We start from the raw sequence: 57,671 nt of genomic DNA, 5'->3' as shown, positions 1-57,671 counted from the left end.
AGGTAGCTTAGATGCGATGAGCTTTGAAACTATCGAGAATGATGAGTCTCAGATTAAATTATTATGCGATCAGTTGAGCCATTTATTGGCAGAAAACGAGCCAAGCAAAATATTATCGATATCTGAAATAGAAATAGTTTTGGAATCATTAATTAAATTATCAGTAGAACACTTACAAAATTGCTTTAAACAGCCTAACTTATCGTTGTTATTACAAGGTATTCAGTAGTATGTCCAACACCAGTTCATCTCCATTTCCAAAAGCTATTTTTTTAATGGGTCCAACCGCATCGGGGAAAACAGATTTAGCGATTAAACTAGCACAGCAATGTCGTTGTGAAATTATCAGTGTCGACTCTGCGCTTATTTATAAAGGAATGGATATTGGTACTGCAAAACCCAGTGCAGAAGAGCAAGCATTAGCGCCACATCTATTGGTTGATATCATTGATCCAAAAGAAAGCTATTCCGCGGGTAATTTTCGTGATGATGCATTACGTTTAATGGATGAGATTGTTGCTAGAGGTAATACTCCATTATTAGTGGGTGGCACTATGCTTTATTACAAAGCATTAGTTGAAGGCTTATCGCCACTACCTAGTGCGGATACAAAGATAAGAGCAGCGATAGAACAACAAGTGAATGAAACAAGCTGGCAAGCATTGCACGATGAATTACGTATTATTGATCCTGTTTCAGCTGAACGCATTCACGTTAATGACCCACAACGTTTAGCGAGAGCTATTGAAGTTTACCGTATTAGCGGTAAAAGTATGACCGAGTTGACTGCGATCAAGAGTGATCCGATTCCTTTTGATGTGCATCAGTTTGCGATTGCTCCTACAGAGAAGTCTGTTTTACATGAACGTATCGAAAGGCGTTTTGATTTAATGCTAAAGGCTGGTTTTGAACAAGAAGTAAAAGGCTTATTTGACCGTGGAGATTTACATTTAGATTTACCATCTATGCGTTGTGTCGGTTATCGACAGATGTGGGAATATATTGAAGGTAAATTAGATTATGATGAGATGCGTTTTAGAGGTGTTGTGGCGACTCGACAACTTGCTAAAAGACAAATGACCTGGCTACGAGGCTGGAAACAAAACATTACGTGGTTAGAAAGTGCTAGCCCAGATAACTTCGAAAAGGTTAAATCAATTTTATAACCACCGCATAAAATCGATTAAATCGTTAGTTATTTGAAATACAAAGGGATAGAAAGAGGTGCGGATCAAAATTTTAGTCTTTGAGTCGGTTTTTTTTTAAGCCTTAGATATACTGGCGTCCAGTTATAATAAAAATAATAATAAGGACAAGCTAATGGCAAAAGGACAATCCCTTCAAGACCCATTCTTGAACACTCTGCGTAAAGAGCGTATTCCAGTCGCTATTTACTTAGTCAATGGCATCAAATTACAGGGGCAAATAGAGTCTTTTGATCAATTCGTTATTCTATTAAAGAATACCGTGAGCCAAATGGTTTATAAACATGCAATTTCAACAGTCGTTCCTTCTCGTGCTGTCCCTACTATTGCGCATGAAGAATAAGTAAATTATAAATTTTGGTTACATTTATAATCATGGCTATAGTAACGGCTTGCCAACAGGTAGGCCATTTTTTTATCTAATCATTTTATAGCTGTGGTAGGATTAAGGTCTATTTATAATTCCTACTTAATCTATTGGAGAGTTAATTGTTTGAACGTTACGAAGCCGGTGAACAGGCTGTTTTAGTCCATGTTTCTTTTTCAGATGAAAATAATAAAGAAGATCTTGATGAATTAAAACTGCTGGTCAGTTCTGCCGGAGTTAATTCAGTTGCAACCGTAACTGGCCCACGTAAATCACCTCATGCACGTTATTTTGTTGGTACTGGTAAAGCACAAGAAATCGCAGATACAGTTCGTACAATGGAAGCTGATATTGTTATCTTTAATCATGCTTTAACGCCAGCACAATTACGTAATATGGAAAAGATTTGCGAATGTTTAGTGCTCGATAGAACAGCACTTATTCTTGATATCTTTGCGCAAAGAGCAAGAACTTATGAAGGTAAGCTACAAGTTGAGCTGGCCCAATTGCATTATATGTCGAGTCGTCTTATTCGTGGTTGGTCACACCTTGATAAACAAAAAGGTGGTGTCGGGATGCGTGGTCCTGGTGAAACCCAGCTTGAAAGTGATAGACGTTTATTAGGCGCGCGTATTACCACTATCAAATCTCGTTTAGAAAAAGTGGCAAAACAACGAGAACAAGGGCGTCGTTCACGTTTACGTAATGAAGTACCTACAGTGTCATTAGTAGGTTATACCAATGCCGGTAAGTCAACATTATTTAATCAAATTACTGCTGCGAAGGTGTATGCTGCCGATCAACTATTTGCTACTTTAGACCCAACATTAAGAAAAATTTCTGTAGATGATGTTGGGACTTGTATTTTAGCCGATACAGTTGGTTTTATCCGTCACTTACCACATGACCTTGTTGCTGCTTTTAAAGCAACTTTACAAGAAACACGTGAAGCAACCTTGCTTCTACACGTCATTGATTGTTCTGATGAAAACTATTTAGCTAATGTTGATGCAGTTGAAGACGTATTAAATGAAATTGACGCAGGGGAAGTCCCTACGTTAATGGTAATGAATAAAATAGATGCATTAGAAAAAGCGGAACCGAGAATTGATTATGATGACTTAGGTCAACCGATCAGAGTTTGGCTATCTGCTCAAAAAGATATTGGTGTTGATCTTTTATTTAATGCGTTAACCAGTCTATTATCTGGAAAGATTCGTTCTTTGCAATTATCAATACCACCTGCACAGGGCAAATTACGCGCTTTATTCTATCAATTAGAATGTATTGAAAATGAAGCGTATGCAGAAAATGGTAATAGTGTTATTAATATCCGTCTTAATAATACTGATTGGCAGCGTCTGATAAAACAAGAAGGCGATTATATAGAAGAGTTTGTAGTGGATACTAACTACGAAACTGTCGCAGAATTAGATAAGGAAGAATGGACCTAATATGTCATAAACGCTTTATTATTAGAGTGAACATTGTTACATTGCAGTAACAGTTTGAGTAGGTGGTAAATTCTTTTAAATGATTCATTATTAAACAGATTTTATTAATTCAATTTATGAGTAAATCAGGAGCTAACATGGCTTGGAATGAACCGGGTAAAGATGATAAAAAAGATCAAGACCCGTGGAACAAAAACGATAAAAAGAATGAGCAAGGTCCGCCTGACCTAGATGTTGTATTTCAAAAAATATCTGGGTTTTTAGGTGGCTTGTTTGGCAAAAAATCAACTCAAGGTCCAACGGGTGGTAGCGGTAACGCTAACGGTGGAAAGTTTGTTGCTATTGCTATCTTAACTATCATTGTACTTGTTTGGTTTGCAAGTGGTTGGTACACAGTAAAAGAATCTGACCGTGGCGTTGTTCTACGTTTAGGTGCTTACCATTCACAAGTTGAACCTGGTTTACACTGGAATCCAAAATTTGTAGATCAAATTATTCCAATTAACGTTGAAGCTTTCCGTACGTTACCCACTTCTGGTTTTATGTTGACGGAAGATGAAAATATCGTACAAGTTTCAATGGAAATTCAATATCGTATCGTTTCACCTGAAAAATATTTATTCAGTGTAACGAATCCTGATAACAGTTTATTACAAGCGTTAGACAGTTCTTTACGTTTTGTTATTGGTCATTCAACAATGGATGATGCTTTAACAACGGGTCGTGAAGTGGTACGCCAAGAAACGTGGGAAATGTTGGATAAAATCATTGCTCCTTACGACTTAGGTATTCAAATTCTTGATGTGAACTTACAACAAACACGTCCGCCTGAACAGGTTAAAGACGCGTTTGATGATGCAATCGCTGCACAAGAAGATGAAGAACGTTTTGTTCGTGAAGCTGAAGCATATGAGCGTGAGAAAGAACCGATTGCTCGTGGTCAAGTGAAACGTATTGAACAACAAGCACGTTCTTATGAAGAAGGTATCGTATTACAAGCACAAGGTGCAGTTGCTAAGTTTAATCAGTTACTACCTGAATATCAGGCTAATCCTGAAGTGACTCGTCAACGTTTATACATTGAATCAATGGAAAAAGTATTAAGCAATAGTTCTAAAGTATTGATTGATAACAAAGCAGGTGGCAACTTAACCTTCTTACCACTTGATAAATTAATGAGTAACCCTGCTAATGGTGCTTCTCGTTTACCAATTCAAACTGAAATTGAAACTCGTTCTCGTGCCGATGAGCAAGCGGATTTAGATGAAAAGGCTGCTACTAGCGTTCGAGATTCACGTAGCACCCGTACTACTGGGAGAGACTAATGAAGAAATTATTAATACTGCCAGCAATTTTGTTTTTGGCTTTTATCAGCAGCGCATTTGTTGTATCTGAAGGTCAAAACGGCATCGTTATGCAATTCAGTAAAGTGAAGCGTGACAGTGATAATAACCCAGTCGTTTACGGACCTGGATTACACTTTAAAGTACCGTTTATTGATTCTATTCGTATTATGGATACTCGTATTCAAACGTTAGATGATCAACCTGACCGCTTTGTAACATCAGAAAAGAAAGATTTAATTATCGATTCTTATGTTAAATGGCAAATAGATGATTTAGCCGTTTACTACTTATCAACGGGTGGTAATAAAGTACAAGCTGAAGCGTTATTGAAACGTAAAATTAATAATGGTTTACGTAACGAAATCGGTTCTCATACGATTAAAGATATTGTCTCGGGTAAACGTGGTGAAGTGATGGAAACAGCACTTAAACGTATGGCTCGTTCATCTGAATTAGGTATTAAAGTGATTGATGTACGCATCAAGAAAATTAATTTACCTGATGGTGTAAGCAACAGTATTTACAAACGTATGCGTGCAGAACGTCAAGCTGTAGCAAGAGAGCATCGTTCAGAAGGTCAAGAGAAGTCTGAAGTGATTCGCGCTAATATCGACCGTAAAGTATCAATCATGTTAGCTCAAGCAAACAAAGAGTCTGCTGAAATACGTGGTCGAGGTGATGCAGAGTCATCTAAAATTTACTCTGAATCATTTTCTAAAGATCCTGAGTTTTATGCCTTCATGCGTAGTATGCAAGCTTACCAAAAGAGTTTTGCAGACAAACAAGATGTAATGGTATTAAGTCCTGACTCTGATTTCTTTAAATATATGGGGTCTAAACAATAAACTGATGTGAATCACCTTTGGTGAAAATGACAGTAACCTATTGTAAAAAGGCCGATTTATCGGCCTTTTTTTTATTTAAAATTATTTATCTGCGTATTAACTAACAAAGATATTGATTCAACTGTTTAAACTTTGCTAAAATCCTCGCTCAATTCGCTAGAGATATGTGATTCTGATGGGAAAAAATGTAGTAATTCTTGGCACTCAATGGGGTGATGAAGGTAAAGGTAAAGTAGTAGACCTATTAACAGACAAAGCACAATGGGTTGTACGCTATCAAGGTGGCCACAATGCTGGTCATACACTAGTAATCGATGGAGAGAAAACTGTCCTTCATTTGATTCCATCTGGCATACTGCGTGAAAACGTAAAATGTGTCATCGGTAATGGTGTTGTATTAGCGCCTGATGCATTGTTCAGAGAAATGAACATGCTTATCGAGAGAGGCATTCCTGCCAAAGAACGTCTTTCAATCAGTGAAGGTTGTCCTTTAATTCTTCCTTACCATGTTGCATTAGATGTAGCGCGTGAAAAAGCGCGTGGCAATAAAGCGATTGGCACAACCGGTCGTGGTATCGGTCCAGCTTACGAAGATAAAGTTGCTCGTCGTGGTTTGCGTGTTGATGACTTATTTGACATGGAAAAATTTGCTGTAAAACTAAAAGATGTTATTGAATACCATAACTTCCAATTAGTTAACTACTACAAAGTAGAAGCAGTAAATTACGAAGAAGTACTTGCTCAAATGACTGAAATGGCACCGCTTTTAATCAGCATGGTTATTGATGTTACAGACGAGCTTGATAAAGCGCGACTTCGTGGTGAGAACATCTTATTTGAAGGTGCTCAAGGTACATTACTTGATATTGACCACGGTACTTACCCATACGTGACGTCTTCAAACACGACAGCGGGTGGCGTAGCTACTGGTAGTGGTTTTGGTCCAACACATCTTGATTACGTGTTAGGTATCGTTAAAGCTTACACTACACGTGTTGGTTCTGGTCCTTTCCCTACAGAACTTTACGATGGTATTGATAAATTAGACCCTGCTGGTCACCACATGGGCACTATTGGTCATGAATTTGGTGCGACAACAGGTCGTTTACGTCGTACTGGTTGGTTTGATGCTGTTGCAATTAAACGTGCTGTTCAATTAAATAGTATTACTGGTTTTTGTTTAACTAAGCTAGATGTATTAGACGGCTTAGAAGAAATTAAAATATGTACTGGTTACACTATGCCGGGTGGCAAAGTTGTTGATGTACCGCCAATGTGCGCTGATGGTTATGAACAAGCTGTTCCAATTTATGAAACAATGCCTGGTTGGTCTGAAGTTTCATTTGGTGTAACAACATACGATGCACTGCCTGCTAATGCTAAAGCTTACATCAAGCGTTTAGAAGAAATTACTGGCGTACCAATGGATATAATTTCAACTGGCCCAGATCGTAACGAAACAATTATTCAAGTTAACCCATTTAACTAATTGATTTAATCAATACAATGATTGTTTAAAAAGCCCGTTATATTGCAGAATATAACGGGCTTTTTGTTTATGTAGGGTTCCGTTTAGTTATACCGTTTTATCTTAATAACGTTACATAGTCATTTAATTGCCATGCTGGATAAGTGAATCAGTCAATATAACTTCGAAAACTTCTGTGTTAAATAACCACCAATACTTGGCGATTACTTCGATAACTTTCTTGATTTACACACCACTAAGATTATTGAGCTTTTTTCAGCGACTTATACTAATCACTCTAATTAATTGCTCTATTCTGCTTGTTAAAATAACTTATTGCTTCGTTGTAAATTTCGTAAAGGGAGCAACCATTAAAGCATTAACCTCTTTTAGTTAATTCACCGACAGAAGATTAACCAAGGTAACCTTAGAAAGGCCTCAATTTACGCCTTAAACTAAGTCATTTTTCCTGCATAAAATTTAGATCTCTTATTCTTTAATATAATCGGTATAACTTTAATTATTAATTTTTTAAGACGAAGTGATTACGTTGATCGTTATTGTTTATCAATAGATGGGTAATAACCTTAAATTAAAATATTAATGGAATAGGGGGACCTGGAATTCTGAATAAAGATGCTAGTTTAAAGAAGGGATCTATCAAGTAGGGCTGAAATGTAATGGATATTTGAGACTAATATTAATACTTCAGATAGAAGGGAACAAAGGAAAGAGAGGCTTTCTCTTTGTATCTTCTATTTTTTTTATTGTTTAGCTTGTTCTATTAGCTGCAATATGAGCAAGGCTAATCATTGCCTCTTTGTAATCACTTTCAGGTAAGATTGAAATCGCTTCAATTGCTTTATCAGCTTCTTCCATTGCACGTTGTTTAGTATATTCAAGTGCTTTAGTGTCATTTAATGCTTGCATGATTAAATCAAAGTTTTGCATGCCATTGGCTTTTTCAATAGCTTCTCTAATTAAGGCTTTCTGAGCGCCTGTGCCATGTTGCATCGCATAAAGTAATGGTAATGTAGGTTTACCTTCTGCTAAGTCATCACCGGTGTTTTTACCCATCTCTTTAGCATCAGATGCATAATCCATTACATCATCTGTTAATTGGAAGGCAGTGCCTAAATATTTACCGTAATTAAGTAGTGCAGTTTCAACTTCTGTTGTCTGCTTTCCTAATACAGCAACCAACTGTGTTGCCGCTTCAAATAATTTTGCTGTTTTAAAGTAAATAACATCCATATAAGTTTTTTCAGTGGTATCAGGATTATTACAATTCATTAATTGTAATACTTCGCCCTCTGCAATCACATTGGTTGCGCTTGCAAGTACCTTCATGACTTTTAAATTTTCAAGTTCGGTCATCATTTCAAAGGAACGGCTATATAGAAAGTCACCTACTAACACACTGGCGGCATTACCAAATAAAGCATTAGCGGTTTTTTCACCACGACGAAGATCTGATTCATCAACAACATCATCATGTAATAAGGTAGCTGTATGAATAAACTCGATAATGGCTGCTAGTTTGGTGATCTCTGGGTTATAAACATTTACCGCTTGTGCTGCTAACACAGTTAGTAATGGGCGAATTCGTTTACCGCCACTGTTGATAATATAAAAGCCAAGCTGATTAATTAACGCAACATCAGAGCTTAATTGCTCAGTAATCAATTGATTTACTTGAGTCATGTTTGTTAAAGAAAGCTGCTGAATTTGTTTAATATCCATGCCTAAAAAGTCCCATTGGATGTCTTGAAAATAATGCGTGTATTATTGCCGTTTATTGAACATATCTCAACACCCTAACTGCATTAACAAACGCTTAATCATCATTTAATCAATAAGTGTTAAATTAAGTTTTATTTAGTTGATTTTTAGTATGTTATTTTGTCCATTTTTAATGTTTTTTTTGCTCTTTTTTACTTTTACTGTGAATTCTAAAATAAAACTACGCCTAAAGACCGTTAATAGTTTTATGTTGAGTAACCTTTAAAAAGGGATTAACAATAAAATAAGAAAGGCAATTTTTGATTACAAATAGCTTTTCTGACTCTTGGATGGGTGTTGGTAAGCTGTTTTCAATAGATAAGAAGGGGGATAGTATTTAAGATATAGCCATTAGATTAGCTAAATTATTCATTAGTTTATTGCGTTGTATTAATTGCTGTTAATTATTATTTTAACTCGTTTTTTACTGCTAAATATAGGTTTTTGTTTTGTTTTCGGTTGTTAAATAAACTAAAAAAAAATGTTATTTATCAGCTTTGATGTCACGATCTTCATGGCATTGATTTACAATGCTTTTTATTGAAGTTTTAGGATTAAAAGATAAAGCAATAAACTAATTGCAATTTTTTAACCAAAACTCGTTGCCAAAGTAAGAATGTCTCTGTAGAATCCGCGTCCATTGTGATTAATTAGTGCGCTCTCGATGTTATGTTTGAAATAAAACAACACGAGATGCCTGAACGGAGTAAGAAACATGTACGCTGTTATCCAGAGTGGTGGCAAGCAACACCGTGTTGCTGTTGAACAAACTCTTCGTTTGGAAAAACTTGATGTTGAAGCTGGTGCAACTGTAGAATTTGATAAAGTTCTATTAGTAGCAAGTGCTGAAGATGTTAAAGTTGGTGTTCCATACGTTGAAGGTAGTAAAGTTACTGCAGAAGTAGTAGCTCACGGTCGTGGCAAGAAAGTTAAAATCGTTAAATTCCGCCGTCGTAAACATTCTCGTAAGCAAGCTGGTCATCGCCAGTGGTTTACTGAAATTAAAATTACTGCGATTAACGCTTAATTAGGAGTTATTAAAAATGGCACATAAAAAAGCTGGTGGTAGTACTAATAACGGTCGTGATTCAGAAAGTAAACGCTTAGGTGTTAAACGTTTTGGTGGCGAATCTGTTTTAGCTGGTAACATTTTAGTTCGTCAACGTGGTACTAAATTCCACGCTGGTCTAAATGTTGGCTTAGGTAAAGACCACACACTATTCGCTAAAGCGACTGGTACTGTTAAATTCGAAAAGAAAGGCATGCCTTTACGTTCATTCGTGAGCATTGTTGCTGAATAGTTTTTTCGAAGCAAATTTTAAAAAGCCTCGCAAATGCGAGGTTTTTTTTTGTCTATCTATTTCTATTGAAAATAAAAAATGTGATCTATGATCAATAGAAATGGGTATAATCATCGCTACTTAAGTAGTGAATATGTTTTTTGGAGGTTGTAATGAAGTTTGTTGATGAAGCAAAAATTAAAGTTGACGCTGGTGACGGTGGCAACGGAGTCGTCGGCTTTCGTACTGAAAAATATATTCCTCGTGGTGGTCCGAATGGCGGCGACGGCGGAGATGGTGGCGATGTTTACCTTGAAGCTGATGAAAATTTAAATACGCTGATCGATTTCCGTTTTGTTCGTTTTTATAATGCAGATCGTGGCGAAAATGGTCAAGTTTCAGACTGTACTGGTTCTCGTGGTAAAGATAAAATTATCAAGGTACCTGTAGGTACTCGTTGTCGTGATGATGATACTGGTGAAATCGTTGGTGATTTGACTAAAAATGGCCAAAAACTACTGGTTGCTAAAGGTGGTTTTCACGGTTTAGGTAATGCACGCTTTAAAACGTCTACTAACCGAGCTCCTCGTCAAAAGACTGAAGGTACGCCAGGTGAAGTGCGTAATTTATTATTAGAGTTATTACTTTTAGCGGATGTAGGCATGTTAGGTTTACCTAATGCTGGTAAATCAACGTTCATTCGAAGTGTTTCTGCTGCAAAACCAAAAGTAGCTGACTATCCGTTTACTACCTTGATTCCAAATTTAGGTGTAGTAAGTATGGGGCACGGTAATAGCTTTGTTATTGCTGATATTCCTGGATTGATTGAAGGTGCTTCTGATGGTGCTGGTTTAGGCACTCGGTTCTTACGCCATTTAGAGCGTTGTCGTGTATTGTTACACATGATTGATTTGTTACCAGCCGATGCAAGTGATCCTGCTGATAATGCATTAGTTATCTTAGAAGAATTGAAAAAACATAGTCCTAAATTAGCGGCAAAACCACGTTGGTTAGTCTTTAATAAAACTGATTTATTATTAGAAGATGAAGCTGAAGAAGTGATGCAACGTGTTAAAGATGCACTTGAATGGGATGGCCCAGTTTATAAAGTGGCTGCTATCTCTAAAACAGGTACACATGACGTATGTAAAGAGTTAGTAGCGTATCTTGAAGAGTTACCAACAGAGTTCACACCAGAAGAAGAGCGTCAGCAAGTTGAATTCCAATGGGATGACTACCATAAATCTGCGATTGATGCTGTTGAAGGTGCTGTTCACATTGATGATGAAGATTGGGACGATGAAGACGAAATGATGGAAGTTATTTACGTTAGAGAATAATCTTTTCTAACATCCATTATTTATCTTTATTGAGAAGCCATTTAGTGAAAACTAAGTGGCTTTTTTGTCATTGATTTTTGAATAATATGATTATACCAATCACCAATCACTCTAATTAACCTGTTTCAGTTATTCTTCGAAAGGACTCAACTTATGTCTTAGACTAAGTCCTTTTTCCTGCGTAAAATTTAGAACCCTTATTTAATGGAATTGGTATTATTAATACACTTTTATTTATCAGGTAGTTAGTTCAATATATAGCGGCTGTATTGTTTATTTAAACAGTGTGTTTTACGTTATTAATCTTTGTAAAAAGTATGCAGTAAAAACAATGTTTTGAAGGTAACCCTGTCAACCTTATTTTGTAAAAAGAAGGTTGTAAAAAAGGAAGGTTGTAATAGGTTATTTAATTAATCGATAAAGCATTAATAAAAACGTTCGGATGAATATAATGACTAAATTCATCATTGAGTCGTTTTTCTTAATGAACTTTAAACGGGTTATTTATTTTAATCGATATTAATTATTAAATCGGCATCGTAGGAATTAACATGTCTTTAGAAAATACAGAATTAACAAGTACTTCAGTAGAAAATACTCACTTTCTTCAGCAACTTATTCATTGGGGCCGTGAACATAATGAGTTGATATTAAGTTATATCGTGAATTTTGTTGTTGCAATATTAATCATTATTATTGGTTTATATATTGCGCGAACACTCTCTCACCTTTTATCGCGCATATTAACTAAAAAGAAAGTAGATAAAACGATCGTAGACTTCTTGGCTGCGATTGCGCGTTATACGCTGATTGCAATGACCCTTATTGCGGGAGGAGGGCATCTAGGCATTCAAACTGCTTCATTTGTGGCGATTCTGGCTGCAGCAGGACTTGCGGTCGGTTTGGCCCTAAAAGGAGCCTTATCTAATTTTGCCGCTGGTATTTTATTAGTGACCTTACGCCCTTTTAGAATAGGGAACTTTATTGAAGCTGCAGGTACTGCTGGAACGGTTGAATCAATTCAGTTATTTCATTGCATATTAAGAACCGGTGATAATAAGCATATCGTTGTGCCCAATGCTGCGATTTTAAAAGGTAATATTGTTAATGTTTCTCGTAAGCCTATACGTCGTATTGACCTTATTATACGTGTTAGTTATCAATCTGATTTGAAACATGTTAAAGACGTTTTAGAGGCTGCAGTATCAGCGAATGATAAAGTGTTAACTGAACCTGGCACACAAATCGCTGTGTCTGAGTTGGCAACCTCAAGCGTGAACCTTGTAGTTCGACCTTGGGTCAAATCAGGTGATTATTGGTCTGTACGATTTGCGCTAACTGAAAGCATTAAAAATGCGCTAGATAGTGAAAACATTAAAATACCTTATCCACAAATGGATGTGCATCGTAAATAAAGTTTTATTTACTTAAATCATTAAAGCGACTCTATTTGAACGATTAACTTTAATGGTTATAGTGTTATTACTTTTCAATCTACCTTTAAATTTTTACTGAAATCAGAAGTAATGGGCTGGCATAAGAAGAGTAAAAGTTTAACGTATTAAAAATTATTTTTAAATTTTAAGCCTTAAATAAACTCTGTTTATCAATCGTTATCATTGATCTTCCTAGTGTAAATCGTTCTTTTTATATTTATCAATTTTGTCTATTAGTCACACTTCTCGGTGGGGTATAAATATATGAGGTTATTTTCGAATACGCTTAATGGAATCTTAAATAGAGAGTTAAGCGACTTTTAATAATAAGAGACTTTTCAATTCTAATCGATAATTATTCGAATTGAATTGATCATTTTTTAGAGTTTAATGACGGTTACTTAACAACAAGAAGTGTAATATTACTTGCTATAATAAGTATTTTTTTCATTGCTTATACTGAACTTTTTTTCGTTCATGTTGTTTTATTGATTCTACTTATCAATTGTTTAGTAGTTGCAACAGGTTTAGCTTTTAGTCTTTTATGAGTATCATCAGTTGTTATTATCTTAACGTCTTCGTTTTACCCTAAGGATTTATATGTTTGAACAAGCTGAAGTTTATGTAAGTGATTGGCTACTTACAATAAATATTGGAAATTGGGTTGCTAACTTCGCTCTAATGTTATGCATCACTCTTTTATTGCAATTAGTTTGGCGTTATTTTGCAAGAAGAGCTGAGAATATGATCGCCAAAACGTTAAATAGTTGGGACGATATTGTGTTCTATGCCGTTAATAAACCGATCAATTGGGTGATTGTCTTGATGGGGACATCAATGTCAATGAGAGTGATCGCAGAAAGTGAAGAGTTTGCCATTTCTGATTATTTACCAGCGGTTCAAAAAGTGGCTATTTTATTTTTGATTGGTTGGGTATTTTGGCGCTTAGTTTATAAAGCAGAACATACTTATATTGCCGATGATGCAAAAGATACAACGACAGTTACTGCATTATCTAAACTAGCGAAGCTTTCCATTATTACTATTATTACTTTATCAATTATTCAAACCTTAGGGGTAAGTATTTCTGGTGTGCTTGCATTCGGTGGTATGGGGGGGTTAATTGTTGGTATGGCGGCTAAGGATTTATTATCAAATCTATTTGGTGCAACCATGGTGTATATGGATAAACCTTTTAAAGTAGGTGATTGGATCCGTAGTCCTGACAAGTCAATCGAAGGGACCGTAGAGGAAATTGGCTGGCGTGTAACACGTATTCGTACTTTTGATAAACGTCCTATTTACGTCCCAAACAGTTTATTTACAACCATTGTTGTAGAGAATCCATCTCGTATGACTAATCGACGTATTAAAGAAGACTTTGGCCTGCGTTATAAAGATATTCAACAAGTCGAGCATATTATAAAAGCGGTTAGAGAGATGTTACAAAATCATCCTGATATCGATCAGTCTCAGACTTTGATTGTTAACTTTGATTTATTTAATAATTCATCTTTAGACTTTTTTATCTATACTTTCACTAAAACAACTAACTGGATTTTGTTTCATGAAGTGAAGCAAGATGTTTTATTAAAAGTAGCCAATATAGTGATTGAGCATGGAGCAGAGTTCGCCTTCCCTACCCGTCAATTGCACATGGACAAGGATGACCATAGAAACTTACTAGAGAGCTCTGACAGTATTAAATAATAGGTAAGTCATGCCTTTGTTATTTCAAAAAGTAGTAAAGCGAAGGCCTATCATTGATAAGCCTTTATTTTTTATCAGCGCCATATAGTTTATTTATATAGGCAGTTAAGACAGAACATTAATTACCTTTGATAAACTACAGCTAATTTCATTTATAGAGCTTAAAATTATCTAACCTCAGTCCTGGATAAGCAAAGCGATACAAAGTGGTATAGTAGAAGTAACCTTATGATTTTAAATATAATCTTGCTTTCATTAACCAGAATTGAGGTTAACTACTTATTATACTAATTACAATAAATAGCTTATCTATTTTACTTGTTAAAACAGCTCAATTTACGCCTTGAATTGAACTGTTTTTCCTGGGTGAAATTTAGACAATATATTTAATGTAATCGGTATTAAAACTCATCGCTACCTTTAATTCTCCAATTATCAGAGCAAGATAGATTTTTATGCTAAATAAGTCTTTGCTTCTTTTTCTACATTATCCAACTCGTCTAATAGTTCCAATAGTTCAGGTTCTAACAAGTCTGGATTGACCGCATTTTTGATCTCTTTTTCAATTAAGCCTGCGATATTTTTTAATTTAGGAACGCCGCTATAACTACAACCACCATGAAATTTATGGATTGCCTTTGCAAATTGTTCACTATCAACATCACCATTAATCGCACTATTTGCTATTTTTCGAATATCATCAAACTCTTCTAATAACATACTCAACATCTCTTTAGCTAAATCACTCTTGCCGGCTGATTGCTGTAATGCCAACTCCCAATCAAAGGATTTCTTTACGATAGCTGGTATTTTTTTATGAGGGAGCTTAGCTATTTCTTCTTGAGGAGCTACCTCCATTATTTGTGCATTAGGTGCCCATTTGTTAATGATGGCTTGTAATGCCAATTCATCAATCGGTTTTGCCAAACAATCATCCATACCTTTTTGCAAGAACTGCTCTTTTTCACCCGGGAGAACGTGTGCGGTTACTGCGATAATAGGGCTCTCTTGATTCAGAGAATCCTTTTTAATTTGAGCACAAGCACTGACACCATCTAAAATAGGCATTTGTATATCCATGAAGATAATATCAAAAGGTGTATTTTTTGCATGTTCAACAGCTTCTTTACCATTCTTACACGTTGTTACTCGATGAACTCTATCGGTTAACATTGCAGAGATAAGTTTTAAGTTCGCTCTATTATCATCTACAGCCATTACATTAATGTCTTTACGTTGTATTGGCATTGCAATTTGTAATGTTGTTGGCGTTGTTTCATTTGATACTAAGGCATTTGCAAAGTTTTTATGGTTAACTGGCTTATTTAAGCAATGAGTTATACCTGTTTCCATTAATTGCTCGTAAACACTTGGGTCGCTGCAATTCAGCAACACAATAATATTGTCAGTGTATTCTTTTGCTTGCTCGATATGAATTAACAGCGGATTGATATTAGTATTGTTACTATGTCCAATCACGATACTGTCATAACGTTTATGAAGTGCCTTTTTCCATTGTAAGTCTGTTTCAGTGATAGTGGCATTGGTTTTCCATTGCATTAGCAATTGAGAGCATGCGCGTACTGCGTATTCATTTGACTCATAAGCTAACACTGTTCGATTAGATAATCTTTCTAATGGAAGTGAAGCGAGTGGTTCGCGAGTACACCTCTCTATGGCGATAGTAAACCAGAAAGTAGAGCCCGCATTAGGTGTTGAGACTAAGTCAATACTACCTTTCATTTCATTGACTAGTTTTTGCGTGATAACAAGTCCTAAACCTGTACCGCCATACTGGCGCGTGATGCTGCTATCTGCTTGTCCAAAGGCTTTAAATAGTTGTTCTTGTTGTGCCTCTGATATACCAATACCAGTATCTGAAATAATAAATTTAAGTTTGATGCCTTTATCGGTATCATTTTCTTTTTCAGTACGCTGAATCTTAACTTCTATATTACCTTGTTCAGTAAATTTTATAGCATTACCAATTAAGTTAGTTAAGATCTGTTGTAGACGCATCGCATCACCAATTAGTTCTTGGGGGACGTCTTCATCAACCATTAAACTTAATTCAATATTTTTCTCGTGTGCACTGTGCGCTAATAGATGCATTGTTTCATCAATCGATTCACGGATTTCGAAAGGGATATGCTCAAGGTCTAATTTGCCGGCTTCTAGCTTAGAAAAGTCGAGAATGTCATTAATAATATTTAACAGGTTACCTGCTGAACGCTCAATTGTTTGCAAATAATCCATTTGATTATTAGTCATTTGTGTTTTTAATAACTGTCTTGCAAAGCCAATAACACCATTTAATGGAGTACGTAATTCATGGCTCATATTGGCTAAGAATTCAGATTTTACGGAAGCAGCTTGTTGTGCTTCTTTACGAGTGATATCTAATTCAATATTTTGCACTTCCATTTGGTCTAACGTTTCACGTAATTCGCTGGTCGCTAAATCAATACTTTCTTGCATCTCTTCATGATGTTTAGACATGGCCAATGCCATTTCGTTAATACCATGTTGTAGTAAACCAATTTCACCCGTGTATTCACCTTCAACGCGAGAATTTAAACGCCCTAAACTGATTTTTTCAACGACTGATGCCATGTCAGAAATAGGGGCTGTAATACGTTTAGCATGTTTAAAGGCCAAATATAAACTGCCTATAATACCTAACAACACCACTAACAAAGAGAAAGCGGCATCTCGATAAAGCAATAGCTCAATTTGATCCCTATTTATCTCTAATGCAACATAGCCGACTACTTTACGAGGTTGATCGAAAGTCAGTTGGTATTCTAAAAAGTTTGTTTCATCAATAATCGGACTATGGATAATGATACTGTCATCTAAAGTCGTGATTTGCGGTAAGTCGGGTATTGGTTGGTCTTTATCTAAACGCAACTTTTGATAATCACGATGGTAATTACTGATAACAAATAATTTATTATCAGCAGTAAAAATAGCAATACTTTTGATCATAGGGCTATTTTTTCGATGAGTGGTCCCAATTAATCGACGCAGAATAGTTCTGGTCTCATCCTGCATACCGTATTCACTGGCGATTGATAATGCATCTGCAATGTTCAATGCCCGATCAATTAAAAACTCATCGGCTTGTTGGAAGCGATGGAATGAAAAGTAACCAGCTAAAATGCCACCGATAAGGACAGTCGGTAGAACAGTGTAGGCAATAACTTGTGCGCGTAGGCCGTATTTAGTCATAAGGTAAAATCTAATTTCAATGGAGTAATGAATGCTTGTATTTTTTGTGTGACAATAGCGTTCCGATAAACGTAACCGCTATCATGGCATAGCTTACTTCACCTGTGAAATATTTATGGCCCAGTTCTTCAAAGCATCGCGCACAAATAAGCAAAATAACAAAATAATTAAACATTGTCAGATCGATAAGCTCGATCATCAGGGCAGAGGGATGTTATTCCATCAAAATAAGCCAATGTTCGTTGAAGGTGGTTTAGTAGGTGAAATCGTCGATGTTTCTATCGATGAAGATAAAAAACGCTATAAAAAAGCCAGTATTCTAAAAATACATCAAGCGAGTAATTTACGTACCGAACCACATTGTGAACATTACCAAGAATGTGGGGGGTGTCATTTACAACATATTGAACAGGCAAGCCAGATTGAAATAAAACAAACGGGTCTTATGGCGTTGTTTGAGCGTTTTGCAAAATATAAACCAGCAGAATTACAAGCAACATTAAAATCAGATGCTTGGGCTTATCGTCGTTGTGCACGTTTTGGTGTGATGTATGATAAAAAAACCAAAAAAGTACAAATGGGCTTCCGTCGCTCGGCCAGTAATGAACTCATTAATCAACAAAAATGTCCGGTATTAAAACCTGCATTGTCACAATTAATTTTGCCTCTTAAAGCGTTGTTAAATCAGTTACAAGGTAAGATGGCATTAGGTCATATAGAGTTAGTTGAAGCGGATAATACGGTTGCCGTGTTATTACGCCATTTAAAACCATTATTAGATCAAGATATCGCATTAATCATTGCCTTTTCTGCAGAACATCAATTGCATTTTTATGCGCAAAGTAGCCCGACTGATATTCAATGTTTAACAGAACAACACAAGTTAACCTATTCGTTAGCAGAACAAGATTGTGAGTTTGAGTTTAACATTGATGATTTCTTACAGGTAAATGCAGACATTAATCAACAAATGGTTCAGCAAGCAATTTCTTGGCTTGAACTAAAAAATACGGATCATGTCTTAGATTTGTTTTGTGGGTTAGGTAATTTTACCTTACCCATTGCTAAAAAAGTTGAACAAGTTGTTGCCGTCGAAGGTATTCAAAAAATGGTCGACCGTGGCGCACAGAATGCTTTGCATTGTCATTTAACGAATGTTGCCTTTTATCAAGCAGATTTAAGTGACTTGAATGAATTAAAAGCAGATTGGGCACAACTACGTTACGATAAAATACTACTCGATCCTGCTCGAGCGGGTGCTGCCGAGTGTATGGCGTTTGTCGCTAATAAAAAGCCAAGTCATATTTTGTATGTTTCATGTGATCCTGTGACATTAGCAAGAGATAGTGCATTACTATTAGAGCAAGGTTATACATTAGCTAAATTAGGTCTGATTGATATGTTCCCACAAACAGCACATATGGAGTCAATGGCATTATTTACTAAAAAATAATCAACGTTTAAAAGGCCATTGTCACAATAATAAAGAGACAATGACTTTATAAGTTAATAATTTTAAGTATTATTAGTTTTTTGATTGAATGATTTTTTAGTTGGCGATTCAAAATATAAATTAATTGGAAGCACTCTATAAAATAGAATCGCTTCATGTGAATTAAGTCAGAAGGGATAACGTCTACATTTATCCTTTTTTAAGGTGATGACCAGGTATTTAAACATGTCCTTAATAAGTGTTAATTTTTTGCTTCCAACTTAAATATTCAGCTACTTTTTTGGAGAGTTAGATGGTTTCAGTTCGTGATACACACTTTTACCAAAGTGCCTTAAAAGCCCCAGATAAATGGGTGACAACATTTGGTTTAAGTAAACAAGATCAAAGTAACTTATTCGAAAATTATAATAAAGTGAGTGAGTTGTGTGACTCGGAACAACAGATTATTGCATTGCAATTAGGCTGTGAAATGGTTGAGATCCTCGTTACTTTGAACATGGATATGGATACTTTAAATGCTGCATTAATCTTTCCTTTACTCGCACAAGATGTTTTAAGCACTGAAAAAGTTGATGAACTATGGCCAAAGCGTATTGCTAAATTAGCAAAAGGCGCAATGGAAATGGAAGGGATTAGAGCCTTACAAAGCCGTGGCAATAAACAAAACGCCGAATCTCAAGTTGACAATTTACGACACATGCTATTGGCAATGGTTGAAGATGTTCGTGCTGTAGTGATAAAGCTCGCTGAGCGAATATGCTATCTTCGCCAAGTTAAAATTGCCGATGAAGACACTAAAGTTAAACTGGCACATGAAATATCAACCATCTACGCACCATTAGCAAATCGTTTGGGAATAGGGCAGCTAAAGTGGGAATTAGAAGACCTTTCTTTTCGTTACCTACAAGCAGAAACCTATAAAAATATAGCTAAGCAACTTGATGAAAAACGCATTGACCGCGAAAACTATATCCAAGACTTTGTTGAAACCGTTAAATCATCGCTAGCTGAAATGAACATAGAAGGGACGGCTTATGGTCGGCCTAAACATATTTATAGCATTTATAGAAAAATGCAGAAAAAAGATCTGCAATTTGATGAACTCTATGATGTAAGAGCAGTACGTGTCGTGGTTGAAAAGCTACAAGATTGCTATGCCGCACTAGGTGCAATACATACTAAATGGCGTCATATTCCCCGTGAGTTCGATGATTACATCGCCAACCCTAAACCCAACGGTTACCAATCAATTCATACCGTTGTATTAGGAGATAGTGGTAAACCTGTTGAAGTTCAGATACGTACTCAGCAAATGCATGAAGACTCGGAAATGGGCGTTGCAGCACATTGGAAATACAAAGAAGGTAATGCTGGTGGGAAATCAGCCAGTAACTACGAAGAAAAAATCGCATGGTTACGTAAACTCTTAGCATGGCAAGAGGATATGACCGATGGCGATGATTTAGTTGAAGAGATTCGTAGCCAAGTATTTAACGACCGCGTTTATGTCTTTACACCTAAAGGTGAAGTCATCGATTTACCTGCAGGCTCTACACCACTTGATTTTGCTTATTATATTCATAGTCTGATTGGGCATCGTTGTATTGGTGCAAAAGTAGCAAATCATATTGTTCCTTTTACATATCAATTAAAAACCGGTGATCAAATTGAAATTCTGACTCAAAAAGAACCGAATCCAAGTCGTGATTGGTTAAATCCGCAACTTGGGTATATTAATGCGCCAAGAGCGCGACATAAAGTGGCTACTTGGTTTAGAAAACAAGATCGCGATAAAAATATTATTGCAGGTCGTGAGTTACTAGAAGTTGAACTTGTTAAAATTGATTTGAAGTTAACGGATATTACACCTGCAATCACGCGTTTTAATGTCGGTACAACAGATGATATCTATGCGGGAATTGGTAATGGTGATTTACGTCTTAACCAACTTGTTCACTTTTTAGATGGTTTTTATCATCAACAAACACTAGAACAACAAGATGCCGCTGCACTATTAGAGTTACAAAACCGTAAAATACAAATAGCGCCTAAAAATACAGGTAAAGACATTATTATTGATGGTGTAGCTGATTTAATGCATAACATTGCAAGATGTTGTCAGCCAGTGCCTGGTGAAGGTATTGTTGGGTATATTACGCAAGGGCGTGGTATTTCAATTCATAGAAAGAACTGTGAACAATTAGCGGATTTAGAAGAAGCGCATCCAGAACGTATTATTAATGCAAACTGGGGAGATTCCCAGTCATCGGGTTATACACTGACATTACGTTTAATTGCAGATGATCGAAATGGCTTATTGAAAGATATTACAACGGTATTATCCAATGAAAAAGTGAATCTCTTAGGGGTTAACAGTCAAACCAATACGAAGACGTTAACGGCGACTATCGATTTATCTTTAGAAGTTCAAAATAACAAAGAGATCAATAAACTTTTAGTTAAATTGAAGCAATTAAAAGATGTGTCTGATGCACGCCGAATTTAATTCATGTAATGCAGGCGTATTAATGAATAATATTTAGAAAGGTCTTTAAATATATAAAAAGCCTAATAATTTTATTGAGATATGATTATTAGGCTTTTTTGCTTTTAGTTAACCTTATTTTGGCTAACTACTTTTTAGCTAATTTGATTAAATAAAATCTATCGGGTCAACATCAATTGACCAGCGCACTTTTCTCCCTTCTGGTAGCTTTTCAAAGTGTGCTAATGCGATGTTTAATGTTTTAGTAATCAACACTCTTTGTTCGCTTTGTAGTAACAATTGAAAGCGGTATTTGCCTGCTCTTCTTTCCATAGAGGCTGCAATGGGGCCTAATATCAATAATCTATCGCTGACTTTATTGTTATCAGCGATTTGATTTAAAGTTTGCTTACAAAGGGTGAGAAAGTTTTCTGCCTGTGTCGCATTCAAAGATTCAGCTCTAATGAGAGCTTGATAAGAAAAGGGCGGTAACTGTGCCATTCTTCTTTCTTGCAATGCAGTTCGAGAAAAATCACCATAGCCGTTATTCACTAATTCTTGTAATAGGTTATGCTCAGGATGAAAAGTTTGTAAAACCACTTGGCCTTTTTTCTCTGCTCGTCCTGCTCGACCTGCTACTTGTGTAAATAATTGCCCTAATCGTTCACTTGCACGGAAGTCATTACTAAACAGCGCTCCGTCTACATCGACTAAAGCGACTAATGTGACATCTGGAAAATGATGCCCTTTGGCTAACATTTGCGTACCGAGTAAAATTTTATATTTGCCGCTATTAATATCATTAAGATAATTATTGAAACTATCTTTTTTACGCGTATTGTCTCGATCAATTCGTACCGTGGGATGCTCTGGAAATAGCAGGTTTAATGTTTCTTCAAGTTGTTCTGTTCCAACACCAGTAGAGTGCAAATTAGTAGAGCCACAGTCATGACATTGTTCTGGAACAGGGTGTGTTGCCATGCAGTGATGACAATGCAAATAGTTAGCGCTTTTATGGTAAGTATAAAAAGCATCACAACGTTCACATTTTACTAACCATCCACATTCATGACACATTAAAACAGGCGCATAACCTCGACGATTTAAAAATAAAATGACTTGATTGTTTTTTGCCAAATGTTGCTGCATTAATTCAATTAACTGCGGAGATAGACCTGATTTGAGTGGCAAGCCAGTCAGGTTAATGAGATCATTTTTAGGTGGTTTTGCATTGCCTGCTCGATGCGTTAAAAATAAATGTTGGTAACGACCGGATAGTGCATTATTAAGAGATTCAAAAGCAGGGGTCGCAGAGCCTAACAAAATAGGGATGTTTTGTTGTGAAGCACGTTTGATTGCAAAATCACGCGCGTGATAACGAAAACTATCTTGTTGTTTAAAAGAAGCGTCATGCTCTTCATCTAAAATAATTAAACCTAGGTTTTTAAAGTCACTAAAAATAGCGCTACGAGTACCAATAACAATAGCGGCACTACCTTGTTGAGCATGTAACCAGGTTTCTAATTGCTGTTGTTCATTTAATGCTGAATGTTTTAAATAAATAGGCACATTGAAACGCGCTTTAAAACGTTTGATAGTTTGTGGTGTGAGGCCAATTTCAGGTACGATAATTAGCGCTTGCTGTCCTTGATCTAATACGGCTTTAAGAATGTTTAAGTAAACTTCTGTTTTGCCACTGCCGGTAATACCTTCTAATAAGTAGCATTTAAATTTGTTTAATTGTTGCGTTACTGTTGTAACAGCGATGGCTTGCTCAGTACTTAAATTGGGTTTTTCTTGTAACTCTTGAATCTCATGAGGCCAAGATAAGTTGCTTTCTGGCATTTGTTCGTAACTCTCAACCAGTTTTTTTTCTTGTAAGCTATTTAAAGTAGCTCGGTTTACCCCTTGGGTTTTTAATCGCTCATAAGCTAAAGGTGATTCTTGTAATAATGTTGCCGCATGACATTGTTTTTTAGCACGGTTTAATTGTTTAAGATCGACGTCTTCTTGCGTTAACTTCCAGTACTCTTGGCTTTTAAAACTCGCCGATTTACCTTTTCGTAATAGAGTAGGAATCGCTTGTTGAAAAACGTCACCAAAAGGATGTTGATAATAAACAGCTGCCCAATTTAACAGTTTATATAACGCTGAACTCAATAAAGGTTGTTGATCTAATAATTGCGATACTGTTTTTAATTTATCAATGGCAAAATCAGATTCGCTTGGTACAGCGGTGATTACACCAACTTGTTTACGAGGACCGCCACCAAAAGGGACTAATACACGACAACCAATCAGTGAAATAGGATCTTTGGGACAAAGGTTAGCCGCAAGTAAGTAATCAAATTGTTTATGTAAAGGAATAGCTAATGCTACTCTGCAAATTATTGGTTTAGTCATAGTGGGTGTGTTTTAAATGATAAAGTATAAATGAACTTGTATTGTAACCTGTTTAGTTGTGCTGTTCTGTTTAAGTCTTCTATTTTACTCTTTTACGTTGATCTTATTGATTTTTATAGCAGATAAAACACAAATTATTTGTTTATCAAAATGTACCTATGCCTTGCTTGATAGCCATTTATACCTGACTTTTTATACCTAAAATAAAGTGTTAAATTTTAGTTGTTTTAAGTTGTACTTTTATTGTTCGTTACTATACAATCCGCAATTCGCAATACAATGATAAATACGTGTGGTACTTTGTTGGATGAAATAATTCATTCAAGCTGAGCAGCGACACGGCCTAAATAGAGGTTTTCCCAATGAGAAAAGAAATTCACCCAGAATACAAATTAGTTACTGCTACTTGTTCATGTGGTAACGTTATTAAAGTTGGTTCTACGCTTGGTAAAGAAGAATTAACTTTAGATATCTGTTCAGCTTGTCACCCATTCTACACTGGTACTCAACGTGTTGTTGATACTGGCGGTCGTATTGACAAGTTCAAAAAACGTTTCGGTGCTTTATCTTCTAAATAAGATAACTACCACGTTTTTTAAAAAGCACCTTAGGGTGCTTTTTTTGTATCTAAAATCTCAGTTTTCAAAGCCTTTTTGCTGTAAAATTGACCAACTGCTATAGTATGTTATCGTCATTCACGTGTGTGTATAATATGAATTAACTCTGTGATTATGATCAAAACTTGATTATCATCACTCTTCAGTTTTAAAAAATTAACTCAAATTATTTAGTTCATCATAACGGGATTTATAAATGTCAGATAAACGCCAACAAGCTCTTGATTATCATGCTTTTCCTAAACCAGGGAAAATAAGTATCGAGTTGACTACCCCTGCTGAAACAGCAGACGATTTATCATTAGCTTATAGTCCAGGTGTCGCAGAGCCGGTTAGAGAAATCGCTGCAAACCCTGATGATGTCTATAAATATACAGCTAAAGGTAACTTAGTTGCCGTTATTACTAATGGTACTGCTATTTTAGGGTTAGGCAATTTAGGTCCATTAGCGTCTAAACCTGTAATGGAAGGCAAAGCGTTATTATTTAAACGATTTGCTAATCTTGATGCGATAGATATTGAAGTAAAACACCGTACTCCAGAAGAGTTTATTAATACGGTTGCTAATATTGCAGATACATTTGGCGGTATTAACCTTGAAGATATTAAAGCGCCTGAATGTTTCATAATAGAAAAAGAATTAAAAGAACGTTGCAGTATTCCTGTTTTTCATGATGATCAACACGGTACTGCCATTGTTACTGCAGCTGCCATGATCAATGCATTAGATATCCAAGGTAAAAATATTGAGGATGTGAAAATAGTTTGTATGGGGGCTGGTGCTGCCGCTATTTCTTGTATGGAACTATTAATTAAATGTGGCGCACTACGTGAAAAAATTTACATGTTAGATCGTAAAGGCGTCATTCATACTCGTCGTGATGATATTAATGAATACAAGCAACGTTTTGCGAATAATACCGATCAACGTACTTTACAAGATGTTATTTGTGGTGCGGATGTATTTGTTGGGGTATCTGGCCCAAATGTTCTTTCTCCTGAAGATGTTAAATTAATGGCACCAAATCCAGTTATATTTGCTTGTTCAAATCCAGATCCTGAAATAAAACCTGAATTAGCACATTCTGTTCGTGATGATTTGATCATGGCCACTGGGCGAAGTGATTATCCTAATCAAGTTAATAATGTTTTATGTTTCCCATTTATTTTCCGTGGTGCGTTAGATGTGCGTGCGACAGATATAAATGATGAAATGAAAGTGGCTGCAGTTAATGCCATTCGTGACATTGCTAAACAGCCAGTACCGCAAGAAGTATTAACAGCAAGTGGTAGTAGTGAACTTACATTTGGTAAAAATTACATTATTCCAAAACCAATGGATCCTCGTTTGTTAAAAAGTGTTGCTGGTGCAGTTGCACGTGCAGCAGTTGAAACGGGTGTCGCTCAAATTGAGCTACCAGATAACTATATGTTATAAAATTAGACTCACGAGTTAATGGAACTGTGTCTATTTTGTTGTTTTTTTGATCTTAATAGAACAGAATACCCCCATTAATGGGCTATTATTGGCTCAGGGTTCACAATATACAATTTATTAGTAAATGATTTATATTGATTAGACTTCAATAGTGGAATCAAATGCTAATAAGTTGTAAATTACGACATTTATTTTTCCATCACTTTCTTGTAAGGGTAATTATATGACAGGAAAACCTTCATCTTCTCAGTTTGAAGTGAATAATATTGCAGATCCGCTATTTATTCATGCTGAGCATATCGCAAAAGACTTTTCTTTATTTCCAGATAATTCATTACCGTCAAATACAGATGGTGTAGAAGGTCTTATTGAAAGTAAGCGAGTTAAATCAAATCTAGCGACGATTAAAAAGTTAGATGTTGATGCATACATTGCGCGTACAGTAACGCCGGCTGAAAGTAATAAACGCCCTGGGTCTAAAAGTATCATTGAAGGCTTTAACGGTAAAATCGTAACACAGCAATCAAACGGTGCTTTTTACTCTGCTGAAATGGAATTAGACTTTGGTGGTTATAGCCGCCGTATTGGTTTAATTGCACAAGAGCGTAGTTCAAATAATGGTGCTTGGATGCCTGAGCATCACTTAGCAGCAAGCAAGGCAATTCGTAAGTTTGCGGATATGTCTTTACCTATTGTGTACTTAATTGACACACCGGGAGCGGATGCTGGCGAAGAAGCAAATAGCCAAAACCAAGCACATAGTATTTCACAAATGATTACTGAAAGTGCCAATGTTGATGTCCCTACTATTGGTATAGTAGTGGGTGTTGGTTATTCTGGTGGTGCAATCCCACTAGCGACAGCTAATATTTTATTATCTGTTCGAGATGGCATATTTAATACTATCCAGCCAAAAGGTTTACAAAGTATCGCACGTAAGTACAACTTATCTTGGCAGGAATGTGCTCAGTCAGTAGGTGTATCACCTGAAGAGCTATTGGAAATGGGTTGTATCGACGGTATTGTTGATTACTCGCCTGTTGACCAAGATGAACGTCAACATAATCTTCAGAAAGCGATTATTTCTGGTATTTTATCTATCGAATCAAAGTCAGTAGAATTTGTTCGTAAATATCCAGATATCTTAGAACATTATAACCGTAGCTTATCCCGTTACCTTGAGCCTTCAAGTAAATTGACTGCCATTGAAAATGCAAATGAAGCACGCTTATTAGCTAAAAACCCAACATCTCATAATAATGCATTCGGTACGACTTACCGTTACATGCGTTACCTAACATTGCGTTCACGTATCAAAGCGATTCAAAAGAACGAATATGGCCGTCTATCTAAATTAACCGTTCCACAAGGTGATTTAAAAGCGCGTGTTGAAGCTGATCGTAAACAAGTATTTTTAAACTGGTTAGAAAACCCAGATAAATTAATTTATGACGATACGCTAAATAAAAATTGGAAAACATTTTTACAAAAACGCGAAGATAAAGGCGTTGAGCGTAATGCATTAACAAAACTTATTTTAGGTGAGCCAAAAGCAAACTACGATAATGCGCGTAGTACGTTAATGATCAACCTAACTTGGTCATTATACAACCGTTGGAAAACAAGCGCTGAAAACAACTTCCATTCTCTTATTAAACATTTAGAAAATGAGAAAGCTGTTCCTCTTACAGAAGAATGGCCAGTGTTAGCAGACCTTAATATCATTGATGTAGTTTCACATGTAGAAACGCGCGAATGCTTTATTGTTCATTGTCGTCACATGCTTGTATTTAACGCATTATATGACAATACAATGGGTAACTTAGCGTCTATTGCAAAAGAAGCGATGGCAACTAAAGAGCTTTCTCGTGAATCAGTATCTTCGTTAGTACGCAGCTCACTAAAAGCAGCGCTAAGTAAAGTAAGTGATGACGATTACGAGCAATTAAAAGTGACGTTTAATGCATGGCTACAATACTTTACTGAACAAGCTGAGCGTGGCGAAATCCTAGCTAAAGTTGAAGAGTGGAAGAGTATTGGTGCACCACAAATGAACTCTAGTTTGTTTGTTATTTTGACTTACTTGTTCGAAAAATTATTGCCTGAATATTACAACAGTCGCGATAACGAAAGTTCTTACAACGGTGCTATTAACCCTGTTCGAATCGGACGTCGTAAAGATTTCTGGAACCGTTTAACAATGGGCTACCAAGATCTATTGATTCAAGCGGTATTGCGTTCAGAAAAAAGTAAGAAGAACAATTCTCATCAAGCAATCATTGAAAAGTTCTTTGCAAACTTTAAAGAGTCTAAAGCAGACTTAATGACAGCTAACCTTTTAGAGTTCCCTGGTTTCCGTTTGTCTGTTGAAGATGCGTTAGATAAAAATATCAAACCATGTGGTTTAATTACGGGTACAGGTGAATTTAAATTAGAAAATGGTGAAGTCCAACGTGTTGGTGTTGCTGTTTCTAACTTATCTTTCCAAGCGGGTGCGTTTGACATGGCTAGTGCAGAAAAATTCTGTGCGTTATTAGTTAAATGTGCAAAACAACATTTGCCTGTTGTTGCCTTCATTAGTTCTGGTGGTATGCAGACGAAAGAAGGTGCTGCTGCATTATTCTCAATGTCTGTTGTTAATGACAGAATCACACGTTTTATTCGTGATAATGATTTACCGGTTGTTATGTTTGGTTACGGTGACTGTACTGGTGGTGCACAAGCGAGTTTTGTAACGCATCCTATGGCACAAACTTATTACCTTTCAGGTACTAATATGCCGTTTGCTGGACAAATGGTTGTCCCTGCATATTTACCGTCTACATCTACATTATCTAACTACTTATCGCGTGTACCTGGTGCAATGGATGGATTGGTTATCAACCCATTCTCTGATGATTTAAATGATAAGTTACGTGAAATTGATGAAAACATGCCAATGCCTGTTGTTACTGTTGAAGAAACAATTCAACGCGCACTATCTGGCTTTATACCTGTTTGCAATCTTGCTGATGATAATGTGTCTAAATCTGACCCTCGTCAATTAATGCATCCGGTTAAGAAAGTATTAATCCATGCTCGTGGTTGTACTGCGGTTAAGTTGATACGCATTGCTAAGCAAAATGACATCAATGTGGTATTAGTTGCGTCAGACCCTGATATGACATCAGTACCTGCAGATATGTTAGGTGAAGGTGATAAACTAGTTTGTTTAGGTGGTAATACATCTGATGAAAGTTACTTGAATGCAAGCTCTGTATTAAAAGTAGCTGAATATGAGCAAGTTGATGCATTACACCCAGGTATTGGTTTCTTATCTGAAAGCCCTCACTTTGCAGACTTATGTATTAGCCATAACGTTAACTTTGTTGGCCCAAGCATGAACAGTATGTTGACTATGGGTAACAAATCAAATGCAATTAAAACAGCACAAGATAACGGTGTGCCAGTAGTACCTGGTTCTCACGGTATTTTAAGCGGTGCAGAACAAGCATTAGATATCGCAAACAACATGGGTTACCCAGTGTTGCTTAAAGCGGTAAATGGCGGCGGTGGTAAAGGCATCTTGGTGATTGAAAAAGCTGAAGATATGTTTGCTGGCTTTAACCAAGTTTCTGCTGAAGCACGTAGTGCATTTGGTAACGGTGACTTGTACTTAGAGAAATACATTACGTCTCTGCGTCATATCGAAGTGCAATTATTACGTGATAAGTTTGGTAATACTAAAGTATTAGGTATTCGAGACTGTTCTGTACAGCGTAATAACCAAAAAGTAGTTGAAGAATCTGCATCAACTATGTTGCCAGAAAGATTAGAAAAAGAAGCATTGAAGCATACTGCTGCCTTAGCTGACGCGGTTGATTACATGGGAGCCGGTACGGTTGAATTCATTTATGACTTAGATGCTGATGATATCTACTTCATGGAAATGAATACGCGTTTACAAGTAGAGCATCCAGTAACTGAAGCAACATCATGTATTGATATTGTAAAAGCACAATACGATATTGCTTCAGGTGGAGACATTTCTGACTTAAAACCTCAGAAGAAAGGCTATGCTATTGAAGTACGTGTTACAGCTGAAAAAGCAGGCTTAGATTCTGACGGTATCATGCAACTACTACCTTACCCAGGTAAAGTCGTTGAGTGCATTATTCCTGAGCAAGACGATGTTGAAGTTATTTCAATGATTGCAACAGGCAAAGAAGTTTCTCCATACTACGATAGTTTAGTAGGCCAGTTTATCTGTCATGGTAAAGATCGTAACGATACTGTTAAGAAGTTACTCGAATTTTTAGATAAAGTGACCATTAAAGGAATAGCGACTAACATTCCATTATTGCAACGCATCTTGAAAGATGAAACATTCTTAAATGGCGTATACGATACAACTTACTTACCTAAGTTCATGGCAACACTTGATCAACAAGTGATGATTGATGAAATGGAAGCATCTGCTGCTTCTGGTATTGAAGGTGTTGCAGAGTCGATTCAGGTTGATGGTAGTAATGAATTAAAAGTTATTGCTCAAAGTGCTGGTATTTTCTACCGAGCTTCTTCACCTGCAGAACCTGATTTTGTGTTAGAGGGTGACATTGTTAATGTTGAACAAACATTAGGCTTAATGGAAGCAATGAAAATGTTCTCGCCAATCACGCTAAGTAGCTTCAATCGTAAGGACGCAGTACTTTATGATGCGAAGACTAAATTCCGTATTGAACGCATCATTAATACTAATGGTCAGCAAGTATCAAGTGGTGACTTGCTATACATCATAACCCCTCTATAAGGTTATAATGTTTATAAAAAAGCCAGTCAATTGACTGGCTTTTTTTTGTGCCTAATAAAGTATATGATGGCTAGATAGGCATTTGTTTATATATGGAAATTCTTTTGTTAACGTCTTTAAAATTTATCCTCAAAAAGAATGTGTTTAGATACTGTTCTTTCTTTCTATTTTTCTATTCTATTAATGCCATCTCTGCTGAAGTATTAGTGTTACATTCTGGTTATCAAGGTAATGAGCAAACGCGTCAGATTCAGAAAGGCATTGAAAAAAAGTTTTTAGATAGCAATATTTCACTATATGTATCGTATTTAGACAGTAATCAAACAATGTCTGATCAAGCGATAATTAGACATGTCGATTTTTTATCAAGAAAGTTTGATACTAAGAAATTTGATGCTGTTATTGTGAGCGGCGAAAATGCGTTTAAATTAGTGCAAGACTATGGTGAGCGATTATTTGTCAATACGCCTATTATCTTAACTGGGATTAAGTTAAAAAACCATTTAGTTACTGAGTTCTCTCATAAATTATCTGCAGTCGTAGAGCCTGAAAATATTTTTGATACTGTGAATTTAGCGATAGAATTATTTCCTAAAGCAACTGATATTTATATTGTAACGGGCACTTCTTCTGCGAGTAAATTAACAGAGGATACTACTCAACAATTATCTGTAAACCTTAAGCAAAGTTTAACTATTTTAAGTGAAGAAACGGAAGTTTCTTTAAAACAAATCATTAGTAAAGCTCGGAATAATGCGGTGGTAATCTTCAGCGATTTTTCGCGAGATAAAAATGGCTCATTTATAAACCGGAATGAAATACTCAAATCTTTAACATCGATTGCTAGAATTCCTTTGTTTGTATTGCACCAGCATGACTTAATTGAGGGAGTTGTAGGTGGTGTCGTGGCAAGTGGCTTTATTCAAGGAGAGGCCGCAGCAGATAAAGTTTTACAGCTTTTAGAAGGGCTATCAATTGAAGACTTGCCTGCTGAAATAAATTTAAATAATCAATACCTTATACAATATGCTGAGTTATTAAGATGGGGGATTAAAGGGACTGACCTACCTGATGGTTATAAAATAATTAATCAACCAGATCAAGAAGATGAAACTCATTTTGGTCTGATGACGCTTTTGATTATTTTATTTATTTTTACTCTTGTCTTTATATGGGGATGGCGAAAATTCCATAATTTAGAGGTAACAACCTCTTTATTAAAAGCCAAACATGAAAGAGTTAAAAATATTTTTAATGTTTCTTATGACTTTATCTTTATCTTAGATTTGGTTGGCGAAGTAAAAATGGCAAATCAAACCGCTTTAGACTTTATTGAAATGTCAGAAAGTGATGTTAATGGCGAAATATTATGGGAAACACCTTGGTGGCAACATGATGCCGCCAGTAAAAGGAAATTAAAGTCAGCGATGGGACAGGCTAGAGTAGGTAAAACTGCTCGATTTGAATGTCGATTAATTAACAAAAATCAGGAAAGTTATGCATTTGATGTTTTCATTCAACCTGTTAAAAATGACTTGGATACAGGTAATAGTCGCAATGAGATCACATCAATCATTGTCGAAGCTCGTGATATTAGTAGTATTAAAGCGGTAGAAGAAGAAGTTCAAAAGGCGAATAAGCGTTCAAATCTATTATTAGATGAAAGTCCTTCAATGTTACTCATGCTAAATGTACAAGGTTTAATTTTGTCTTGTAATAAATTTGGCTGTAATTTATTAGGTTATGCAGATGGAGAGTTAATTGGCCGAAACCTTGTCACACTTTATTCTCAATTAGTTAATATTAACGAATTAAAAAGCTATCTTGCAGAATGTGCTGATCGAGAGGATATGTTATTAACACGGGAAATTTCTTATTCTACAAAGAATGGCAGAAAAGTCTGGATTAATGAACGAGTAAGAAAAATAGAAGGTCACGATCAATACTTTCTAGTCTGTGAAAATATAACTGAACGTTATGAGCTTTCTAAAGAGTTAAATTATCGCGCGTCACATGATTATCTAACGGGATTAAAGAATCGTTTGTTTTTTGAAAGTCAGTTAGATAAAAGTTTACAAGATATACAAACGTCAAATAATCCATGTAGTTTAATGTATTTGGATATGGACAAATTTAAAATCATCAACGATACCTGCGGACATCATGCTGGTGATGAAGTGTTACGACAAATTGCCACGATATTGACCGACAGTGTGCCAACAAGAGCAATGGTTGCTCGCTTAGGTGGTGATGAGTTTGCCATTATTCTACCAATGCTTGAACTCGATGAAGCACATAAAGTTGCTGAAACCATTATTTCAGCTATTGCTAAACATTATTTCTTATGGGAGGAGCATCACTTTTCATTAGGCATCAGTATCGGCCTTACTGAACTATCTACTTTCTCTAGGGATGGTGTACAAGCTCTTAACTGTGTTGATAGCGCTTGTTATACCGCTAAGCAATCAGGGCGAAATCGTATTCATGTTTATGAGGAAGATAAACAAGAGGAACTACGTCGAGAAGAAGTCGTTTGGGTAACTAAAGTGCAAGATGCTTTACGTGATGAAACGCGTTTTTGTTTATATGCTCAATTAATTAAACCAGTGGATGGCGATGATGATTATTTACATTATGAAATTCTAACAAGAATGATTGATGAAAATGGTGAACTAGCGCCGCCAGCTAAATTTATTCCGATTGCTGAAAGTTATAACTTAGCAGATAAGATCGATATGATCATTATTACTAAAACATTAAATTGGCTGAAAAATCATCCTGAACATGTCTTAAAGTTAAATATGTGTTCAATTAATTTATCGGGGCAGTCACTTGGCGACCCTAAATTTATCGAAGATCTCGTTCAATTATTAACACACTCTTCATTACCATTAGAAAAACTGTGTTTTGAAATCACTGAAACGGTTGCAATAGGTAACTTTAGCAATGCATCTAAACTAATTAATTCATTGAAAAAACTAGGGTGTAAATTGGCGTTAGATGACTTTGGTACTGGTCTTTCTTCATTTGGTTATTTGAAACGTTTGAATGTAGATTATTTAAAAATTGATGGGGTTTTTGTTAAAGATATGGCAAGCGACGCACAAGACTTTGGTATTGTTAAAACAATTCATGAGTTAAGCCATCTGTTTGGTAAAAAGACCATTGCAGAATATGTAGAGAATGAAGATATTATCGAAAAATTAAAAGAAATCGGTGTCGACTATGCACAAGGCTATCACTTAGGAAAACCTATGCCGATAGATATGATGGCATTATTATCAACTTCATTGAACGAAGAGGATTATTAATGGATATTGCATTAATCTGTAATGAAAATATTCTGGCGCCTAAAGCAAAGAAGTTGCGCGAAAAGTGGGGCTTTTTAGCCTCTAAAAGTGAACAGTTTCAATTACGCTTACTGCCAGAATATTTAGCGCTTGAACAATTGGATGACAAACAACAAGGTTTGGTATTTGTTGATTTTGCCTCTGGTGCGGTTGCTCATCGTAGAAAGTTTGGTGGGGGTAAAGGGCAATCAATTGCAAAAGCGATAGGCATGAAAGCAGGTGTGTCATTGCACGTTATTGACGCGACAGCGGGCTTAGGTAGAGATGCCTTTGTATTGGCATCTTTGGGATGTAAAGTCGATATGGTCGAACGTTCACCCGTCGCAGCTGCATTATTACAAGATGGGCTAGAAAGAGCTTATTTAGACAGTGAAATAGGGGAGTGGATGCAACAACGTATGCGCTTAACCCATGCAAGTGGGTATGAGTATCTACAAAATAATCAAGCTGATATTGTTTATTTAGACCCGATGTTCCCACATAAAAAAAAGTCTGCATTAGTCAAAAAAGAGATGCGTGTGTTCCAAGGCGTAGTAGGTGCTGATTTAGATGCCGATGATCTATTAGATGTTGCATTAGCTGCTGCTAAATACAGAGTGGTAGTAAAACGCCCTGACTACGCACCTTTTTTAAACGATAAAAAGCCTAGCATGAGTATCAACATGAAAAATAATCGATTTGATGTTTATGTTAAACAAGCCATTGGCCGTTAAGAATAAACTGTTGTGGTGTATGGTTTCGCTGTTGTAACTGTAATCATACATCGATATAAAACAACCATTATACGTTAAGTCTATATTTTGAGAGCGGTGGTAGTATTCTTCTTTCTATAAAGTGTTACCTAAAAAAATCTTTCCTAAAGTAATATTCACAAATAAATACTTAATAGACACTTCGATTTTAATTAAAGTTGAAATGTCTTTTGAGTCTTTAATATAAACGATATCTATTTCATCTCAAGAGCCGTTATATATTTTGTTAATTCATCGGAGTATAATCTTAGTTATATTAAAGATTCTGTATGTTTCTATATGAACTGATAGAAAGTATTAATCTATTTCACACGACGATTAATACTAAAAATAACCGCTACTATTCAATGTGCAGAACAGAGTTTGATCACTTAAAACAAGTGAGATAGAAATAGTAATATTGAAAAGAGTCATTTTAGATAAACGTTTATACTTAAAATTACTGGCAGAATCAGGTATTCTGCAGAAATTAACTAATCACCCCCAATTAACTTATTAAAATAGTGGATATACCGATGATTGTATTAGGACACCAAAACCCAGATTGTGATAGCTTATGTAGTGCTATCGGCCTTGCTAGTTTATTTAATAAAATGGGCAAATCAGCAACTCCTGCATTACAAGGTGAACCAAATCCTGAGGCGTTATTTTTATTAGAACAATCAGGTTTACCTCAGCCTGAAATTCGCACTGAAGTTGCTGGCGAAGAAATTTTCATTGTTGACTACTCTGACTGGGGTCAAGGTACTGCAGACATGAAAAAAGCGACTATTCTAGGTATTGTTGATCACCATAAATTGGGTGACATTACAACTTCAACACCTTTAGAATGTTGGATCTGGCCTGTCGGTTGTAGTGCGACAATTGTTTACAACATGTACAAGTTTAATAATCAAGTACCTGATGCGGCTGTTGCTAAAATGATGATGGGCGCGATTATTTCAGACACGGTTAATTTCCAAGGACCTACTTGTACAGATATCGATATTGTTGCTGCTAATGAATTGGCTACCATTGCGGGTGTTGAGGATATTCAAGCATTTGCAAAAGCACAGTTTGAAGCTAAATCAGATATTAAAGCTGAGCTTGCTTCTGACCTTATTCTTCGTGACCAAAAAGTATTTGAAATGGCTGGCGAGAAACTAGCAATTGGGCAATTAGAGTTAACATCATTAGAAACAGCATTTGCTAAAAAAGACGAAATGTTAGCTGAAATGAAACAATTACAAGCAGAGAAAGATTATCACTCAACTATTGTGCTATTAACTGATATTAATAAATTAGATACAACGGCATTAATCATCTCTAAAGATGCAGATAAAGTCGCAAAAGCATTAAGCAGTACTGTTGTAGATAATATGTTTGAATTACCTGGTGTTGTTAGTCGTAAAAAACAAATTATTCCATTCTTGCAGGCTGCATTTGAAGCTTAGTCAGCAGCTATAAGTAATTAACCTTTTAGATTAATTACTAGGAATAATAAAAAGGCGAATCTCTTAGTGAGACTCGCCTTTTTTATTACCTTTTTAAAATCGAATCACTTGTATAGTAAATAACACGTTAATCTTATTTGTTAAAATGGATCACTTCAGTTTAATATTTGATAACATCATTCATCTTATTCTTATTTCCAATATTGAGGTTTCATGCATATTCATATTCTTGGTATCTGCGGCACGTTCATGGGCGGTGTTGCTATTCTTGCTAAATCATTAGGCTACAAAGTAACGGGTTCTGACAAAAATGTTTATCCGCCAATGAGCACTCAGCTTGAAGCGCAAGGTATAGAGTTGATTCAAGGCTTTGACCCAAGCCAATTAGATAGCAAACCTGATTTGGTTGTTATTGGTAATGCAATGAGTCGTGGTAATCCCTGTGTTGAAGCTGTTTTAGATAAGCAGATCCCTTATATATCAGGACCTCAATGGTTATTAGAACATGTCTTAAAAGATAAATGGGTATTAGCCGTTGCAGGTACGCACGGTAAAACATCAACATCGAGCATGCTTGCTTGGATTTTAGAGTATGCGAATATGCAGCCTGGTTTCTTAATCGGTGGTGTGCCAGAAAATTTTGGTTTATCGGCGCGTTTAGGCGAAACACCCTTTTTTGTCATTGAAGCTGATGAGTACGATAGTGCATTTTTCGATAAACGTTCTAAATTTGTTCATTACCATCCAAGAACGTTAGTCATGAATAATTTAGAATTTGACCATGCTGATATTTTTGAAGATTTAAATGCTATTAAGAAGCAATTTCATCATTTAATGAGAACTGTACCAAGTACAGGACGCGTATTTTTACCGAATAAAGATGAAGCTCTAATGGCTGTGAAGCATATGGGGTGCTGGAGTGAAGTTGAATATTTAGGTGAGAATTGGTCTGCTGAAAAAATGAAAAATGATGGAACACAATTTGAAGTTAAACTTGATGGCGTTAAGAAAGGACAAGTGAATTGGGATTTAATGGGAGATCATAACGTTGATAATGCATTAGCCGCAATTGCTGCTGCTCGGCATGTAGGTGTAACCCCTGAAATTAGTGTTCTAGCATTAGCTGAATTCAAAAGCATTAAACGTCGAATGGAAGTTAAAGGAAAAATTAATAATATTACTGTTTATGACGATTTTGCTCACCATCCTACTGCAGTTAAAACAACGCTTGCTGGTTTGCGCGCCAAAGTTGGAAATGAAAGAATCATTGCAGTACTGGAGCCGCGTTCAAATACAATGAAACTAGGTATTCATAAGGAAGCATTAGTTAATTCATTAGCGCTTGCGGACACGGTTTATTGTTTTGAAGATAAAAATATTGAGTGGTCTATAAAAGAGTTGTTTGAAGAACAAGGCAAAACTGTTCATGTCGAAACAGATATCGATAAACTAGTAAACGAATTAACAATATTAGCAAAACCAAAAGATCACATCTTAATAATGAGTAACGGTGGGTTTGGTAATATTCACCAAAAATTACTAGATAGCTTGAATAGTTAAATCAAAATAGATTAGTAGTCAGTAAGAGTGAATAAGTTAATTAAGTCGTAACAATATAGGATGACTATGCAATATAACGAAACGGTAACATTAGGCGTAACAGGTGCATCAGGTAGTGGTTATTTTTTAAGCCTATTACAATCAATGGTCGATGCGAATGTAAAAGTTTATCTAATATTATCCGAAGCTGCACAGATTGTGTTAAAAACGGAGGTTAATGAAGATTGGCCTACTGATATTGAATCACTTAATCAGTTTTTAGTTGAACGCTTTAATGCAAAAAAGAATCAAGTTACAGCATTAACCTCAAAAGATTGGTTTTCACCTGTCGCGTCAGGATCGTCTGCACCTAAAAAAATGGTTGTTTGTCCATGTAGTTGTGGAACATTAGCTTCAATTGCTCAAGGTTTATCAAATAATTTGATTGAACGAGCTGCTGATGTTGTGTTTAAAGAAAGAGGGCAGTTAATTGTCATGCCTAGGGAAACTCCATTCTCTACATTACATCTAAAGAATATGCTGACATTATCAGAGTTGGGTGCAACGGTTATGCCACTAGCGCCAGGATTTTATCATCAACCTACAACAATAGAAGAGCTTCATGAATTTATGGTTGCGAGAGTAATGGATCATTTACAGATAAAGCATCAAGCTAGTAAAAGATGGTGTGAGTAATATTTGAGCATAAAATAGTCTTTTTTGATTGCTTTTTAAACGATAAATAAAAAAAGTGAAAAATAGTGATTTTTTCACCATAAAACACTTGCCAATCGTTTTGTGATCCCTATAATGCGCCCCACAGACACGGGATGTAGCGCAAGTTACCTAGCGAGTTTGAGAATAAAAGAAGCGCTTTAACGATTCGAACTTTGGTTTGAAATCAAGTTGAAATAAGACGTTGACATTGTTCGAAAGGCGCGTAATATACGCCGCCTAGCCGAAAGGCACGCTCTTTAACAATTTAATCAAACAATCTGTGTGAGCACTTGTTGTTGATGTGATTTCAAAAAAATCAAAGTCCTTTCTTGTAAAGGCAACATCAATAATAGTGACACACGAAATAATTCATTATTTCAGAATAATAAATTGTGAGTTTCTTATATTTATATAAGTGATTAGCAGTAAGTTTTAGTCAGTAGTATTGAGTCGCACTTTTAATTAAGTGCAAATTAAACTTTAAATTGAAGAGTTTGATCATGGCTCAGATTGAACGCTGGCGGCAGGCTTAACACATGCAAGTCGAACGGTAACAGAAAGTAGCTTGCTACTTTGCTGACGAGTGGCGGACGGGTGAGTAATGCTTGGGAATATGCCTTATGGTGGGGGACAACAGTTGGAAACGACTGCTAATACCGCATAACATCTCCGGATCAAAGTGGGGGACCTTCGGGCCTCACGCCATAAGAGTAGCCCAAGTGGGATTAGCTAGTTGGTAAGGTAATGGCTTACCAAGGCGACGATCCCTAGTTGGTCTTAGAGGATGACCAGCCACACTGGAACTGAGACACGGTCCAGACTCCTACGGGAGGCAGCAGTGGGGAATATTGCACAATGGGCGCAAGCCTGATGCAGCCATGCCGCGTGTGTGAAGAAGGCTTTCGGGTTGTAAAGCACTTTCAGCGAGGAGGAAAGGGTAAATCTTAATAGGTTTATCTGTGACGTTACTCGCAGAAGAAGCACCGGCTAACTCCGTGCCAGCAGCCGCGGTAATACGGAGGGTGCGAGCGTTAATCGGAATTACTGGGCGTAAAGCGCGCGTAGGCGGTTAATTAAGTCAGATGTGAAATCCCAGGGCTCAACCTTGGAACTGCATTTGAAACTGGTTAACTAGAGTTTTGTAGAGGGTGGTAGAATTTCAGGTGTAGCGGTGAAATGCGTAGAGATCTGAAGGAATACCAGTGGCGAAGGCGGCCACCTGGACAAAGACTGACGCTGAGGCGCGAAGGCGTGGGGAGCAAACGGGATTAGATACCCCGGTAGTCCACGCAGTAAACGATGTCTATTAGAATTTTGTGGCTATATGCCGTGGGATTCAAAGCTAACGCATTAAATAGACCGCCTGGGGAGTACGGCCGCAAGGTTAAAACTCAAATGAATTGACGGGGGCCCGCACAAGCGGTGGAGCATGTGGTTTAATTCGATGCAACGCGAAGAACCTTACCATCCCTTGACATCCAGAGAATCTGTTAGAGATAGTAGAGTGCCTTCGGGAACTCTGAGACAGGTGCTGCATGGCTGTCGTCAGCTCGTGTTGTGAAATGTTGGGTTAAGTCCCGCAACGAGCGCAACCCTTATCCTTATTTGCCAGCGGGTTATGCCGGGAACTCTAGGGACACTGCCGGTGATAAACCGGAGGAAGGTGGGGACGACGTCAAGTCATCATGGCCCTTACGGGATGGGCTACACACGTGCTACAATGGCAAATACAAAGGGCTGCTAACCAGCGATGGTATGCGAATCTCCTAAAGTTTGTCGTAGTCCGGATCGGAGTCTGCAACTCGACTCCGTGAAGTTGGAATCGCTAGTAATCGTGGATCAGAATGCCACGGTGAATACGTTCCCGGGCCTTGTACACACCGCCCGTCACACCATGGGAGTGGGCTGCACCAGAAGTCATTAGCTTAACCCTTCGGGGATGGCGATGACCACGGTGTGGTTCATGACTGGGGTGAAGTCGTAACAAGGTAGCCCTAGGGGAACCTGGGGCTGGATCACCTCCTTACGTAAAGAAACACATCAACAAGCCTTACGATGAATTTGCTTAGGCAAATAAATCTACCGGCTATGAAAGCTTGCTTAGGCAATTTTCATATGAGTGCCCACACAGATTGTTTGATTAGAAAGTGAAGAGACGTATAGATAGACCTGTTTGGGTCTGTAGCTCAGTTGGTTAGAGCGCACCCCTGATAAGGGTGAGGTCGGCAGTTCGAATCTGCCCAGACCCACCAATTTCTTGTAAAATGAAATTGGATTTCTATTTATATACACCATGTTGGGGCTATAGCTCAGCTGGGAGAGCGCCTGCCTTGCACGCAGGAGGTCTGCGGTTCGATCCCGCATAGCTCCACCACTCATTCTTAAATAGAATAAGTGACCAACATGATGAGAAGCCTTAGATAAGCAACACTCCTTATCTAAGGCTTTTTTTAACGAAAAAGTCTGCTCTTTAACAATTAGGAAAGCTGATAAATGTTCTTATTTATCACATAATAACAATGACTTAGTTCTGTTTTACAGAGTAAGTTGATTGATGTGATAAATATAAACGAAATTGTTCTCAGTATTTAAAATAACTACTTGTAGTTAAATTAGATACTGTAATCAAGCAAAATAAAAAGCACACATTATAGTAATTCGTTACCGTAATGTGAGTACGTATCTACTCAGTTAATTTATTAATTGATAGGTGCACGAAAAACGATTGTTTTTCATATGTAAAATATGAGTCACAAGCGTCTTGGAAGCAACATACACATCTAGACACTGTTTAGGTGTTGTATGGTTAAGTGAATAAGCGTGCACGGTGGATGCCTAGGCAATTAGAGGCGATGAAGGACGTGGTAATCTGCGATAAGTCCAGGGGAGTTGATAACAAGCGTTATATCCTGGAATTTCCGAATGGGGCAACCCGGCACTTAGTGTCATCGGCTAGTGAATACATAGCTAGTCGAAGCAAACGAGGGGAACTGAAACATCTAAGTACCCTTAGGAAAAGAAATCAACCGAGATTCCGAAAGTAGCGGCGAGCGAAATCGGAACAGCCCTTAAGCTGTTTAAAAGTTAGTGGAAGGCTCTGGAAAGTGCCACGGTACAGGGTGATAGTCCCGTACACAAAAACTTCTTTACAGTGAAAACGAGTAAGACGGGACACGAGAAATCCTGTTTGAATATGGGGGGACCATCCTCCAAGGCTAAATACTCCTAATTGACCGATAGTGAACCAGTACCGTGAGGGAAAGGCGAAAAGAACCCCTGTGAGGGGAGTGAAATAGAACCTGAAACCGTGTACGTACAAGCAGTAGGAGCGGATTTATTCCGTGACTGCGTACCTTTTGTATAATGGGTCAACGACTTAATTTCAGTAGCAAGGTTAACCGTTTAGGGGAGCCGTAGGGAAACCGAGTCTTAACTGGGCGAATAGTTGCTGGGATTAGACCCGAAACTTGGTGATCTAGCCATGAGCAGGTTGAAGGTTGAGTAACATCAACTGGAGGACCGAACCCACTAATGTTGAAAAATTAGGGGATGACTTGTGGCTGGGGGTGAAAGGCCAATCAAACCAAGAGATAGCTGGTTCTCCTCGAAAGCTATTTAGGTAGCGCCTCATGTATCACTGTTGGGGGTAGAGCACTGTTAAGGCTAGGGGGTCATCCCGACTTACCAACCCTTTGCAAACTCCGAATACCAACAAGTGCAATCATGGGAGACACACGGCGGGTGCTAACGTCCGTCGTGGAAAGGGAAACAACCCAGACCGCCAGCTAAGGTCCCAAAGTATATGTTAAGTGGGAAACGATGTGGGAAGGCTTAGACAGCTAGGAAGTTGGCTTAGAAGCAGCCATCTTTTAAAGAAAGCGTAATAGCTCACTAGTCGAGTCGGCCTGCGCGGAAGATTTAACGGGGCTAAACATATCACCGAAGCTGCGGACGCATATTTATATGCGTGGTAGAGGAGCGTTCTGTAAGCCGTCGAAGGGAAAGCTGTAAGGCATCCTGGAGGTATCAGAAGTGCGAATGTTGACATGAGTAACGATAAGGGGGGTGAAAAACCTCCCCGCCGGAAGACCAAGGGTTCCTGTCCAACGTTAATCGGGGCAGGGTGAGTCGACCCCTAAGGCGAGGCCGAAAGGCGTAGTCGATGGGAAACGGGTTAATATTCCCGTACCCTTTATTATTGCGATGGGAGGACGGAGAAGGCTAGGTGGGCCTGGCGATGGTTGTCCAGGTTCAAGTATGTAGGTGGGAGACTTAGGTAAATCCGGGTTTCTACTAACACTGAGATACGATGTCGAGGTACTAAGGTACTGAAGTCATTGATGCCATGCTTCCAGGAAAAGTCTCTAAGCTTCAGATAATAAAGGATCGTACCCCAAACCGACACAGGTGGTCAGGTAGAGAATACCAAGGCGCTTGAGAGAACTCGGGTAAAGGAACTAGGCAAAATGGTACCGTAACTTCGGGAGAAGGTACGCCTTTGGCGGTGATGAGACTTGCTCTCTAAGCTGCTAGAGGCCGAAGATACCAGATGGCTGCAACTGTTTATTAAAAACACAGCACTCTGCTAAATCGTAAGATGACGTATAGGGTGTGACGCCTGCCCGGTGCCGGAAGGTTAATTGATGAGGTTAGACTTAGGTCGAAGCTTTTGATCGAAGCCCCGGTAAACGGCGGCCGTAACTATAACGGTCCTAAGGTAGCGAAATTCCTTGTCGGGTAAGTTCCGACCTGCACGAATGGCGTAATGATGGCCATGCTGTCTCTACCCGAGACTCAGTGAAGTTGAAATCGCAGTGAAGATGCTGTGTACCCGCGGCTAGACGGAAAGACCCCGTGAACCTTTACTATAGCTTAGCAGTGAACTTAGAGCCTACATGTGTAGGATAGGTGGGAGGCTTTGAAGCGTTGTCGCCAGATGACGTGGAGCCAATCTTGAAATACCACCCTTGTATGTTTTGAGTTCTAACCATGGCCCCTGAATCGGGGTTTGGGACACTGTTTGGTGGGTAGTTTGACTGGGGCGGTCTCCTCCTAAAGAGTAACGGAGGAGTACGAAGGTTGGCTAATCACGGTCGGACATCGTGAGGTTAGTACAATGGTATAAGCCAGCTTAACTGCGAGACAGACACGTCGAGCAGGTACGAAAGTAGGTCATAGTGATCCGGTGGTTCTGAATGGAAGGGCCATCGCTCAACGGATAAAAGGTACTCCGGGGATAACAGGCTGATACCGCCCAAGAGTTCATATCGACGGCGGTGTTTGGCACCTCGATGTCGGCTCATCACATCCTGGGGCTGAAGTCGGTCCCAAGGGTATGGCTGTTCGCCATTTAAAGTGGTACGCGAGCTGGGTTTAGAACGTCGTGAGACAGTTCGGTCCCTATCTGCCGTGGGCGTTTGAGAATTGAGAGGGGCTGCTCCTAGTACGAGAGGACCGGAGTGGACGAACCGCTGGTGTTCGGGTTGTATCGCCAGATGCATTGCCCGGTAGCTACGTTCGGAATCGATAACCGCTGAAAGCATCTAAGCGGGAAGCGAGCCTCAAGATGAGTTCTCACTGGAACTTTAAGTTCCCTAAAGGGCCGTTGGAGACTACAACGTTGATAGGCAAGGTGTGTAAGTGCAGTAATGTATTGAGCTAACTTGTACTAATTACCCGTGAGGCTTAACCATACAACACCTAAGTGGTGTTGGTGTTTACCAAGACTAGAGTGGATACTCTTTAAACTAGCGCTTGTGAAGTATATTTACATATTGCGAGATTAACAATTTCAGAATTAGAACATATCGACTATTAGCTTTTCTAATTTATTTTTTATAGAGATTTAGATTGTTACCTTACGGTGATTAACAAAAAAACGTTAATAACCTACCGGTCAAAACAATGTAAAGCTCAAAGAAGCCTAAGCTTTAAAAAGTTTTTGCTTGGCGATAATAGCGCTGTGGTACCACCTGATCCCATGCCGAACTCAGAAGTGAAACGCAGCTGCGCCGATGATAGTGTGAGGTCTCCTCATGTGAAAGTAGGTCATTGCCAAGCGCCTAATACGAACAATCCCTGTTGACTAACGTCAGCAGGGATTTTTTCGTTTTGATGATTCAATAATTTGGTGCTTTAATAAAATAGCTTAAATAGAAAGTAGGGCGAGTATTACGAGTGCAATGTGTCACGAGCGTTGACGCTCTGCGACATCTTTCCATTGCCAAGCTTGCAAATACCAAAAAAATTAATACCAATTCCGATAATTAAGTTTCCAGATCAGCCCAGTCCCTATAACATTGTGAGATGACTCTATTTTTATCTTCACTGAAGCGATTCCAAGCATCACAACATTTATTGACAATATCGTTATAACCGTCAAAGCATCTATTCGCGATTTCATTATCCTGCATCCAATGCCAAACTTGTTCGATTGGATTCAATTCAGGAGAATACGGAGGGAGGTGAATGATCGTTAAATTATACCATTCCGCCTAATTATGTGATCTAATGTATTTAATTATTAACTGATTATATTCTCTTGGTGACGTATGAAAAAACATGATTTTTCTGAATTGGCCAAAACACATAAAAGTGTTCGTATGAGACTGCGTTATTCTGCTCTAGCGCACTTTCAAGAAGGCAGCTCTCGTACCGATATAGCTAAATTTCTTAAAGTGAGCCGTACTAGTGTTAATAAATGGATATCTCAATATCATCAAAATGGATTGGATGGATTAATTGATAAAAAGACAACTGGACGTCCCTTACGATTATCTGAAATCCAATCACTTCAACTAATTCAATATATTAATGAATATACAAAAAATGATAAGGGTGGCCGATTAGTAGGCACTGATATCCAGTTGTTTATTGCTGATAATTTTGGCCATCAATACCACCTTTCAAGTGTCTACAAATTACTTCACCGTTTAGGTTTTTCATGGATAACCTCTCGCTCTAAGCACCCAAAACAGTCCCTTGAAGTTCAAGAAGATTTTAAAAAAATTCCAAATAAAAATGATCCTTAAGATCCCTGGCCATATCTCATTAGATAGAGTCGATATCTGGTTACAAGATGAAGCACGTTTTGGACAACAAAATACAACAACAAAGCTATGGGCTAAAACAGGTAGCAGACCATTAGCTGTGAAACAGCAACAGTTTGAATATGCATATTTATTTGGCTCCGTTTGTGTCACTAATGGGCAATCACAAGCGATGGTAATGCCTTATGTAAATAAAGACATTATGTATGCTCACCTGAAACAAATATCCATGAGTACCGCCGAAGATCGGCATGCAGTCATTATTATGGATGGGGCTGGTTGGCATACAGAAGATCTTGCGACAGACTTTAATAATGTTAGCGTAATTAAGCTTCCTCCGTACTCTCCAGAACTAAATCCGATAGAACAAGTGTGGAGCTGGTTGCGTCAACATCATTTAGCTAATCGTTGTTTTAATGGTTATGAATCAATTGTGGATGCGGTTTGTTATGCATGGAATGACTTTGTAAGTGATAGTCAAAGAGTAATAAAAATGTGCACTAGGGATTGGATGAATCTGATCAACTAATTAGGCGGAATGATATAAATGAATCTTCATCACTTCACTATTACTGTAAGGCATTACTAATGCCTCGGTTTGACCTGTATTGATACAGACCGCGCCAAATAAATAAGCATACTCAAATTGTTGCTGCTGAATGGCCCTTGGTCTGGTTCCTTTTTTTGCCCATATCCTAGTTGTTGTATTACGTTGACCAAACCTAGCCTCATCCTGAAACCAAATATGTACATCTTTTAAATGAACATGCCCAGGGATCTTAAGGATCGTATTTATTTGGAATTTTTTTAAAAGATGCTTGGATTTCTTCTGATTGTTTGGGGTGCTTAGAGCGAGTTGTTATCCAGCTTAGATTTAATTTGTTGAGTAAATGATAAATATTAGTTTTTTGATAAGTGACCCCGAATGTTGTTTCAATATATTCTTTTATATCCTTCCCCTGCAGACGGCCTCCTTCTGATTTTATCGCATTATCAATGACATATTGTTTTATGTTAGCAAGTTGCTCTGGCGTGAGTCGATGAGGCCTCCCGCTACGGGGCTTTACTTCCAGACCTGTTAACCCAGAATGAAGGTATGCTTTAATCCAAATGTTGACACTTCTACGGCTTACCTTTAAAAAAGTCGCAATATCAGTTCTACTTTTCCCTTCTAAGAAATGCGAGACAGCGAGTAATTTTAATCGTTGTCTCGCATTGGTTGTCGCATTAATTAATTCAGCAAAATTTTGACTCATATTAACTCCTTTGTAAGAAGCTTAATTAGATCACATATTTATCGGAAATGGTATTAGTAGGAATTGTCTTGTTTTAGTTTTTGTAAGATAAATTTAATTTCTGCTAGTAATTGAAATACAAAGCTAACTTATGTGAATTTAGCTAACCACTTAATACAACGCTGTTTATCGCGTTGTTCATAAGCTTTTAATGCTAAAGGTAAACTTAAGTCAAAACTATTTTCTGTATCATTTCCTATTGCATTTATAAGCATGGTATACCAAGCCGTTATTCCTCCTTTTGGTGGGGTTTTAAAAATAGGAAATTTAGGATCATTATTCACTTGGCTTAACCAATTGTTGGCAAGGTTTGGGTTTAATACAAAAGCACGTGCGATTCCTACCATGTCACTCGTATTTTTATGTAATGTATTAATTGCTTCTTCTCTCGTTTTAAAGCCACCTGTCACAGCAATAGGAATATTTGTTATTTTTTTAGCTTTTGAACTGAAATCTATAAAATAAGGGCCTTTAGTTAAACTGTCTGAGCTGGATTCTGCCCCTGGAAAATAAGATCCTCCACTTAGTTCGATAAGGTCAATAGATGTTTTATCAAGGAGACCAATCGCTACCAGTGCATCTTTTTCTGTTAATCCACCTTGTAGTTGATCAGTTCAGTTAATCTTAATTCCTATAGGGAATGAATTTCCTACCGTATCGCGAACCTTACTAACTATATCTATAATTACCTTACATCGAGCTTCTATCGATCCGCCGTATTGGTCTTCACGCCGATTAAATAACGGGGACAAAAACTTACTTAATAAAAAATCGTGTCCAGCATGAATTTGAACACCAGTAAATCCTACTTCTTTTGCTATTAGTGCTGCTTTAGCAAAAGTATTTGGTAGCTCTGATACTTCTTGTTCCGACATGGCAGAACATTCAAAATCACCAATTTTAAAACTTGATGGACCTTTAGGCTCACTTATTGGAGAATGAGAAAGACCACCTGCATGCCCTAACTGCGGCCATATATGTGAGCCGTTAATTTTAGCTCTTGTTGTTAACAGCTTTAAAGTCTGCAGATTAGCGGTATTATCTAACACTAAATTTCCTGTGTTTTCTGGGAATTTAGAATCTATTTGTACTTCACCAATAATAGATAAACCTACACCACCTTCAGCCCATTTTTCATATAAACGAATTTGTGCATCTGTTGGGTTCCCTTCTCCATTACCAAGCGAATCAGACATTGCTGATTTTACTATTCTATTTTTTAGTTTTTCACCACATGGAAGGCGTAATGTTTGGCTAAGTAAATGACTGTTATTTACTGTTTCGGTCATATCTATCTCTTATCAATTGAAACTATTGAAGACATTATGAGTTGTTTTTACTAAACTAAAACAACTCAATAATACAAACACTATTAAAAATAAGTTAATAATGAACACTTCAGATCTCAATCTATTTATTAGAATAGTCGAAACGGGCAGTATTACAGAAACGGCTAAGCAACTAAACCTCACTCCAGCAGCCGTTAGCTCTGCACTTAAACGTTTAGAGAAACAGCTTAATTTACAATTGTTGATAAGAACAACAAGACGTTTGCGTATTACTTCACAGGGTGAGCTATTTTTGTATCACTGCCGACAAGCCTTAAGTAGTTTAGAGCAAGGTCGCATAGCAGCTCACCAATTAGAGGGAAAAGTAAGTGGAAAATTGCAATTATCACTTCCCTCTGACCTGGGGCGAAATACAGTCTTACCTTGGATAGATGAATTACTCGAATTACACCCATTACTCTCTGTAGATTTGAGCCTAGGCGATACTTTATCTAATTTCTTTCTCGATCAAGTTGATGTTGCTTTACGTTTTGGAAAACCCGAAGATTCGACAATGGTTTCATTTCAGATTGCTACGATGGAAAGAATAACCTGTGCATCTCCTCATTACCTTTCCGACTTTGGTGCTCCTTCGCATCCAAGTGATTTAAGTGAACACAATTGTTTGTTATATCGCAGAGGTGGCCGTTTATTTAATGAATGGGAATATTTAAACGAAGCAGAAAAATTAAAAATAAAAGTAGATGGCAATAGAGTGAGTAATGACACTGATATTGTGAAACGTTGGGCTGTAAGCGGAAAAGGCATTGTATGCCGAGCGAAAATTGATGTTATCTCAGAATTACAAAGTGGTGCATTAATAGAAGTTCTGTCTCAATATCAATCCCCGCAGGTTGAGTTACATTTAGTTTGTGCGAATAGAGAACAGGTCACCCCTGCTGTTATTGCACTTAGGGAGTTACTTAGGAAATTGGTTAAACAACAATTAAACAATAAGGTTTCTATTTAAATGTATTCTTAAACGATCTATTTTAAAGATTTATTTTTAGTTATAATTCACGGCATATTTTTGATAGGCAGGAAACTATGGCAAAGAAAAAGCCTGAGATTAAAATACAAACGTATGGCGTTCATTCTAAATGGGATTCAAAATCTAAAACGCTGCCTAAAGTATTAACATTTACCACAGATATCCCTGCAGAGATAGATATCGAATTTGGTTTTATAATCAACGTAAAAAATGCACGTGGTAAGAAAGTATTTTATTGTATCAATCATCCCAACATCCATAATAAATCAGGTGAACCTTGTGATGCGTTTACTGGCGAAGTACACATTACCAATAACGATTGGAGCTTTTATCTAGGAGACACTATTTGGGCGCCTATTGAAGATAAGTGCGGACTATGGCGTATGACAATTGAACTCGATGGAACAGTGATAGCAGATAAAACTTTTAAAGTGTTCTCTGGTGAGTCTAATACTCCTGCAAAACAACGATTTGCTTACTTATAAGCTTTTATTTTACGAACCATACACTGATTACATCCAATCAAAACAACAGAATAGTGGAGGTTATATTATGGTAAAGAATTTGTTATCAATTCGTTCCTATAGTACAAAACCTGCTACTCATTCACATCCTTTTAACCAACTTGTTCTTCCTCTGCGCGGAGTTATCAATATACGTGTTGGTGATTTCAATGGGAAAGTGGCACCCGGTGAATGTGTTGTTGTTAAAACGGATGCAGAACATTTATTTACTGCTGATGCGCAAGCCCGATTTGTTGTCGCTGACATGCAAGATCTACCCGATAACATTAATTCTAAACAACGTATAGTTTTTGCTATTAATCATTAACTTAGCAGTTATTTAGCTTTCATTGAAAGCCAGTTAGAAAACAAAATTAATGAAAAAGTTGAACAAAGTATGTTTGAAATGTTTATCTTGTTATTACAAGATCAGCCTTTATTAGCCAAAATAGATCATCGTATTGGTACAGCGATTTCATTTATTGAAAAGAACATGATGCAACAATTAAAGATAAAAAACTTAGCTGAATTAGCTTGCCTGAGTGAAACCCAATTTAAGAAGCTTTTCAAACAAGAAACGAATACAAGTGTCATGAAATATGTGACTAAACTTCGTATGGAAAAGGCACAAGCTTTATTAACACATACCGATTATCCATTACCTATCATTGGCGAGAAAGTAGGGTATCAAGAGCCATCTGCTTTTAGCCGAAAGTTTTCACAGTACTTTGGTTTTTCACCTAATAAATTTAAAAGATAAAGTTAGTCTGAATCGTCAACAATTGCGTCTTAATTGTTAAACACTCTCATTATTATTCACTTATCCTATTGTTTCTAAAGCGCTTATCTACAGTTATTACTTAAAGGTTTAAGAATGGAAAGTCATAAAGGATATTTTAAAGGTATTTTTGTAATTGTTGCGGCTAGTTTTTTGTGGGGAACAACAGGTCTTGCTGCAAATTATTCTGAAGCCGTAAGCGCTTTGGCCATTGGCGCATTGTCTAGTGGAGTAGGCGGTATATTATTAGTGATCACTTCCCGTAACAAACTATTAATAGATTACAAACTGATCTTGCAACAACCTACGCTGTTACTTCTAGGGGCAATCTCTGTTTCTATTTATCCGTTAGCATTTTATAGCTCAATGCGTCTATCTGGCGTTGCCATTGGGACTGTTGTATCTATTGCTTCAGCCCCTTTATTTGCAGCAATCCTGGATCGTTTAATAAGTAAAAAACACATTTCATTACAATGGTTTTTGAGCTTCATCATTGGTGCTATAGGTATTATCTTATTAGTGCTAGGTAAGGAGCAAATCCACCTTGAAGTTAATAACCTACATGAAGAAACATTCGGTGTGTTATTAGGCTGTATTGCTGGTTTAACTTATGCATCTTACTCATGGGTAGCAAAACGATTAATCGAAAGTGGCGTGCATTCACGATCCTCTATGTCTGGTTTATTTGGTTGTGCAGCGTTTTTGCTATTACCTTCGCTTTGGTTTACTGGCGATAATTTATTTTCTAATCCAACAAATATAAGCATTTCTCTATATATAGGGATAATTCCTATGTTTATCGGGTATTTATTATTTGGCTTTGGATTGAATTTTATCAATGCAAGTAAGGCAACATTGATTACGCTGATTGAACCGTTGATCGCGACTATTCTTGCGGTTTGTATTATAGGTGAAAAATTTAAAGTGATCGGTTGGGTAGGTGTGTGTTTAGTTTTATTATGCTTGTTAATACAAACTATTAAACCTCCATCTTTAAGTACAAGAAGAGCAGAATCGATGCCCTGCGAGTAACTTTGTGTCTTAACTTATTTCCCTTAGATAAAACATAACAACGTTCTTTATTTGTTAACACTATTTTCAGCCCTATTTAATGATATAATTTGTAACTGTTTAAATATTTCATTTCATCGTAATAGTGCCATTATTACGGTGTATTTTTCATTAATTATTAAGGCTTTTATTGGTATGAATGCAATTGAACTTCAGAATATAACGAAAACCTATAGAGGCGGAGTAACAGCATTAAATGGCGTTTCTTTGAAAGTAGCAGAAGGTGACTTTTATGCTTTGTTAGGTCCGAATGGGGCTGGTAAGTCAACGACGATTGGTATTATTTCTTCATTAGTGAATAAGAGCTCTGGTAAGGTAAGTATTTTTGGTTATGATTTAGACACACAACTTGAGTTAGCTAAAAGCCAAATTGGGTTGGTTCCACAAGAATTTAACTTCAATCCTTTTGAGCCACCTTTACAAATACTGGTTAACCAAGCCGGTTACTATGGTACTCCAAGAAAAGAAGCACTTATCCGAGCAGAGAAGTATTTGAAGCAACTCGATTTATGGGGTAAACGTAATGAACCTGCCAGAGAGCTATCTGGTGGTATGAAACGTCGTTTGATGATCGCTAGAGCCTTGATGCATGAACCTAGGTTATTAATTCTTGATGAACCAACTGCAGGTGTTGATATTGAGTTACGTCGCTCTATGTGGCTCTTTTTAACAGAACTTAATAAACAAGGTGTGACTATTATTTTAACCACTCACTATTTAGAGGAAGCTGAAAGTTTATGCCGTAATATTGGCATTATCAATAAAGGTGAGTTAGTTATTAATACGAGTATGAAAGAGCTCATTGGGCGTCTAGACAGCGAAACGTTTATTTTAGATGTAAATTCTACTGCACATTTGCCTGAGACTACCGATTTCAAATTCACGGTAATCGATGAGCGAACGGTAGAGTTAGAGTTAGCTAAGGCACATTCATTAAATAATGTTTTTGAATTATTAACCGCGAAAGGCATTGAAGTGAAAAGTCTTAGAAACAAATCCAATCGTTTGGAAGAGTTATTTTTAGAATTAGTTAAAAATGGAGTTATCGATGCTAAATAAACAATATGTAATAGCACTAAAAAGTATCTGGGCTAAAGAGGTTAATCGCTTCTTACGTATATGGGTACAAACTTTAGTACCGCCTGCTATTACAATGTCTTTATATTTTGTTATTTTCGGTAACCTCATTGGCGAAAGAATTGGCGACATGAATGGTTTTAGCTATATGGCTTTTATTGTGCCGGGTTTGATCATGATGTCTGTTATTACTAATTCTTATTCTAATGTAGCTTCGTCATTTTTTAGCGCTAAGTTTCAACATAATATAGAAGAGTTATTAGTTGCGCCCGTACCAAATTATCTCATTATTTTTGGATATGTTGGAGGAGGGGTTGCACGTGGTTTAATGGTGGGATTCATTGTTACTTTAGTGTCATTATTCTTTGTCGACTTACACATTTATAACGTATTGGTATTGATTGCAAGTGTGCTATGTACTTCTATTCTCTTTTCAATCGGTGGTTTATTAAATGCCATTTTTGCTAAAACCTTTGATGATATTAGTATTATTCCTACGTTTGTTTTAACACCCTTAACTTATTTAGGTGGCGTATTTTACTCTATCTCTCTACTGCCTGATTTTTGGCAAGGTGTTTCTCATTTCAACCCGGTTTTTTATATGATTAATGCTTTTCGTTATGGCTTCTTAGGTGTTTCTGATGTGCCTATTGTTTGGTCTTTTGTGGTGATATTTACCTTCATTATTATAGGTTATTCATTAGTGGCTATCTTACTTAAAAAAGGCGTAGGTATTCGATCATGAATGAGTTTACGGGAGATTCAAGAGTTATTTCATCTAACCAAGTTGGTTTACATGAGAAGTTAGATGAAGTGGTATTAAAGCATTTGCAACATGACTTTAAAAAACCTTATCAAACACATACATTAGCGGCCTTTAAAGAAGTTGAAAAATGGGTCGAGCAACAGGGGAAACCTATTATATTCGATTCATGCTGTGGGGTAGGTGAGAGTACTTACCACATTGCTAAAGCGCACCCTGAAGCGATTGTATTAGGTATGGATAAATCTGCAGATCGGTTATCAAAACATCCAAGTGATGGTGAAGCATTGATTGAAGAGCTGGATAACTATCGTTTATTACAAGTAAACCTTAATGATTTCTGGCGTTTAGCGGTAGAAGCTAATTGGACGCTTTCACACCATTATTTGTTGTATCCAAATCCGTGGCCTAAATCTAAACATTTACAGCGTCGCTGGCATGGTAGTGCGGTATTTCCTGCTATTATTAAACTAGGAGGTAAATTTGAGTTGCGAAGTAATTGGTTTACTTATGTAGAAGAATTCCAGAGATCGCTTCAGCTTGCGAATGTAGAAAGTTGTACTGAAATTTATAAAACTGATCATGCCATTACCCCTTTTGAACGTAAATATTGGGCAAGTGGTCAACAATCTTTACGTTTAATATGTGACTTATAAGAAAGGTTATTAACTATTTTATTATTTTCTTTTATTAGATATTTAATTAAATAATTGAAATAATATTTGTATTTTATAGGTCTGTCTTTATTGAACTCTTTGAGGAAAAGATATGCTTATAAAAAATAAGAAAAAATCGCAGTTAAAAGAATCTGATTTAACCAGTGAGTCGTTCTATAAAAAACGCCGTAATCTCATAAAAGGTATTGGGTTTGCTGCTTTATCTTTACCTTTGGCTAAAGCGGCAAGCTGTAAAGTATTTGATCTTTTTGGTAATGATAAAAAGGTCGATGTTTTTGGTAATAATGTTGAGCTGGAAGAGGCGTCAGGTGCCTTTAAACGATCTCCTTTACAGTTTACTAAAAACACTAACTTCCAATCTTTAACCCCTTTAACCCCTGAAAGCAAAGTTATTGCCTATAATAATTTTTATGAATTTGGTGTAGGCAAGGGCGATCCAGCAGAATTTTCCCAACAATTCAAAGTAGATCCTTGGTCTTTAACAATTGATGGTTTAGTTGATAAACCAATTACTTTGAATTACGAAGATTTGTTGAAAACATTTGATATAGAAGAGCGTTTATACAGGATGCGTTGTGTTGAAGCTTGGTCAATGAATATCCCATGGTTGGGATTCTCACTAGCTTCTTTATTAAAAAAAGCAGGCATCAAATCCAATGCTAAATTTGTACGGTTTGAGACTGTTTATGACCCTGAACAAATGCGTGGTCAACAATCTCGATTTATTGGTGGTAGCATAGACTTTCCATACGTCGAAGCACTAACTATTGATGAAGCAATGAACCCATTAGCATTACTTTCAGTTGGTTTATATGGTAAAACGCTAGCACCACAAAACGGCGCTCCTATTCGTCTTGTTGTGCCATGGAAGTATGGCTTTAAAAGTATTAAATCAATTGTAAAAATTACCCTTACAGATAAAGCTCCGGTTAATACATGGCAAGCGCTTGGACCTGATGAGTATGGATTTTTTGCTAATGTAAATCCGCGTGTTGATCATCCACGTTGGAGTCAAGCAAGTGAACGTTTTATTGGTAATGGAAATGTTTTTCAACAAAAACGTCAACCTACTGCTATGTTTAATGGCTATGGTGAAGAAGTTGCTCATTTGTATAAAAATATCGACTTAACACGTTATTTTTAATGGCTTCAATAATGATGAGTAAAATTTAAAGGATTATTTTATGACTAAACTGCCGCCGGCAACGATTACTTTTATTAAATTGATTATTCATTTTATATCGATATGTACATTAACGTATTTGTACTTCTTAATTGATAGTAATCGGCTTGGGGCAGATCCAGTAAAAGAAATGATACATTTTTTAGGTAAAACAGGCTTAAACTTCCTAGTCATTACACTTGCTATTACACCTTTAAGTAAACGCCTCAAACAACCGCTATTAGGTTGTTTAAAAAGGGTATTAGGTTTGTATTCATTTGCTTGGATTAGCTTACACCTTACTGCTTTTCTTTGGTTAGAGTTAGACTGGCAAGTGAAGTTCTTATTTGACGAAGTAATTAAAAGACCTTATTTAACACTAGGAATGATAGCTTGGATTATTTTATTAATGTTAAGCATTACATCACTAAACGCAATTAAAAAAAGAATGAAGAAAAGCTGGTGTACTTTACATCGTTGGGTATACGTAGCCCTAGTATTAGGTGCAATACATTATTATTGGTCAGTAAAATCAGGTGTGATAGAACCAACTATTTATCTTGTTATCTGTATTGTTTTGTTGAATGAACGTCGTCATTATTTTAAATCATTATTAAAACCTTTTTTTAAATCGCGTAAAAAAATATCAACTTAAACAATTATCAACTTAAACAACGATGCTTTTTACATATATCTGTAAAAAGCATCGTTGTAAAAGCAAATATAGAGATAATTAAGAAACAAATTTAAGCTCGTTTTAATGCGAATATTTTTGCTATATTTTCTGCTACATTTGCTACATTGTCATGTGCTTCCGCAAAAGCTTGTTGTAATGTAATTGCTCCTGGCACTGCGGCAAATACAGCATCAATCCCACATCCATAAACAGCTTGATGATTTTTGCCTAAACTACCTGCAATACCAATCACTGGAATATCAAATTGTTTCGCTATTTTCGCAACGCCCATTGGTGTTTTACCATAAATAGTTTGGTTATCAATTCGACCTTCGCCGGTAATCACTAAGTCAGTCTTATCCATATAGTGGTTAAGCTGAACCGCTTCTAAGACCAAGTCGATACCAGGCTTTAATGTTGCATTAGTAAATGCCATTAGAGCTGCTCCCATGCCTCCTGCTGCACCTGCTCCAGCTTGGTTAAGAACATCAATATTAAATTGTTGCTTAATACAATCACCATAATGTTTTAAAGCATCATCTAATAACTGAATATCTTCCGGAGTTGCTCCTTTTTGAGGCCCGAAGACATGGCTTGCACCATGGTTACCGCACAAAGGATTATCTACATCACAAGCGACGAGTATTTCACAATTGCTTAAACGCGTATCTAATCCATCAATATTAATTGATTTTATATGCTGTAAACCTGCACCATTAGCCACTATGTTTTGGTTATCTTTATCAAGAAAACTAACGCCTAGTGCGCTTAACATCCCGATACCGCCATCATTAGTAGCACTACCACCTAAACCAATAATGATTTTAGTCGCGCCATGGTCTAATGCGGCTTTTATCAACTCGCCGGTACCATAACTTGACGTTAGTTTAGGATCGCGTAAATGCACTGGAACATGATGAAGTCCACTGGCTGCTGCCATTTCTATTACCGCGGTATGGCTACCATCACCTAGTAAGCCATAGAATGCATCAACACTTTCTGAAATAGGGCCTGTTACTTGTAAATTAAGTATTTCTCCTTGAGTTGCATCAACTAAGGATTGTACAGTGCCTTCTCCACCATCAGCGACAGGAATTAAGCAATAGGTCGCTTCTGGGAATACACGTTTAAAGCCGGTTTCGATAGCAATACAAACTTCTTTAGCCGTTAAACTTTCTTTAAATGAATCGGGGGCGATAACTATTTTCATGTCTACCTCTATTTTATAGGAGTAATAAGCTTAATAAGTATACGCATATAATCGCTGTAATACCTTGTTCTAATAATAGAATTTTTTTAATAGGAGTTATTAAAAATAGTTAATATGTTTGTTTGGATGAGTTTTTGAGTGGGCTAATATAGAAAAAGCCGTTAATACTCAATATTAACGGCTTTTATAATTGCTTTAATAAGTTAGCTTATTAAGCGACTTGAATGGGTACATCTTTACTTGTGCGGACAATGTTATTGTCTTTATCTAAATACACTAAGCTAGGTTTGTGGCCTTCAATTTCATCAGTATCGAAACTTGCGTAAGTACAGATGATCACACGGTCACCAACAGCTGCTTGACGTGCTGCTGCACCATTTACTGAAATGATTTTTGAACCACGTTCACCTACGATTGCATAAGTTGAAAAGCGATTACCGTTATCGATGTTGTAAATTTCGATTTGTTCGTATTCTAAAATGCCTGATTGCTCAAGAAGGTCTTGATCGATAGCACATGAACCTTCGTAGTTTAATTCAGCGTGAGTTACGCGAGCTTGATGCAATTTACCTGTTAGCAGTGTCTTTTTCATACAGAACCTTTGATTCTAAAAAATTTAAAATGAGTGTCTTTTCAGCAGGGCGACTATAA

40 protein-coding genes, 2 tRNA genes, 3 rRNA genes and 2 pseudogenes (1 of these 47 cut by a window edge) are annotated in these 57,671 nt (G+C 37.0%); 38 read left to right on the top strand and 9 right to left on the bottom strand.

Annotated elements, in window-relative coordinates; translation table 11 throughout:
• The 7 genes from mutL to GQR59_RS12755 form a co-directional block, all read left to right on the top strand.
• Nucleotides 1-229: the end of a DNA mismatch repair endonuclease MutL gene (gene mutL / locus GQR59_RS12785; protein ID WP_160063282.1), read on the top strand. 1,724 nt of this gene lie to the left of the window's left edge; the window shows 229 of its 1,953 coding nt (coding positions 1,725-1,953); the start codon falls outside the window, past its left edge; the stop codon is at nucleotides 227-229.
• Nucleotide 230: 1 nt separating this feature from the next.
• Nucleotides 231-1,166 carry a tRNA (adenosine(37)-N6)-dimethylallyltransferase MiaA gene (gene miaA / locus GQR59_RS12780; protein WP_160063280.1) on the top strand — a complete coding sequence of 312 codons (936 nt, stop codon included), beginning with the start codon at nucleotides 231-233 and terminating at the stop codon, nucleotides 1,164-1,166.
• 154 nt (nucleotides 1,167-1,320) lie between these two features.
• Nucleotides 1,321-1,548 (top strand): RNA chaperone Hfq, encoded by a 228-nt coding sequence (gene hfq, locus GQR59_RS12775; RefSeq protein ID WP_025565420.1) that lies wholly within the window; start codon nucleotides 1,321-1,323, stop codon nucleotides 1,546-1,548.
• 146 nt (nucleotides 1,549-1,694) lie between these two features.
• Nucleotides 1,695-3,026 carry a ribosome rescue GTPase HflX gene (gene hflX, locus GQR59_RS12770; RefSeq protein ID WP_160063278.1) on the top strand — a complete coding sequence of 444 codons (1,332 nt, stop codon included), beginning with the start codon at nucleotides 1,695-1,697 and terminating at the stop codon, nucleotides 3,024-3,026.
• A gap of 137 nt (nucleotides 3,027-3,163) precedes the next feature.
• On the top strand, nucleotides 3,164-4,351 hold the full coding sequence (hflK, locus tag GQR59_RS12765) for an FtsH protease activity modulator HflK (RefSeq protein ID WP_160063276.1): 1,188 nt from the start codon (nucleotides 3,164-3,166) through the stop codon (nucleotides 4,349-4,351).
• Nucleotides 4,351-5,217 carry a protease modulator HflC gene (hflC, locus tag GQR59_RS12760; RefSeq protein WP_160063274.1) on the top strand — a complete coding sequence of 289 codons (867 nt, stop codon included), beginning with the start codon at nucleotides 4,351-4,353 and terminating at the stop codon, nucleotides 5,215-5,217. Before hflK ends, hflC begins: the two co-directional genes overlap by 1 nt.
• A 175-nt stretch (nucleotides 5,218-5,392) precedes the next feature.
• Complete coding sequence (locus tag GQR59_RS12755; RefSeq protein WP_160063272.1) at nucleotides 5,393-6,706, top strand: adenylosuccinate synthase; 1,314 nt, start codon at nucleotides 5,393-5,395, stop codon at nucleotides 6,704-6,706.
• 750 nt (nucleotides 6,707-7,456) lie between these two features.
• Here the strand turns inward: GQR59_RS12755 and ispB are convergent.
• Nucleotides 7,457-8,428: an octaprenyl diphosphate synthase gene (gene ispB, locus GQR59_RS12750; protein ID WP_160063270.1), complete on the bottom strand. Its 972-nt coding sequence runs from the start codon at nucleotides 8,426-8,428 to the stop codon at nucleotides 7,457-7,459.
• Nucleotides 8,429-9,182: 754 nt separating this feature from the next.
• Between ispB and rplU the strand changes: the two genes are divergently transcribed.
• The 5 genes from rplU (at nucleotide 9,183) to GQR59_RS12725 (ending at nucleotide 14,233) form a co-directional block, all read left to right on the top strand.
• Nucleotides 9,183-9,494 carry a 50S ribosomal protein L21 gene (gene rplU, locus GQR59_RS12745; protein ID WP_025563511.1) on the top strand — a complete coding sequence of 104 codons (312 nt, stop codon included), beginning with the start codon at nucleotides 9,183-9,185 and terminating at the stop codon, nucleotides 9,492-9,494.
• 16 nt (nucleotides 9,495-9,510) lie between these two features.
• Nucleotides 9,511-9,768 carry a 50S ribosomal protein L27 gene (gene rpmA, locus GQR59_RS12740; protein ID WP_025563510.1) on the top strand — a complete coding sequence of 86 codons (258 nt, stop codon included), beginning with the start codon at nucleotides 9,511-9,513 and terminating at the stop codon, nucleotides 9,766-9,768.
• 152 nt (nucleotides 9,769-9,920) lie between these two features.
• Nucleotides 9,921-11,087: an Obg family GTPase CgtA gene (gene cgtA, locus GQR59_RS12735; protein WP_160063268.1), complete on the top strand. Its 1,167-nt coding sequence runs from the start codon at nucleotides 9,921-9,923 to the stop codon at nucleotides 11,085-11,087.
• A gap of 551 nt (nucleotides 11,088-11,638) precedes the next feature.
• Complete coding sequence (locus tag GQR59_RS12730; protein WP_160063266.1) at nucleotides 11,639-12,502, top strand: mechanosensitive ion channel domain-containing protein; 864 nt, start codon at nucleotides 11,639-11,641, stop codon at nucleotides 12,500-12,502.
• A gap of 621 nt (nucleotides 12,503-13,123) precedes the next feature.
• Nucleotides 13,124-14,233, top strand: coding sequence for a mechanosensitive ion channel family protein (locus GQR59_RS12725; protein WP_160063264.1), 1,110 nt, complete (start codon nucleotides 13,124-13,126; stop codon nucleotides 14,231-14,233).
• A 453-nt stretch (nucleotides 14,234-14,686) separates the two neighbouring features.
• Here GQR59_RS12725 and barA read toward each other — a convergent pair whose 3' ends face one another.
• Nucleotides 14,687-17,464: a two-component sensor histidine kinase BarA gene (barA, locus tag GQR59_RS12720; RefSeq protein WP_160063262.1), complete on the bottom strand. Its 2,778-nt coding sequence runs from the start codon at nucleotides 17,462-17,464 to the stop codon at nucleotides 14,687-14,689.
• Nucleotides 17,465-17,579: 115 nt separating this feature from the next.
• Between barA and rlmD the strand changes: the two genes are divergently transcribed.
• Both rlmD and relA read left to right on the top strand, forming a co-directional pair.
• On the top strand, nucleotides 17,580-18,917 hold the full coding sequence (rlmD, locus tag GQR59_RS12715; RefSeq protein ID WP_160063260.1) for a 23S rRNA (uracil(1939)-C(5))-methyltransferase RlmD: 1,338 nt from the start codon (nucleotides 17,580-17,582) through the stop codon (nucleotides 18,915-18,917).
• Between the two features lie 292 nt (nucleotides 18,918-19,209).
• The gene (gene relA / locus GQR59_RS12710) at nucleotides 19,210-21,423 is read left to right on the top strand and encodes a GTP diphosphokinase (RefSeq protein ID WP_160063258.1); all 2,214 of its coding nucleotides are present in this window, start codon (nucleotides 19,210-19,212) and stop codon (nucleotides 21,421-21,423) included.
• 147 nt (nucleotides 21,424-21,570) lie between these two features.
• Here the strand turns inward: relA and priA are convergent, their stop codons facing one another.
• Nucleotides 21,571-23,805 carry a primosomal protein N' gene (priA, locus tag GQR59_RS12705; protein ID WP_160063256.1) on the bottom strand — a complete coding sequence of 745 codons (2,235 nt, stop codon included), beginning with the start codon at nucleotides 23,803-23,805 and terminating at the stop codon, nucleotides 21,571-21,573.
• A gap of 362 nt (nucleotides 23,806-24,167) precedes the next feature.
• On the opposite strand from priA, the gene rpmE reads away from it, so the two are divergent.
• The 13 genes from rpmE to rrf all read left to right on the top strand — a co-directional run bounded on the left by rpmE (nucleotide 24,168) and on the right by rrf (nucleotide 44,500).
• On the top strand, nucleotides 24,168-24,383 hold the full coding sequence (gene rpmE, locus GQR59_RS12700) for a 50S ribosomal protein L31 (protein WP_025563502.1): 216 nt from the start codon (nucleotides 24,168-24,170) through the stop codon (nucleotides 24,381-24,383).
• Between the two features lie 235 nt (nucleotides 24,384-24,618).
• Nucleotides 24,619-25,860: a malic enzyme-like NAD(P)-binding protein gene (locus GQR59_RS12695; protein WP_160063254.1), complete on the top strand. Its 1,242-nt coding sequence runs from the start codon at nucleotides 24,619-24,621 to the stop codon at nucleotides 25,858-25,860.
• Between the two features lie 223 nt (nucleotides 25,861-26,083).
• The gene (locus tag GQR59_RS12690; protein ID WP_160063252.1) at nucleotides 26,084-30,649 is read left to right on the top strand and encodes an ATP-binding protein; all 4,566 of its coding nucleotides are present in this window, start codon (nucleotides 26,084-26,086) and stop codon (nucleotides 30,647-30,649) included.
• 104 nt (nucleotides 30,650-30,753) lie between these two features.
• Entirely contained in the window at nucleotides 30,754-33,960 is a 3,207-nt protein-coding gene (locus tag GQR59_RS12685) for a bifunctional diguanylate cyclase/phosphodiesterase (protein ID WP_236546760.1), read from the top strand.
• Nucleotides 33,960-34,712, top strand: a complete 753-nt coding sequence (locus GQR59_RS12680) for a class I SAM-dependent methyltransferase (RefSeq protein ID WP_160063248.1) — start codon at nucleotides 33,960-33,962, stop codon at nucleotides 34,710-34,712. The genes GQR59_RS12685 and GQR59_RS12680 overlap by 1 nt, the downstream gene beginning before the upstream one ends.
• Nucleotides 34,713-35,266: 554 nt before the next feature.
• Nucleotides 35,267-36,184 carry a manganese-dependent inorganic pyrophosphatase gene (locus GQR59_RS12675; RefSeq protein WP_160063246.1) on the top strand — a complete coding sequence of 306 codons (918 nt, stop codon included), beginning with the start codon at nucleotides 35,267-35,269 and terminating at the stop codon, nucleotides 36,182-36,184.
• Nucleotides 36,185-36,397: 213 nt separating this feature from the next.
• Complete coding sequence (mpl, locus tag GQR59_RS12670; RefSeq protein WP_160063244.1) at nucleotides 36,398-37,744, top strand: UDP-N-acetylmuramate:L-alanyl-gamma-D-glutamyl-meso-diaminopimelate ligase; 1,347 nt, start codon at nucleotides 36,398-36,400, stop codon at nucleotides 37,742-37,744.
• Between the two features lie 66 nt (nucleotides 37,745-37,810).
• The gene (locus tag GQR59_RS12665; protein ID WP_160063242.1) at nucleotides 37,811-38,419 is read left to right on the top strand and encodes a flavin prenyltransferase UbiX; all 609 of its coding nucleotides are present in this window, start codon (nucleotides 37,811-37,813) and stop codon (nucleotides 38,417-38,419) included.
• Nucleotides 38,420-38,922: 503 nt separating this feature from the next.
• Nucleotides 38,923-40,466: ribosomal RNA gene (locus GQR59_RS12660) — 16S ribosomal RNA — on the top strand.
• A gap of 149 nt (nucleotides 40,467-40,615) precedes the next feature.
• Nucleotides 40,616-40,692, top strand: a tRNA-Ile gene (locus GQR59_RS12655).
• A 46-nt stretch (nucleotides 40,693-40,738) separates the two neighbouring features.
• Nucleotides 40,739-40,814, top strand: a tRNA-Ala gene (locus GQR59_RS12650).
• Nucleotides 40,815-41,244: 430 nt separating this feature from the next.
• Nucleotides 41,245-44,133, top strand: a 23S ribosomal RNA gene (locus GQR59_RS12645).
• A gap of 251 nt (nucleotides 44,134-44,384) precedes the next feature.
• A 5S ribosomal RNA gene (rrf, locus tag GQR59_RS12640) occupies nucleotides 44,385-44,500 on the top strand.
• Together the 16S, 23S and 5S rRNA genes with 2 tRNA genes alongside form the textbook arrangement of a ribosomal RNA operon.
• Before the next feature lie 206 nt (nucleotides 44,501-44,706).
• On the opposite strand, the pseudogene GQR59_RS12635 reads toward rrf, so the two are convergent.
• A pseudogene (locus GQR59_RS12635) lies at nucleotides 44,707-44,922 on the bottom strand (transposase); the annotation flags it as partial.
• Between the two features lie 69 nt (nucleotides 44,923-44,991).
• Here GQR59_RS12635 and GQR59_RS12630 point away from each other — a divergent pair.
• A protein-coding gene (locus GQR59_RS12630) for an IS630 family transposase (RefSeq protein WP_442966195.1) occupies nucleotides 44,992-46,018 on the top strand; the annotation gives its coding sequence in 2 pieces (ribosomal slippage) (nucleotides 44,992-45,441 and nucleotides 45,443-46,018; 1,026 coding nt in all).
• On the opposite strand, the gene GQR59_RS19025 is transcribed toward GQR59_RS12630, so the two are convergent.
• The 3 genes and pseudogenes from GQR59_RS19025 to GQR59_RS12615 form a co-directional block, all read right to left on the bottom strand.
• Nucleotides 46,019-46,234 carry a transposase gene (locus tag GQR59_RS19025; protein WP_442966203.1) on the bottom strand — a complete coding sequence of 72 codons (216 nt, stop codon included), beginning with the start codon at nucleotides 46,232-46,234 and terminating at the stop codon, nucleotides 46,019-46,021.
• 34 nt (nucleotides 46,235-46,268) lie between these two features.
• The gene (locus tag GQR59_RS12620) at nucleotides 46,269-46,745 is read right to left on the bottom strand and encodes a helix-turn-helix domain-containing protein (protein ID WP_160063238.1); all 477 of its coding nucleotides are present in this window, start codon (nucleotides 46,743-46,745) and stop codon (nucleotides 46,269-46,271) included.
• Nucleotides 46,746-46,873: 128 nt separating this feature from the next.
• A pseudogene (locus GQR59_RS12615) lies at nucleotides 46,874-48,073 on the bottom strand (NADH:flavin oxidoreductase/NADH oxidase family protein).
• 100 nt (nucleotides 48,074-48,173) lie between these two features.
• Between GQR59_RS12615 and GQR59_RS12610 the strand changes: the two are divergent.
• The 10 genes from GQR59_RS12610 (at nucleotide 48,174) to GQR59_RS12570 (ending at nucleotide 55,789) form a co-directional block, all read left to right on the top strand.
• The gene (locus GQR59_RS12610; RefSeq protein ID WP_160063236.1) at nucleotides 48,174-49,082 is read left to right on the top strand and encodes a LysR family transcriptional regulator; all 909 of its coding nucleotides are present in this window, start codon (nucleotides 48,174-48,176) and stop codon (nucleotides 49,080-49,082) included.
• 77 nt (nucleotides 49,083-49,159) lie between these two features.
• A complete protein-coding gene (locus GQR59_RS12605) occupies nucleotides 49,160-49,588 on the top strand; it encodes a DUF3859 domain-containing protein (RefSeq protein ID WP_160063234.1) in 429 nt (142 codons plus the stop codon).
• 67 nt (nucleotides 49,589-49,655) lie between these two features.
• Nucleotides 49,656-49,934 carry a hypothetical protein gene (locus GQR59_RS18705; RefSeq protein ID WP_236546759.1) on the top strand — a complete coding sequence of 93 codons (279 nt, stop codon included), beginning with the start codon at nucleotides 49,656-49,658 and terminating at the stop codon, nucleotides 49,932-49,934.
• Nucleotides 49,935-50,003: 69 nt separating this feature from the next.
• Nucleotides 50,004-50,366, top strand: a complete 363-nt coding sequence (locus GQR59_RS18700) for a helix-turn-helix domain-containing protein (protein WP_236546758.1) — start codon at nucleotides 50,004-50,006, stop codon at nucleotides 50,364-50,366.
• A gap of 114 nt (nucleotides 50,367-50,480) precedes the next feature.
• Nucleotides 50,481-51,416, top strand: a complete 936-nt coding sequence (locus GQR59_RS12595; protein WP_160063232.1) for a DMT family transporter — start codon at nucleotides 50,481-50,483, stop codon at nucleotides 51,414-51,416.
• Between the two features lie 174 nt (nucleotides 51,417-51,590).
• Nucleotides 51,591-52,514, top strand: coding sequence for an ABC transporter ATP-binding protein (locus GQR59_RS12590; RefSeq protein ID WP_160063230.1), 924 nt, complete (start codon nucleotides 51,591-51,593; stop codon nucleotides 52,512-52,514).
• Nucleotides 52,504-53,277: an ABC transporter permease gene (locus tag GQR59_RS12585; protein WP_160063228.1), complete on the top strand. Its 774-nt coding sequence runs from the start codon at nucleotides 52,504-52,506 to the stop codon at nucleotides 53,275-53,277. The genes GQR59_RS12590 and GQR59_RS12585 overlap by 11 nt, the downstream gene beginning before the upstream one ends.
• Nucleotides 53,274-53,951 carry a tRNA (guanine(46)-N(7))-methyltransferase TrmB gene (gene trmB / locus GQR59_RS12580; RefSeq protein ID WP_160063226.1) on the top strand — a complete coding sequence of 226 codons (678 nt, stop codon included), beginning with the start codon at nucleotides 53,274-53,276 and terminating at the stop codon, nucleotides 53,949-53,951. The genes GQR59_RS12585 and trmB overlap by 4 nt, the downstream gene beginning before the upstream one ends.
• A gap of 112 nt (nucleotides 53,952-54,063) precedes the next feature.
• Nucleotides 54,064-55,116, top strand: coding sequence for a protein-methionine-sulfoxide reductase catalytic subunit MsrP (gene msrP / locus GQR59_RS12575; protein ID WP_160063224.1), 1,053 nt, complete (start codon nucleotides 54,064-54,066; stop codon nucleotides 55,114-55,116).
• Nucleotides 55,117-55,156: 40 nt separating this feature from the next.
• Complete coding sequence (locus GQR59_RS12570; RefSeq protein WP_160063222.1) at nucleotides 55,157-55,789, top strand: protein-methionine-sulfoxide reductase heme-binding subunit MsrQ; 633 nt, start codon at nucleotides 55,157-55,159, stop codon at nucleotides 55,787-55,789.
• 91 nt (nucleotides 55,790-55,880) lie between these two features.
• Here the strand turns inward: GQR59_RS12570 and GQR59_RS12565 are convergent, their stop codons facing one another.
• Nucleotides 55,881-57,020 carry a glycerate kinase gene (locus GQR59_RS12565; protein ID WP_160063220.1) on the bottom strand — a complete coding sequence of 380 codons (1,140 nt, stop codon included), beginning with the start codon at nucleotides 57,018-57,020 and terminating at the stop codon, nucleotides 55,881-55,883.
• Between the two features lie 211 nt (nucleotides 57,021-57,231).
• On the bottom strand, nucleotides 57,232-57,612 hold the full coding sequence (gene panD / locus GQR59_RS12560; RefSeq protein WP_160063218.1) for an aspartate 1-decarboxylase: 381 nt from the start codon (nucleotides 57,610-57,612) through the stop codon (nucleotides 57,232-57,234).
• Nucleotides 57,613-57,671: the final 59 nt, after the last annotated feature.

The sequence above is a fragment of the Psychromonas sp. L1A2 genome, from assembly GCF_009828855.1.
Taxonomy (GTDB): domain Bacteria; phylum Pseudomonadota; class Gammaproteobacteria; order Enterobacterales; family Psychromonadaceae; genus Psychromonas.
This window is presented reverse-complemented; position numbering and strand designations above follow the sequence as displayed.

What these genes read in the sequence shown, in the direction of transcription:
- miaA (WP_160063280.1), top strand. Translation starts at nt 231, where the DNA reads ATGTCCAACACCAGTTCATCTCCATTTCCAAAAGCTATTTTTTTAATG.
- hfq (WP_025565420.1), top strand. Translation starts at nt 1,321, where the DNA reads ATGGCAAAAGGACAATCCCTTCAAGACCCATTCTTGAACACTCTGCGT.
- hflK (WP_160063276.1), top strand. Translation starts at nt 3,164, where the DNA reads ATGGCTTGGAATGAACCGGGTAAAGATGATAAAAAAGATCAAGACCCG.
- hflC (WP_160063274.1), top strand. Translation starts at nt 4,351, where the DNA reads ATGAAGAAATTATTAATACTGCCAGCAATTTTGTTTTTGGCTTTTATC.
- GQR59_RS12755 (WP_160063272.1), top strand. Translation starts at nt 5,393, where the DNA reads ATGGGAAAAAATGTAGTAATTCTTGGCACTCAATGGGGTGATGAAGGT.
- ispB (WP_160063270.1), bottom strand. Translation starts at nt 8,428, where the DNA reads ATGGATATTAAACAAATTCAGCAGCTTTCTTTAACAAACATGACTCAA.
- rplU (WP_025563511.1), top strand. Translation starts at nt 9,183, where the DNA reads ATGTACGCTGTTATCCAGAGTGGTGGCAAGCAACACCGTGTTGCTGTT.
- rpmA (WP_025563510.1), top strand. Translation starts at nt 9,511, where the DNA reads ATGGCACATAAAAAAGCTGGTGGTAGTACTAATAACGGTCGTGATTCA.
- cgtA (WP_160063268.1), top strand. Translation starts at nt 9,921, where the DNA reads ATGAAGTTTGTTGATGAAGCAAAAATTAAAGTTGACGCTGGTGACGGT.
- GQR59_RS12730 (WP_160063266.1), top strand. Translation starts at nt 11,639, where the DNA reads ATGTCTTTAGAAAATACAGAATTAACAAGTACTTCAGTAGAAAATACT.
- GQR59_RS12725 (WP_160063264.1), top strand. Translation starts at nt 13,124, where the DNA reads ATGTTTGAACAAGCTGAAGTTTATGTAAGTGATTGGCTACTTACAATA.
- barA (WP_160063262.1), bottom strand. Translation starts at nt 17,464, where the DNA reads ATGACTAAATACGGCCTACGCGCACAAGTTATTGCCTACACTGTTCTA.
- rlmD (WP_160063260.1), top strand. Translation starts at nt 17,580, where the DNA reads ATGGCCCAGTTCTTCAAAGCATCGCGCACAAATAAGCAAAATAACAAA.
- relA (WP_160063258.1), top strand. Translation starts at nt 19,210, where the DNA reads ATGGTTTCAGTTCGTGATACACACTTTTACCAAAGTGCCTTAAAAGCC.
- priA (WP_160063256.1), bottom strand. Translation starts at nt 23,805, where the DNA reads ATGACTAAACCAATAATTTGCAGAGTAGCATTAGCTATTCCTTTACAT.
- rpmE (WP_025563502.1), top strand. Translation starts at nt 24,168, where the DNA reads ATGAGAAAAGAAATTCACCCAGAATACAAATTAGTTACTGCTACTTGT.
- GQR59_RS12695 (WP_160063254.1), top strand. Translation starts at nt 24,619, where the DNA reads ATGTCAGATAAACGCCAACAAGCTCTTGATTATCATGCTTTTCCTAAA.
- GQR59_RS12690 (WP_160063252.1), top strand. Translation starts at nt 26,084, where the DNA reads ATGACAGGAAAACCTTCATCTTCTCAGTTTGAAGTGAATAATATTGCA.
- GQR59_RS12680 (WP_160063248.1), top strand. Translation starts at nt 33,960, where the DNA reads ATGGATATTGCATTAATCTGTAATGAAAATATTCTGGCGCCTAAAGCA.
- GQR59_RS12675 (WP_160063246.1), top strand. Translation starts at nt 35,267, where the DNA reads ATGATTGTATTAGGACACCAAAACCCAGATTGTGATAGCTTATGTAGT.
- mpl (WP_160063244.1), top strand. Translation starts at nt 36,398, where the DNA reads ATGCATATTCATATTCTTGGTATCTGCGGCACGTTCATGGGCGGTGTT.
- GQR59_RS12665 (WP_160063242.1), top strand. Translation starts at nt 37,811, where the DNA reads ATGCAATATAACGAAACGGTAACATTAGGCGTAACAGGTGCATCAGGT.
- GQR59_RS12620 (WP_160063238.1), bottom strand. Translation starts at nt 46,745, where the DNA reads ATGAGTCAAAATTTTGCTGAATTAATTAATGCGACAACCAATGCGAGA.
- GQR59_RS12610 (WP_160063236.1), top strand. Translation starts at nt 48,174, where the DNA reads ATGAACACTTCAGATCTCAATCTATTTATTAGAATAGTCGAAACGGGC.
- GQR59_RS12605 (WP_160063234.1), top strand. Translation starts at nt 49,160, where the DNA reads ATGGCAAAGAAAAAGCCTGAGATTAAAATACAAACGTATGGCGTTCAT.
- GQR59_RS18705 (WP_236546759.1), top strand. Translation starts at nt 49,656, where the DNA reads ATGGTAAAGAATTTGTTATCAATTCGTTCCTATAGTACAAAACCTGCT.
- GQR59_RS18700 (WP_236546758.1), top strand. Translation starts at nt 50,004, where the DNA reads ATGTTTGAAATGTTTATCTTGTTATTACAAGATCAGCCTTTATTAGCC.
- GQR59_RS12595 (WP_160063232.1), top strand. Translation starts at nt 50,481, where the DNA reads ATGGAAAGTCATAAAGGATATTTTAAAGGTATTTTTGTAATTGTTGCG.
- GQR59_RS12590 (WP_160063230.1), top strand. Translation starts at nt 51,591, where the DNA reads ATGAATGCAATTGAACTTCAGAATATAACGAAAACCTATAGAGGCGGA.
- GQR59_RS12585 (WP_160063228.1), top strand. Translation starts at nt 52,504, where the DNA reads ATGCTAAATAAACAATATGTAATAGCACTAAAAAGTATCTGGGCTAAA.
- trmB (WP_160063226.1), top strand. Translation starts at nt 53,274, where the DNA reads ATGAATGAGTTTACGGGAGATTCAAGAGTTATTTCATCTAACCAAGTT.
- msrP (WP_160063224.1), top strand. Translation starts at nt 54,064, where the DNA reads ATGCTTATAAAAAATAAGAAAAAATCGCAGTTAAAAGAATCTGATTTA.
- GQR59_RS12570 (WP_160063222.1), top strand. Translation starts at nt 55,157, where the DNA reads ATGACTAAACTGCCGCCGGCAACGATTACTTTTATTAAATTGATTATT.
- GQR59_RS12565 (WP_160063220.1), bottom strand. Translation starts at nt 57,020, where the DNA reads ATGAAAATAGTTATCGCCCCCGATTCATTTAAAGAAAGTTTAACGGCT.
- panD (WP_160063218.1), bottom strand. Translation starts at nt 57,612, where the DNA reads ATGAAAAAGACACTGCTAACAGGTAAATTGCATCAAGCTCGCGTAACT.